Here is a 42,938-nt window from a genome sequence, read left to right as displayed (position 1 = left end):
TTGTCGGCAGGTGTGGCAGACGCCTGTCTAGACCGCGAGTAAGGCCTGGAGTTCGCGCAGGACCGCGTAGAAGCTCAGGCCTCCGCAGGGGCTTTGGGGGTGCGGCGGAGCTGGGTGCAGATGGCCTGGGCGACGGCGGCGAGGGTGACGTGGTGGTGCCAGGTGCGGCCTTCGGAGTGGTCCAGGCCGAGTCCGTCTTTGAGTTCGCGGTAGTCGTGCTCGCACGCCGACCTCAGACGGACAGAGCCGATGAGCCTTGGGAGCACGGAGTGGGAGCAGATTGGGAGCAACTCCGTGCGTTGAACGTGCCCGAACTGTCCTCAATGGATCTGAACGGAACCGCGCCGACCTGCAGGAGTGTTGTTTTCGCAGGTCAGCGCAGTATCGGCGCCCTAGTTCACACACAAGGAGTCCTCGAATCGCTCTGAACTGCGCTCAACTGCGTCAAACCGCAGGTCAACAGGCTTGAACGGACGCGTGTGTCGATCGCGCCGTAAGGCGAGCGCTTAGTACTCCAGAGGCGAGCGACATGGCCAGATCTGGTCGTTCCAAACGCACGCTCATGCCGATGAGCGGACGTTCGAAACCATCGGGCTCGGGTATTGGGCCTACCGTCACCGTTGAAGACGACCTGGCCACAACGTCGAGGCCCAACTGTATGAGCGGCAAGCGATAGGAGTTTCTGCTGTGTCGTGAAGGTCAGTCCTGCTCGTCAAGATCGCGCAAGCGTTTGTGGATGATGTTGAGGTCTCGCTGGTACTGGGCGTTGCCCGGATCGGCCACCGCCAACCGCTGCGCGATGTCGAGACCGGTCTGGAAGTACTCGCGTGCGGTCCCAATGTCACCCATCGCCACCGCCACACCTCCCAGTTTTTCGTGGCTGATGCTGAGGTCCCGCTGGTACTCGGCGTTGCCCGGATCAGCCACCGCCAACCGCTCGGCGATGTCGAGACCGGCCTGGAAGTGCTCACGTGCGGTCCCAATGTCACCCATCGCCACCGCCACATCCCCCAGCCTGTTGTGGCTGACGCTGAGGTCCCGCTGGTACTCGGCGTTGCCCGGATCAGCCACCGCCAACCGCTCGGCGATCGCCAGCAGGTGGCGGCGTCGGTCCATGGTCGCGCTGGCGAGGCCGATGTTTTGCAGGGCGACGCACTCTCGGTCGGCGAGCGCGAGATAGTTAGGGTGGTCGGTGGGGATGAGCGGGACGGCCTCGGCCAGTAGCGCTGCGACAGCGACTTCTCCGCCGACCAGATCACACCCCTCGAACGCGGCACGGACGGCGTCGTCGTAGTTGTGGCTGCCGGCGAGGTGGCGGATTAGGTCCACGAGGTCGTCGGCACCGCCGCGGCCGGTGTCGAGCCGGCGTAGCCGCATCGCGGCTCCCCGCTGGTGTCGAATGCTCGTGTCAGCGTCGGCCTGGCCGCGGGTGAAGTACCCGGCAACCCACGGGTGCATGACGAGCTCGTCGTCGAAGGTGGTCGACAGCAGGGTGAAATCGCGTAGCCGCTCGACATCGTGCACCGTCGCCACCAGTTCGTTCGGAGCGGGGTCGGTATCGTGCTGGGTGCGGGCGAGGTCCTGCGTGGTGAAAGCCGCACGGGCCAAGGCGGCCTGGTGGGCGAGTTCGCGCTGGCGCGGGGTGAGTTCTTCGGTGATCGTGTCGAGCAGGATGTCGCGACTGCCCAGCCTCACGGCCTCGCCGATACCGGTGGCCAGGTCACGAGGTGCGGTCAGGTCGATGTGCTCGCGCGCGGCCAGCGCGTGCAGTTTGCCGGTGACATGCCGGAACCCCGCCGCGGTGCCCCTGCGCAGCAGGACGTCGAGGAACTCGATCAGACGCGGATGCCCGCCGATCGTCCTGACCACGACTCTTCTGTCCTGAGCGGACAGGTCACGCAGCGCGGGCAGCCGCAGCAGAAACCGCCCCAGCTCCGCAGGCGTCAGCGCGGGCACCTCGAGTCGCAGCAGGACCGACTCGGCACCGGGTATCGGATAGCGGCAGGTGACCAGGACCCGACCCGCTTGGGCTCGATGACACACCGCGGTGAAGATCTCCGCGAATCCGGGATCGAGGAACTCACCGGCAGCGGTGAGGTTCTGTTCGAAGTCGTCGAACAACACCACCAGCCGTACCCGTACCAGCGCGGTGAGCACCAGTGACAACTTCGTCGTGTCGTCGTGTCGTGGGTCGCGCAACGCGTCCACGAACTCGCTGTGTCCTTGCTCGGCCAACGCTGTGGCGACGGCGGCGGTCAACGCGGCCGGGTTCCACACGCCGACGTGCTCGGCGATCGCCCAGCTCTGCTCGCGGGCACGGGCCAGAATCCGGCCGGCGACCGCGGTCTTCCCGATCCCGCCGATCCCGGTCAGCACCAACCCAGCCCAGTCCCCGACCTGTTCCCGATCCTGCACGGTGCGCCGCAACACCGCTGCCGCGATCCGCAGAACCGACCGGCGCCCGATCAGATACCCGACCGGCAACTCCCGCACCCCGCCCACACCGGTCGCAGCGACGGTAATGCGGCGCAGCGGCTGCTCGGGCCGGGCAGGATCGCGCACGGGCAGGTCAGCGCTACCACACAGCAAGGTCGGCACCACGGCCTCCGGCCGCGGCAAACGGTTCCCGGCCTTGCGTGCCTGCTCGGTGAGGTGCTCGCTCACCTCGCGCCGGGCCACCGCCAGCGCCTGCGTGACCGTCATGCCCGGATCGCGGGCCAGCTGGTGATAGAGCCCGCGTGCCAGCGCGGTCGCGAACCTGTCGGTGACCGAAGCCTGCATCGCGACCACCCGATCCGCGCCATGCCGCACCAGCGCCGCCGCCAGCCCCGCCGTACCCGTCTCCGCACCACGGCAACTGGACAACACCACTAGCGGCAACGGACGTTCCCCCGAACGCAACGCCGCGACCAGCCGGTCCGCGTCCGCGACCACCGGATGGCCGTCCTCATCCTCCAACTCCACCATGGTCGCCGACCCGTGCGCGGACAAATGGAGCACGTGATACTGATCCGCGGCCAGCGCACGCCCGATCTCCGCCAGCGACGCGACCTCCAGAACCCGAACCTGTGCCGCCACCTGATCATCGGCGTCGAGATCGGTGACCGCGTCCAACAGGGCCTGCATCTCCGCCTCGACATCCAGCGGAGGACTCGACGTCCGCGTCTCCTCCGGCGCGGCGACCGCGGCCAGAATCTTCAACGGTCCTGGCAACGCCAGGACCGGTGGCCGCTGTATTCCGGCCAGTCTGCGGGACAACCGCACCCCCGGCGCCGTCACCGCGAGCCGGTCGTCCGGCAGCCGCAGCAGCTCCACCGGCAGCCACGACAACTCATCCGGCAGCTCCACCACCACATCGACCACGCTGCCCCACGGGGAACGGTCGATCAGCTCCAGCAACCGCCCGCCGGTCGCATCGTCCAGCAACGCCCGCCACAGCGCCTGCCCTAGCAGCACCAGCCGGGCATCACCGGTCGGACTGTCCAGCTCCGCTTGCCACGACACCAGGCCCGGCGGCACCACCGCCGTCTGCTCACCCAGCACCGTCCCGGCCAACAGGGTCTCGGTCCGCACCTGACCGTTCCCCACCACACTCAGCCGCAACGCGAACTCATGAGCCAACTGCTGAGCAGGCAACGACAACGTGTGATCACGTCGGGTGAACACGGGCGACTGCGATCCCAGCGGCGGCTCGATCTCCTCAGGCTGGTCCAGCAGAAACCGCAGCAGACCCTCCATCCCCGCCTTCGAGTACTCCTCAACCGTGAACACGGTGCTGGTCGCCGGCGCCAGCCAGTCCGGCACACCCGCCACCGACTGACCAGGCAGTACAACCGGCACGAACCGGTCGAGATTCTCCTGGTTCGCGTAGAAGGCATCCCGGATCAGCCGCGCCTCGTACTGAACCCCACGACCCACATCAGGTCCGCTGCGACCTTCGGCGCGCTCCCGGTAGGCCGCTGACGCCACGATCAGGACATGATCAGACTCCCGAACCTGATCAGCCATCCACAACGCCCAATCCTGCCGCCGCTGTGCCGCCGCCCGGTCCAACTTCGCATCAATCTTCTGCGCGCGAAGAAAGATCCACAGATCGCGCACCCGCTCAACGTGCTCATCCGACTCATGCGCATACGAAATGAACACCCGCACCGGCTTCGCCGCGTCACCACCGGCTGTTCCCATGAACAACGTCCCACCCTCAGTAACCAACACCCTCACGAGAGCATCGGATCATCCGCCCAGAACGTTCCGCCCCCAACGAGCTAATCTGCGTAAGCCCAGCTCAACGCACTCTCATGCCGATGAGCGTGCGGTCATTCGCGGCGACACCGCGCCGCCGCGTGGCCGGAGTCCACGCGGGGGTTACTGCCTTTCAGGCCCACCTGCCTCCAGTACCGCCAGGTCGCGCACCGCGTACCGGTGGTGCTCGGCTTCTTCCTTCAGCACAACCTTGAGGCAGCGGCGCACGACGTACTCCTGCTCGGGATACATGTCCGCCGGCTTGCGGCCGCACACCCGGTCGAGTTCGTCCGCGGTGAGCCCGTCGACGACACGCCGCATCGCGGCCATGCGAGCGAGGCGCGGCGCCAGCACCTCCTCGAGCGTCGGGGTGGCTTCGAGGGTGAGGCCGAGCTTCGCCGCCTCCTCCGGCGGCGTCCCCCCGGCGGGCAAGCCCAACGGGTGGAAGGGTGCTTCCTCCTCCAGCACCGCGTTGCCGAACCAGGCATCGCAGGCGAACAGCAGATGCCGTTGCGTCTCAACGAACGACCACTCACCGCCGACCTGCTCGTGCAGTGCCGCCTCGGGCAACTGCCTCGCCCGGTCCAGCGTCGCGTCCCACAGGGTCTCGATGGCGTCCCAGGCAGCCCGGAAGTCCTCGGAGGAAACCGCCTCCCGCGCCAGCACCCGCGCGGGGTGCCGGCGGTCGAGCTCGGCCTCGACGTAGGCGGTCACGTCTACGTCGTTGACGACGAGGCGCTCGAAGAAGCCACCGAGGTAGACGTCGCTGCCGTAGCAGTCGACGATCTTCAGACCAGTCACCTCGCAATCGCGGATCTCGAGACCATCGAGATTGCTCAGGTGGATACGAGCGCCGCGGAACTGGTCGCTCTGGACGTAGTCGGAAACCATCGAAGCAGTCTCGCTCAGTCATCACACCCGCACCAGGTTCGGCAGTGACCTGAAGCGGTGCCCGCCACGAAAGGTGAAGTACGGCGCCGCGGTTGCAGCCACGGTGGCGTCAGGAGGTTCGGTGGCTGTGCGAGCCGAAAACCACGTCCATGCCGGACAAAGCACATGGCGACACTCGTGGACGACTCAGTCGAGAAGATCTTGCTCCAGCCAATGCAGATCAGCCCGGAAGATCGATCAGTGTCGAGTGGCGGCCTGGCGCCTGGCCTCCGCGGGCTCGCGAGGAAGCGTCGCCGATATCGTTGACCGGTGATCGGCAACCTCGAGACGTTCCAGGACGAGCTGACCGCCAGCGGATTTCCGCCGCTGGTCAACAAGTTTGCCGGGGCCGGCTTCCAGGGCTCGATCGCGACCTGCGACCTCGGGCCGCTTCGGCTCGTCTCCCTCCGCACGCCGGAAAGCGCGTGCGTCGGGCGGGAGCGGGACGCCTCCGACAGCGGGAACCTGGCGGTCAAGGTGATGACCCGCGGCCGGACGCGGATCGAGCAGGGGCGCGGGATCGCCGACCTCGGGCCGACCGACTTCGTACTGCTCGATCCCACGCGCGGGGTCCGGTTCGAGAGCACCGCGGCGGCGCACGTCACCATCCTGGTTCCGCGCCGGGAGCTTCGGATCCGCCCCGCTCAGATCGACCGGCTCATCGGCGTGCGCATCGACGGCAGTCACGGCCCGGGCGCTCTCGTGTCCGTGCTGGCCCGGGAGTCGGCGCGGTCGGCGACCGGGTTCCGCGAGGCAGAGGCGCTGCGGTCGGCGGCGGCCTTCGTCGAACTGATCGCGGTCGCACTGGAGGCCCGGCTCGACGACGACCAACCGGCCCCGGACGAGTGGCTGCGGGACCGGATCACCGGCTACATCGAGGCCCGCCTGGCCGATCCCGACCTGTCCCCGCCCAGGATCGCCGCCGCCCACCACATCTCGGTGCGCCGGCTGCACAAGCTGTTCGAGGAGCAGCCGCTCACCGTCGCCGCCCTGATCCGCCGTCGCCGTCTGGAGCGCTGCCGAGCCGAGCTGACCGGAGGCGGACGCACCGTCACCGCCGTGGCCGCCCGGTGGGGGTTCTCCGATCCCACCCATTTCAGCAAGCTCTTCAAGGCGACGTACGGCTACAACGCCCGTGCGCTGATGACCAGCAACCGTGCACGGACGACCAAGACGCGCTCCGTCGTGCAGGGAAAGGATGGTGGTGACCAAGGCAGGCAACAGCAGTAGGAGAAGTCGTGGCGAAGGTGAACATCGTCCGCCCCGGTGAGGGCGAGATCCTCGGCAGCGGGGCCCAGCAGATCCGCATCCTGGAGAACGGTGAGCACACCGAGCACCGGCTGGGGTTCGCGGAGGTCACCATCCCGCCGGGCACCCCGAGCCCGTTGCAGCACCGCCACGCCCAGCACGACGAGGGCTTCTACGTGCTGGCGGGAACTTTCCGGTTCACCGTCGGCGAGGACCACTACGACGCCGGGCCGGGCACCTGGGTCATCGTGCCGACCGGGGCACCGCACACGTTCGCCAACATCGGCGACGAGAACGCGGTCATGCTGAACACCTTCACGCCGGACCTGTACGTGCAGTACTTCCGCGACTTCAAGGCCATGATCGATTCCGGGCAACCGGTCAACGCCGAGACCATGGAACCGCTCTGGAAGAAGTACGCCACCGAGATCTCGACCGAATACGACTCGTGAAGCACCTTCAGCTTGCGTCTGAGATGAGCCACTCACACCTGCCTCCGTCGCGCGGAAGACTCACGGCGCCCACCAGTGCATCAACGGGGCGAGGCGGTCACCAATGGTTTTCTCCAGGGCAGGGGCCTGGGTCGAGCGGAGAGCAAGGCGGACAACGACATGCTGAACACAGCAACGAGCAACAACATCACAGCAGGACTCAACGCCGCGAGAGGAGCTCGCTCGACGTAGGGCAACGACTCGGCCAGCATCAGGCCCCATTCGGGCGCGGGCGGCTGGGTGCCCAGGCCGAGAAAGCCCAGCGACGCGAGAGCGAGCGCGATGCCGGGGAAGCGGAGGACGGCGTTGCGGGCGACCGGGCCCGCCACGGCGGGCAGGACGTGGCGGAGTTCGATCCACGACGGTGTCGCGCCGAGTGCTCGGTGCGCGGTGATGTGCGTCGAGGCCCGGGTTTCTTCCACGAGAGCGGCGGAGTGGGCCGCCAGGGCGGGCCAGGACACCAGCGCGACGGCGAGCGACGCCCCGAACGTGCCGGGGCCGAGCACCGCGGCCACGAGGATGCCGGCGATCACGGGCGGCATCGCGTTCGCCGCTTCCGCCGCTCCGCGCGCGATGCCGGGCAGGAGGCCCATCGCCACAGCGGCGATGCAGGAGCACACGCACACCGCGGCGGCTACGCCGATCGTCGCGGGTGCGCCGTGGGCGACGCGGGCCAGGACGTCGCGTCCGAGTCCGTCGGTGCCCAGCGGATGCGCCCAGGTCGGGGACGCCAGGCGGGCCGACGTGTCGATGCGCGACGGATCGCGCAGCAGGCCCCACCCGATCACCGCCGCTGTCAGCGCCGCGCTCGTGACGGGAACCGCCACGTGCCACCGGTTCGGGCTCCAGTGCGCGATCGGGGGCAGCGACAAGGAGGCGTCCCGCAGCGCGGGTCCTAGCAGGTGCCGGCGAGCCACGCCGACGACCGTCCCGGCCGCGAGGCCCAGCAGCACGAGTGCGAGCACACACCCCTGCAACAGAGGCACGTCCTGCGCCCGTGCCGCGCCGAGCGCCGTCCTGCCGATGCCGGGGACCGCGAAGACCGCCTCCACGGCCACGGCGCCGCCGGTCAAGCCGACGACGACCAGCCCCGCCTGGGGCAGCAACGGCGGCAGGGCACGCCGCACAACACCTCGGACGAGAACGGCCCGGCCGCAACCCCAGGACCGCCACACGCCGACCCACGGTTCCCGGAACACGGCGGGAAGCGCGTCGGTGAACAAGGTGCCCAGCACGGCTCCCGCTGGGATTCCGAGGGCGAGAGAGGGCAGCACGAGGTGTTGCGGACCCTGCCAGCCGTACGGCGGGAACCAGCCCAGCCACACCGACAGGGTCACCAGCAGCACGGTCGCGAGCAGGAACTCGGGCAGCGCGGCCAGCGCCGCGCCCACACCACCGGCAGCACCACCGCGAGCACCGCGCATCAACGCGGGCAGGCACAACGCCGACGCCACACCGAGCGCGACGACGACCGCGGCACACATCAGCGTGAGGGAAACACCGAGCGCCGACAGCACGGAGGGCAGCACCTCGGCGCCACTGGTCCAGGACCGGCCCAGATCTCCGCGCAGCACACCGGAGATCCAGCGGGTGACCACGTCGACCGGTCCGGCGTCGAGGCCGAGCTGGCGCCGCACGGCGTCCAGCGCCTCCGGTGTCGGCTCCTGCTCGGCCGAGCGGGCCCGCAGCACCGACAACGCCGGATCGCGCCCGGACAACCAGGGCAGGAGACCGACGACGATCGTGATCAGCGCGAGTGAGAGGAGCCGGGCGACCACGACTCCAGTGCGCCCGTGCGGTCTTCCCGCCATCACTTCACGTGGGTGGCGGACGTGACGAGCGCCCGCTCGCGCGGGTCCTTGACGGAACCCGTCACCGACGTGGCGTCGCCCTGGATCACGCGCTCGTGCAGCATCGGGATGGCGGCGTCGGTGCGCAGCACGGCCGCTTCCGCCTCGAGGATCGCCGCACGGCGCTGGTCACCGGCCTCCGCGCCCTCGGCCTCGCGCACGGCCCGGTCGACGTTCTCGTCGCACAGCTGCGCGATGTTGAACGAGCCGGCGCAGGTGAAGTCGGACTTCAGGTAGGCCACCGGGTCACCTGAGTCGAGGACGGTCGCCCTGGACAGGATGAACGCGTCGAACCTGCCCGCGAGCATGTCCTGCTCGATGTGGGCGTACTCCCGGACGACCTGGTTCACCTGGAAACCGGCGTCTTGGAGCTGCTGCTGGAGGATGGAGGCGACTTCGGGGAGTTCGGCGCGGTCGGTGAACGTGGCCAGCGTGATCGTGGCGCCGTTCACCGGACCGGCGGGTGTGCGGCCGGTGAGTTCTCGACGGGCCTGCACGGTCCACGGCAGCGCGGGCCCGAGCAGGCCCTTCGCGGAGTCGGCGCGGTTCTCGTAGACACCGCTGACGAGTTGATCGCGGTTGATCGTCTCGCGCGCCGCGGCCCGCACCGCCGGGTCGGCGAACGGGCCGGTCTTCGTGTTGAGGTACAGCGTGTTGGTGCGCGGCATCGGCACCTCGCTGATGGTCGGCGGGTCGAGCAGCGCCGCCTGCGAGACCGGGACGGCTTCGGCGATGTGCGCCTCCCCGCTGCGGATCGCGGCCGCCCGTGCGGTGCCGTCCGGCACGAAGGACACGTCGATGCCCGCGGCCTTGGCCTTCTCGCCCCAGTAGCCGTCGTACCGGTCGAGGGTCGCGCTGGTCGTGCCGCCGACGCCGACCAACCGGAACGGCCCGCTGCCGGTGCCGACCGGGTTCACCTTGCCGTCGGCGGCGTACGCGCTCTCGGCCAGGATGGACAGCTGGGGTGACGACAACCGTTGCGGCAGCAGCGGATCCGGCGTCCCGGTGGTGACGAGGAGCTTCTCCCCCGCCACCGCTGCGGTCAGCGCGACGCCGTCGAGGATGCGCGGCTTCGGCACGGCTCCCGTCGCCCTGGTGAGGGTGTTCGCGGCGGCCGCGGCGGTGAGGGTGCTGCCGTCGTGGAAGGTCACGCCCGGCCGGACGGTGAACTCCCACGCGGTGTCCGAGGTGCGCCGCCACTCCGTCGCGAGTCCGGGACGGGCGTCGCCGTTGTCGTCCAGCGTCACCAACGTCTCCGCGGCGGACCAGCGGGACAGCTTGAACGCGTCGTCGCTGAACGGCGACAGGCCCGATCGCGGGGGTTGCATCATGGCCAGCTTGATCCTGACCTCACCGGACTGCCCCGCCGTCTCCCCTGCTCCGGAAGCGAAACAGCCGGCGAGGAGCACGGAGGCGGTGGCCAGTCCGGCAGCGGCCAAGGGCGTGCGGGGGTGCATGAGGCTTCCTGACGTCGTGGGAGCGGCGACGCGGTGACGCTAGCTCATGACAATCATTTGCATCTAGCCTCCGAGGCGCACGTCACGCGAGCCGGCGTCCGACATCGTTCCCATGTGGACGGTCCAGGCAGTGGGCAGCGCGAGATCGTCGCCAGCCCGTCCAGGTCTGCGCGTGTGGGTCGTTCGACCCACTGTGCCCGGCCGCACGCCTCGGTAACTTTGATCTTGCGATCACACCCGAAGGCTCGGAGGACCGCCATGACCACCACCCACCCCCTTGTCACCGGTCCAGCTGCCGCGGACGTGGTCATGTCGGCCCTCGGCCCCGAAGCGCGGACGGTCGTCAACGCTCATCGGAAGAACGCCGGCGCGCTCGCCATCAGGTGATCGCGAGCTCGCCTCGAGGCACACGCGAAATGGTCGATCTGGGCGTGTACGCCAAGGTCGCCAATTCGGCGTTATGTCCGGTTCATGGGAAAGATTCACCGTTCACCCGATGTATCGGTTACCCATGTCAATTGTCCGCCGCCGACCCCAAGCGCCCCCGGCTGCCGCAGCGGCAACCAGTGGTGGATCTTGGCCGGAGCCCTGGACGCGCCGGAGTGGAGACCGGGCGCGCGGCGCTGCGATGCCCCACCCCCACCACGGAGGCGCGACTACGGTTGCGACACGGATCCGATAATCACGACGATGCCCCGAGCGGACTGTGCTACGGAACGTTCCGCCATCGCGCGCCCGAGGTGCGGCGCTCCGCGATTCGGCCGTACCGACTGGCCCGTTCGCCACCTGTTGAGACACGAGCCAGGCAGATTCTGATTCGTAAACCCAATAGCTTCGGGACGCGCCTGAAACACGTTCTACAGCTGTTCTCGAGAGATGCTGCCGAAAGCACTGGAAAAATCGGGCATACGTGCTATAAAGCGTCCATCTGGGGATGCGCTGCAGCAGAACGACCATCGGTGACCTTGCTGGGAGGGAACTGGACGATTGGTGCCGACAGACCATGACGACGCACTCGTTGAACTGGTCGGCCTGCTCGCCGAATGCTCGGCGGGGACAGGCAGGCTCGCGCTGGTCAGTGGCGGTTTAGCCAGCGGGAAGACGGAGTTGCTGCAGCGATTCCAGCGGCACGCCGCCTCCTCGGGGGCATTGTTGCTGACCGCGACGGGCGCGCCCGCCGAGCACCCCCTCCAGGCCGGTGTCATCGACCAGTTGTTCCACGGCGCCGGACTGCCGCCGGAATTAGCGGACCGCGTTTCCCACCTCATCACGCCGATCGCCGCGACCGCGACCGAACCCGGAGCGGACGTGAGAAGAACTCACCATTCTCACGTGCGACCCGTGCACGAATTGTGTCAAATCCTTCTTGAATTGTCGCGGGAACGCCCGGTCGTGTTGTGCGTGGACGACGTGCAATTCGCCGACAGCTCCTCACTGCAATTCATCCTCTACCTGCGGCGACGGATGAGGGCCGGTCGAGTGGTCGTCGTGCTCGCCGAGTGGCAGCACCCGCAGCCGACGCTGCCGCTCTTCCACGCCGAACTGACCCGGCGGCCGCACCACCGCATCCGGCTCGCCCCTCTGTCGGAGCGCAGGATCGCCGAACTGCTGCGCGACCGGGTGCCCGATCCCGGCGCGCTCGCGCCTGCTTGGCACACGCTGAGCGGCGGGAACCCGATGCTGGTCCGAGCCCTCGTCGAGGACCGGGAGGCCGGGCACGAGACCTGTCCCGACCAGGTCGGTCCCGCGTTCAGGCGCGCGTTGCTGGAGTGCCTGCACCGCTGGGAGGCGGGGCTGCTCGAGGTCGCGCGCGCCATCGCCGTGCTCGGGGAGGAGCACACACCGGTCCTGCTCGGCCGGCTGGCCGGCACCACGCCCGAAGCCGTCGAGCAGGCGGTCGACGTGCTCACCACGGCGGGTCTGCTGGTCGACGGTCGCTTCCGCCACCCCGGCGCGGGGCCGGCGGTCCTCGACAGCACACCGGGTGCCGAACGGGTGCGGCTGCGCGCCCGTGCGGCCGAACTGCTCTACCAGCGCGGCGCGGCGGCGGCCGTGGTGGCCGACCACCTCGTGGCCGCCGACCGGGTCACCCCGGGCTGGCCGGTCTCCGTGCTGCGCATCGCCGCCGAGGAAGCGCTCATGGGCGACGACGTGGCAGCGGCCGTGCGGTACCTGGAACCCGCGCTGCCCGTCGTCGAGCCGGAGCAGCGGCTGGGCGTCACCAGCGTCCTGGTCCGCGCGCTGTGGCGGGTCAACCCGGCCGCCGCCGTCGTGCACATGGAACCGCTGCACGAGGCGATGTGGGCGGGCCGGCTGGGCGGCCGGGACGCCATGACCGTCGTGCACCACGCGCTGTGGATCGGGGACGAGGCCACGGCCGTGCGCGCGCTCGCCGTGCTGAAGGAGAACCCCGGCATGCTGGACGCGCAGAGCGCGGCCGAGCTGCGGATCGTCTGCCAGTGGTTCCACGGCCTCGACCCGGCGACCGCCGTGGCCACCGACCTGGTGGCGGACGCGGATCCGTGGGTGGCCGCGGCGCAGGCCATCGGCACGTTCTGGACGGCCGAGTTCCACCCCGACGCCATCGCCAGCGCCGAGCACGTCCTGCGCAGCTGCCGGCTCGGCGACATGTCGCTGGAGGTCGTGCTCACCGCCCTGCTGGTCCTGTCGCACGGCGGCCACCCCGACCGGGCCGAGCGGTGGTGCGACCGGCTCACCGCCGAGGCCGTCCGCGGTGGCGCGGTGACCTGGCAGGCGGTCCTGGAGGTGCTCCGGGCCGACATCGCCCTGCGGCGCGGGGAGGTGGTGGTGGCAGCCCAACGCGCGGAGACCGCGCTCGCGCTGCTGCCGCACCAGGGCTGGGGCCTGTCCATCGGCTACCCGCTGGCCGTGCTGCTGGACGCCAACACCGCGCTGGGCCGGCACCACGTGATCGCCGACGTGATGCGGGTGCGCGTGCCCGACGCGATGTTCGCCACCGCCGCCGGCCTGCGCTACCTGTACGCCCGCGGCACCGGCAACCTCGCCGTCGGGCGGGTGCTCGCCGCCATCAGCGACTTCCAGAACTGCGGGACCCGGATGCGCGAGTGGCGCGTCGACCTGCCGGTGCTCGCGCCGTGGCGCTGCGGTCTCGCCCAGGCCAACCTCACCCTCGGCCGCCAGGAGGCGGCGCGGGAGCTGATCAGCGAGCAGATGTCGCTCCCGGCAGGCGACCGCCGCACCCGCGGTGCCGCGCTGCGGGTCCTCGCCGCCGCGGGCGAGCTCGCCGAGCGTCCCGCGCTCCTGCGCGAAGCCGTGCGGCACCTGCGGCGGGCGGGTGACCGGATCGAGCTGGCGCGCGCCCTGTCCGACCTCGGAGAAGCGCTCGACACCCTGGGCGAGCACGCCGAGGCCCGCGAGCTGTCCCGGATCGCGGTGGCCGAGACCAAGGCGTCGTACTCCGGCGCCGTGCCCCTCCCGGTCGACTGGGAGGACGGCGACACCGGTGACCGGCGATCGGTCCTGAGCGACTCCGAGCTGCGCGTGGCCGAACTCGCCGCCAAGGGCCACACGAACCGCGAGATCAGCGGAATCCTCTACATCACCGTCAGCACCGTCGAGCAACACCTCACGAGGGTCTACCGCAAGCTGGGCATGCGCAGCCGGGCGGACCTGCCGCACCGCCTGTCCCAGCGGACCGGCACCGGCCCGCGGGCGTTCGAAGCCCGAGGGTGACCCAAGCACCTCCCGAGTAGAAAGAACCCGCCGATGCCCAACCAGTCCACCTGCCGCGTCTGCGCCGGGACGGTCACCGAGTTCCTCGACCTCGGTGACCAGCCGCTGTCCGACGCGTTCCGCCTGCCCGAGGACATCTCCGCCGAGTTCACCTACCGCCTCGCCGTGGGCGCGTGCGCGGACTGCGCGATGGTGCAACTGCTGGAGGAGGTCCCCAGGGAGAAGATGTTCCGCGAGGACTACCCCTACCTGTCACAGGGATCCGTGGTGATGCGCGAGCACTTCCACGCCCTGGCCGAGCGGTTCCTGAGCACCGAGCTGGCGGGTGAGGACCCGCTCGTGGTCGAGCTGGGCTGCAACGACGGCACCATGTTGCGCACCGTCGCGGAGGCGGGCGTGCGGCACCTGGGCGTGGAACCGTCCGGCGCGGTCGCCGACCTGGCCGCCGAGGCGGGTGTGCGGGTCCGCAAGGACTTCTTCGAAGAGGCCACCGCACTGTCCATCCGCGACCAGGACGGTCCGGCCGATCTCGTGTACGCCGCGAACACGTTCTGCCACATCCCTTACGTGGACTCGATCCTGCGCGGCGTCGTGGCGCTGCTCAAGCCCGGTGGCGCGTTCGTGTTCGAGGACCCCTACCTCGGCGACATCGTCGAGAAGACCTCGTTCGACCAGATCTACGACGAGCACTTCTTCTTGTTCAGCGCCACCTCCGTGGACGGCATGGCCCGCCGGCACGGCCTCGAGCTGGTCGACGTCGAACGGCTTCCGGTGCACGGCGGCGAGGTCCGCTACACCCTGGCGCTGCCCGGTGCGCGCACGCCCTCCCCCGCCGTCGCCGCCCTGCTCGCCGAGGAGGATGCGCGCGGCCTGCACGACCGCGCCGTCCTGGACGGGTTCGCGGACCGGGTCCGCGCGATCCGCACCGACCTCGTGGCGCTGCTGGAGGACCTGAAGGCGAAGGGAGAGCGGGTCGTCGGCTACGGCGCGACCGCGAAGAGCGCCACCACCGCGAACTTCTGCGGCATCGGACCGGACCTGGTCGAGTTCATCAGCGACACCACGCCCGCCAAGCAGCACAGGCTGGCGCCCGGCTCGGGCATCCCGGTGCGCCCGCCGGCCGCCTTCGCCGACCCCTACCCCGGCTACGCGCTGCTGTTCGCCTGGAACCACGCCGCGGAGATCATGGCGAAGGAGCAGGAGTTCCGCGAGGCGGGCGGCAAGTGGATCCTGTACGTGCCCGACGTCCACGTGGTGTGAGCGTGCCGGGAGAACTGTCCGGCGCCCGCGTCGCGGTGCTCGGCGGGTCGGGGTTCGTGGGGTCCGCGGTGTCCGCACGGCTGGCGGCGCGGGGCGCGCGGGTACGGGTGGTGGCGCGCGATCCCGGCGTGCCGCCGTTCCCGGCCGAGGTCGTCGCGGCCGACCTCACCGAGCCCGGCGCGGTGGCCGCCGCGGTCGCGGGCGCGGACGTGGTGCTCCCGCTCGTGCTGTTCACCGGCGGCGGCTCCTGGCGGGTCGCCGCCGGCGACGCGGCCGACGCCGACAGGGTCAACGTCGGGATCGTCGCCGAGGCGGTGGACGCGGCGCGGGGGGCCGTCGTGTTCCCCGGCTCCACCTCGCAGGTGGGGCCGGGTGCGCCGGAGCGGATCGACGGCACCGAGGTCGACCACCCCGAGTCGGAGTACGACCGGCAGAAGTGCGCCGCCGAACGGCTCGTGCTCGACGCGGGCGGCTGCTCCTTGAGGCTGCCCACCGTGTTCGGCCCCTCCACCGGCTCGCCGGACCGGGGCGTGGTGACCGCGATGGCGCGGCGTGCGCTCGCAGGCGAGCCGCTGACCGTGTGGGGAGCTGGGGACGTGGACCGCGACCTGGTGTTCGTCGAGGACGTGGCCGACGCGTTCGCGGAGGCCGTGGCGCACGCCGACCGGCTCGCCGGACGGGCGTGGCTCGTCGGCTCGGGCACCGGCGTCCCGGTGCGCGCGCTGTTCGAGCTCGTGGCCTCCACCGTCGCGGAACTGACCGGTCGCCCGGCCGTGCCGGTGCAGTCCGTGCCGCCACCGCCGCACGCCACCGCGTCGGACTTCCGCGGCCTGGTGGCCGACCCGGCCGGCCTCACCCTGGCCACCGGGTGGAGAGCCCGCGTTCCCTTGGCCGCCGCGGTGTCGAGGACCGTGACCCACCTGATCGAATCCTCAGTGGACGGTGCGACCCCTAACAGCGGGTAGGGGTTCCCCTAAGCTGGTTGACCGCGCGGTTCGGGCCTCTGCACGCTGATCACCGTCCTGAGACGGAGGTCGTCGATGAAAGCCCGCGCACTCTCTGTCGGCGGAGCCTGGGAGTTCGAACCCGAGGTGTTCCCGGACGACCGCGGCCTGTTCGTCTCGCCGTTCCAGCACGAGGTGTTCGCCGAAGCGGTCGGCGCGCCGCTGTTCGCCGTGGCCCAGGCCAGCGCCAGCGTGTCGCGCCGCGGGGTCGCCCGCGGGGTGCACTACGCCCGCACGGCACCGGGGTGCGCGAAGTACGTGACCTGTTCCCGCGGTCGCGTGCTGGACATCGTGGTGGACCTGCGGGCCGGCTCGCCGACATTCGGCGAGTGGGACTCCGTCGAACTGGCGGGCGACGGCTTCCGCGCCGTCTACCTCCCGCCAGGACTCGGCCACGCGTTCCTCGCGCTGGAAGACCACTCCACCGTCCACTACCTGCTGTCCCGCGCCTACGACCCCGCGGACGAGCTGGCCGTGTCCGTCGTGGACCCGGATCTCGCGCTGCCCGTGCCCGCCGACGTCGTGCTGTCCGAACGCGACCGCACCGCGCCGGGCCTGGTCCTCGCACGTGACACCGGACTGCTGCCGGTGCACGCCGTCTGAGCAGAGGAGAGCACACCAGGTGACCGCGCCCACCCGCCGACCCACACCGACGCGCCTGGCCGAGTCGATGCTCGCCGCGCGTGACGCCGACGCCGTGCACGCCTGGCTCGCCCGCACCGCCGAACACAGCTGGATGACCGTCGAGCGCGTGCCGCTGGACGGCCTAGCGGGCTGGCTCACCGAACCGGGCACCGGCACCCTCCGCCACCACAGCGGCCGGTTCTTCAGCGTCGAGTCGCTCGCCGTCGACCTGCCGGGCGCGCCCGTGCCGCAGTGGTCGCAGCCGATCATCAACCAGCCGGAGATCGGCATCCTCGGCATCCTCGTGCGCGAGGTCGACGGCGTGCTGCAGTTCCTGATGCAGGCCAAGCACGAACCGGGCAACGTCAACGGCCTGCAGCTGTCGCCGACGGTGCAGGCCACGCGCAGCAACTACACCCGCGTGCACCAGGGCGCGCCGATCCCCTACCTGGAGCACTTCCGCGACACCTCCGGCCACCACGTCCTGGTGGACATCCGGCAGTCCGAGCAGGGCGCGTGGTTCTACCGCAAGCGCAACCGCAACATGGTCGTCGAGATCGACGGCGAGATCGAGGTGCGCGAGGGGTTCCGCTGGTTCACCCTCGGCGAGATCGCCGGCCTGATGACCGTGCCGGACCTCGTGAACATGGACGCCCGCACGGTGCTGGCGTGCTTGCCAGGAGGCGGCGCGGCCCTCGCCGCAGCGGCCACCGACCCGTTCAGCGAAGCCCTGGTCCGGTCGGGAGATCCGGCCGCTCCCGGCGTGCACACCATCGGGGACGTGCTGAGCTGGATCACCGAGGTCCGCACGCGCACCGACCTCCGGGTGGCCCTCGGCCCGCTGGCCGGGTTGCCGGACTGGACGCGCGAGAACGGCGTCATCGCGCACCGCGACGGCAGGTTCTTCACCGTCGTGGGCGTGGACGTGCGGGCCGGTGGGCGTGAGGTCGGAGGCTGGTCCCAGCCGTTGATCGAACCGGTCGGCACGGGGGTGATCGCGTTCCTGGTCAAGGAGATCGGGGGCGTCCTGCACGTGCTCACCCACGCGCGCACCGAGGCGGGCTACGCCGACGTGACCGAGCTGGCGCCCACCGTGCAGTGCGTGCCCGAGGCGCACGACCACCTGCCGGTGCGGCCCCGGTTCCTCGACGAGGTGCTCGGCTCCACCAGGATCCGCTTCGACGCCGTGCTGTCCGAGGAGGGCGGCCGGTTCCTCGGCGCCCGCAACCGGTACCTGGTCGTGGAGACCGACGCCGACGTCGCACGGGACGACCCCGAGTACCGGTGGCTGACGCTGCACCAGTACGAAGAGCTGTTGCGGCACAGCTTCTACGTCAACATCCAGGCCCGAACCCTGTTGCTGTGCCTGCGCAGCCTCGTTCCACGCGGGTGAGGCGGGCGACGTGCTGACCGCGCCCGCCACCGGCCCGGTCAGAGCGTCGCCAGCACCTGCTTGAGCGCGTCCACCACGTGTTCCTGCGTGTCCTGGGGCAGCGACGGGTACATCGGCAGCGAGAAGATCTCGCGGGCCACCCGCTCGGTCACCGGCAGGCTGCCCTCGGCGTGGCCCAGGTGCGCGAACCCGGTCATGGTGTGCACCGGCCACGGGTAGCTGATGTTCAGGTGGATGTCGTGGGCCTTCAGGCGTTCCAGGATGTCGTCGCGCCGCGGGTGGCGCACCACGTGGACGTAGTACGAGTGCGTGTTGCCCGGCGCGGTCGTGGGCAGCACCAGATCGGTGTCGGCCAACGCCTCCGCGTACCGCGTGGCCACCGCCTGCCTCGCCGCGACGTAGTCGTCCAGGCGGACGAGCTTGCGGCGCAGGATCTCCGCCTGCACCTCGTCGAGGCGGCAGTTGTGGCCGGGCGTCTCCACGACGTAGTAGGTCTTCTCCATGCCGTAGTAGCGGTGGCGGCGCAGGCTCGCGTCCACCTCCGGGTTGTTGGTGATCGTCGCGCCACCGTCGCCGTAGGCACCGAGAACCTTGGTGGGGTAGAAGGAGAACGCGGCGGCGTCGCCCATCGACCCGGCCACCCGGCCGTGGTGGCGCGCGCCGTGTGCCTGGGCGCAGTCCTCCAGCACCACCAAGCCGTGCCGCTGTGCGAGCTCCTGCAACGGTTCCATGTCCACGCACTGGCCGTACAGGTGCACCGGCAGCAAAGCCTTGGTGCGCGGCGTGATCACCGAAGCCACCTGGGCGACGTCCATCAGGTAGGTGTCCGGGTGCACGTCGACGAACACCGGTGTGGCGCCGACGGCGTCGATCGCCAGCACGGTCGGCGCGGCGGTGTTGGACACCGTGACGACCTCGTCGCCGCGGCCGATGCCGAGCGCCTGCAGTGCCAGGCGGATGGCGTTCGTGCCGTTGTCCACGCCGACGCAGTGGGCGACGCCGTGGTACGCCGCGAACTCCGCCTCGAAGGACGACACGCTCGGCCCGAGGACGAGTCGGCCGGAGGAGAACACGGTCTCGACCGCGTCGAGTATGTCCTTGCGCTCCAATTCGTATTCGCGTGAGTAGTCCCAGACGAGCGTGGCCATCGGCAGCCCTTTCGCTGTGGTCGGCTTCCCGGCCAGCCTAGGTCCGGCCCCCAACTAGGGGGTAACCCCTAATCTGCAGGTCAGGGTGGTCGGCGCAGCCCGCGGGAAGCGAGCGGCCACCCGTTCGCCCGCTGCGGCGGAACAGGGGATCTAGGGGTGTCCAGGCCGCTTCCGAGCGCTTTACGGTGACCACGCTCCCGGCAGGGTCGCCGGATTCCAGCACAACAATCGGGGCGAGGACGACAAATGTCGCGGCATTTCCTGTTCATGTGCCACCCGGATCACGGGCACGTCATCCCGAACCTCGCGGTGGTCACCGAACTGGCCGCGCGCGGGCACCGGGTCACCTACCTGACCGCACCGAGCATGGCGGACATCGCCGCCGAGGCCGGCGCCACCGTCGTGACCTACCCGTCCCGGTACCGCGACGCCGATTTCGCCCGCGTGGCGAACGATCCCGGCTACCTGATGGGCGTGCTGCTCGACGAGAGCGAGGCCATGCTCGCCACCGCGACCGCCGAACTCGACGGCGACCGGCCGGACTGCCTGGTCTACGACACCTCGGTGCTCTACGCGGCCCGCGTGCTGGCCCGGCACTGGGACATTCCCGCCACGCAGGTCATCCCGGTGTTCGCCTCCAACGAGCACTTCTCCTTCCTCAACGCCATGTACAACCCCGACTCCGACGCCGCCGAGCGACCGGCCGCGGAACGGCCGAAGGAGATGCCGGAGTGGGTCGGCGCCACGATGGGGCGCATCGGCGCGCTGTGCGCCCGGTACGGGGTGGCCGCGGCGCCGCACGAGGTGTGGTTCGAGGTGCCGCCGCTGAGCCTGGTCACCGTCCCACGCGAGTTCCAGTACGCGGGCGAGACCTTCGACGAGCGGTTCGCGTTCGTCGGGCCGTGCGTCGGCGACCGAAGCTTCCTCGGGGCGTGGACGCCGCCCGCCGACGACCTGCCCGTGGTGCTGGTGTCGCTCGGCGCGGTGTTCAACGAGGACGAGGGCTTCTTCCGCACGTGCGTCGAAGCGTTCCGCGGCAGGCCGTGGCACGCGGTGATGACCACCGGCGGCGGGGTGGACCGCGCCTCGCTCGGCGACCTGCCGCCCAACGTCGAGGTGCACGACTTCGTTCCGCACGTGGCGGTGCTGGAGCACGCGTCCCTGTGCGTCACCCACGCCGGCATGGGCACCGTGATGGAGGCACTGCGCTCGGGCACGCCGATGGTGTGCGTGCCCGGTTCCGCGCTCGACCGGCCCACAGGGTGGCGGGTCCGCGAGCTCGGCCTCGGCACCGTGCTCTCCCCCGCCGACCTCACGCCCGCGACGCTGGTCGACGCGGTCACGTCGGTGCTCGGCGACCAGGACATCGCAGCCCGGTCGGACCTCATGCGCAAGGCCGTCGCGGAAGCGGGCGGGGCGGCGCGCGCCGCCGACGAGGTCGAGAAGCACCTGGCGCGGTCGCGTTGACCCCCGCCCCGGCCGAGTTCGGCGTGCTGGGACCGATCCGGTTCCTGCGCGACGGCGTCGAGGGACGGGTGGGCGGTCCCCGCGAGCGCGCGGTGCTGGCGCGCCTGGTGTTCGACGCCGGCCGCGTGGTCAGCGTGGACCGGCTCATCGAGGCGGTGTGGCACGGCGACCCGCCGGCCAGTGCGCGCGGTCAGGTCGCGATCTGCGTGTCCCGGCTGCGGCGGGCGCTCGGCGAGGCGGGCCGGGCCATCGACACCGCGAGCCCCGGCTACGTGGCGCGGCTGGACGAGGACGCCGTGGACTGGTTGCGGTTCAACGGACTCGTCGCCCGAGCCCGGCCGCGCGCGGCGAGTGGTGACCTGGCGGGCGCGGCGGCGCTGCTGCGCGAGGCGCTCGGGTTGTGGCGCGGGGTGCCGTTCGAGGACCTGCCCGGTCTGCGCGCGGAGGCGGTGTCGCTGCAGTCGGCGCGGCTGGACGCGGTGGAGGCGTGCGCCGAGCTGGAGCTGCGGCTCGGGCTGCACCACCGGGTCGGCAAGGACCTGGCCTCGGTGGTGGCGGAACACCCGCTGCGCGAACGGGCGCGGGCACAGCTGATGCTGGCCCAGTACCGGTCGGGCCGGCGGGCCGACGCGCTGCGCACCTACCAGGACGCCCGGCGGGTGCTGGTCGACCAGATCGGCCTGGAGCCCGGCCCGGAGCTGCGGGACCTGCACGAGCAGGTGCTGCGCGACGCTCCCGCGCTGCTCGCGCCGGTCCGCGTCGAGGTGCAGGCGGTCGCGCCGTCCCAGCTGCCGCGTCAGGTCCTGCCGTTCGCCGGTCGGCCGGGCGAGCTGACCGAGCTGGACGCCGCCCTCGCCGCGGGTCCCGACGTGCCCGGTGTGGCCGTGGTGTCGGGTCCGGCCGAGGTGGGCAAGACCGCGCTGGCGCTGCGCTGGGCGCACCAACGCCTGGACCGGTTCCCGGACGGGCAGCTGCACTCCGACCTGGTCGACGACTTCGGCCGCCCGGTACCGCCGGCCGTGGTGCTGGACCGGTTCCTGCGGGCGCTCGGCGTGCCAGCCGCGTCCATTCCGGACGATCCGGGTGAGAAGGTCGCGCTGTACCGCAGCACGGTGTCGCACAAGCGGGTGCTGGTGGTGCTGGACGGTGCGGTGGACCACGCCCAGGTGCGGCCGTTGCTGCCGAACGGCACGCACACCAGGGTCATCGTCACCAGCAGGCTCCCGATGGACGAGCTGGTCGCCCGCCAGGGCGCGCACCGGGCGTTCCTCGAACCGCTGACGGCCGAGGAGTCGTGGCAGCTGCTGACCATGCTGCTCGGGCACGACTGGGTGGCCGAGGAACGCGGTGAGGCGAACAGGATCGTCGGCTCGGCCGACGGCTTCCCGCTGCCGCTGCGCCGCGCGGCGGCGGGGGTGCGGGCGGCACCGCACCGCCAGGACCGCCGACGGCTGGCCGGCGTCCCTGCTTGAGCGGTGCCGGCGGTTCGGAGCGACGCAGGCGGTTCGGAGCGACGCCCGCAGGACGCGCGGCACCCGCAGTTCGGGCGGTGCGAGTCGCGGCGGGCAGCGTGAGCCTCTTGCCTGCTGCGACATGTGCGTGTCGCAGCAGGCCTGCCCATCTCGTGTCAGCGTCGCGCGAGAACCGCGTCGACCGCCGCCGACAGCGCGTCCGCGGACGCGGCAGCCGTGCTGCGCCAGGCCACGTGACCGTCCGGCCGCACCAGCACCGCGCCCACCGCACCCACGCCGTAGACCGAGGCCCACTCCGGCGACACCACCGCGGTCGAGCCGTCGGACGACACCTCGACCGCCGTGATCGCCACGCCGGTCCGGGAGCCGACCTCCTTCGCCGCCTGCGCCCAGCCGCTGCCCGCCGGGGTGAGCAGGATGAGCCCCGCACCGAACAGGTCCAATGTGGACAACGTCTCCGCACCCCGGGTCAGTGGCACGTGCGGCGCGCGGTGGCCTGGTCGCGCGGTCGCCACGTACGTCCGGTAGGGGTCCTCGACCGCCGGTGCGCCGGTGCCGTCCGGCACGACGGCGGCGGAGTCGTAGTGGAAGCCGAGGACCAGGCCCTCGCAGCTGCGCCGGCCCGCTTGCTGCGCGATGGCCTCCTTCATGGACAGCTTGCCCTCCATCATCTGGAACGTGATGAAGGCGTTGGCCAGGCTCTCGCCGACGGTGCGCTCGCCGATCGGGTGGCGCTCGGCGTCGTAGGTGTCGAGCAGGGCCTCGCCGGCCGTGCCCGACAGCACCGCCGCGAGCTTCCACACCAGGTTGTGCGCGTCCTGAATGCCGCAGTTCATCCCGAAACCGCCCTGCGGCGTCGACACGTGCGCCGAGTCGCCCGCCAGGAACACCCGGCCCTCGCGGAAGCGCGTCGCGGTCACCGCCTGCTGCAGCCACGGCATCACGCCGACCAGTTCGACGTCCAGGTCCGACACGCCGACGGCCTCACGCACCACCCGCACGCAGAACTCGGGCGTGAAGTCGGCCTCGCTGCCGCCCTCTGCCGGGTCGTAGCCGGTCTGGATGATCCAGCGCCGCTGGTTGTCCACCGCCTCGACCGCGCACGGGATGGCGCTGCGGAGGAAGTACAGCGCGCACATCCGGTCGGTCAGCAGCGGCACCAGGTCGGCGTCGAACATGATGCTGATCATGTGCCCGAGCGGGGGCGGTCCTTCGACGCCGATGCCGAGCCGGTCGCGCACGGTGCTGCGCCCGCCGTCCGCGGCGATGGCGTAGCGGGCGCGCACGGTGGCGCGGCCCGAGGCGGACTCGATCACACCGTCCACACCGGACTCGTCCTGCTCCAGGGACGTGAGGGTCGTGGAGAACCGGACGTCCGAACCGGGCGAGCTCTCGGCCAGACCTCGCAGCACCACCTCGAACTTGTCCTGCGCGCAGATGTAGGTGTACGTGGGACTGTGCGGCGCGTCCTGCGCGACCGGGGCGACCTCGCGGTGGAAGTCGTCCGCGGTCAGCGAAGAGCCGACGCCAACGGCCAGGCTGTCCTCGCGCGGCAGGCCCACGCGCTCGACCTCCTCGGCCACTCCCCACGCCCGCACCAGTTCCATCGTGCGGGTGGACACCAGGCGCGCCTTGGGGAAGATCGACGTCCCGGCATGTCGCTCCACCAGCAGCGACGTCAACCCGTTGCGGGAGCACTCGATCGACGCGGCGAGGCCGACCGGGCCACCACCCACGATGAGGACGTCGACCTCGAAGTCAGCCATGAGCAGGAGCCTGCGACACCGCCGCGAGGACGTCAAGGAGGCGGATATCGAACTGATAGAGCACTGAAGTCGCAGGTCAGTAGCGTTGCGCCGAACGACGGCGGGCCCAGTGGGCAAGCCTGGGACAACGGGGGAGGCACCATGTTCGCCGAAGGATCGGTCGCCGTGGTCACCGGCGGGTCGCGCGGTATCGGGCGGGCTGTCGTGGTCGACCTGGCGGCCCACGGCGTGCACGTGGTCGTCAACTACTCGCGCTCGGAGGAGCAGGCCAAGGAACTGGTCGCGCAGGTCGAGCAGAACGGCGGCAGCGCGAGCGCGGTGCGGGCCGACGTGACCGACGAGGACGCGGTGCGCGAACTGTTCCGCTCCGTGCGCTCCGAGCACGGCAGGCTCGACGTGCTGGTCACCAGCGCGGGCGTGACGCGGGACCGGCACCTGGTCGCGATGAGCAGCGACCTGTTCCGCGAGACCATGGACATCAACCTGCACGGCACGTTCCTGGCCTGCCGCGAGGCGATGCGCATCATGCAGCACCAGCGGCGCGGCGCGATCGTGACCCTCAGCTCCGCGAGCGGCCTGGACGGCGGCTTCCCCGGCCAGACGAACTACGTCGCGTCCAAGGGCGCGATCATCGCGTTCACCAAGGCGTTGTCCTACGAGGCCGCTCCGCACGGCGTGCGCGTCAACGTGGTGGCGCCGGGGTTCGTCGAGACCGACATGACCAAGGTCATCCCCGCGAAGCTGCGCGACGGCTACTCCTCGCGCATCCGGCTCGGCCGCATGGGCCGGCCGGAGGAGATCGCGAACCTGGTCACGTTCCTGGCCTCCGACAAGGCCTCCTACATCACCAGCGAGACGTTCGTCGCCAACGGCGGCGGGCTCGGCTGATCCCCACCAGGAAGAAACAGCGAGCCGCAGTACACAGTGGACGGAAGGACTAGCGTGACCCTCGACGAACTGCGCGCCACCGCGGCCGCCCGGCACGACACGTGCGCCCAGATCAAGAAGATGATCGTCTCGCGGCTCGACCTGCCGATCGAGCCCGCGTGGATCACCGACGACCAGCCGCTGTTCGGCCGCGGCCTGGAGCTCGACAGCCTCGACGTGCTCGAGCTGTACGTGGCGATCGAGGCCGAGTTCGGCGTCGCCCTCTACGACAGCGACATGTCGGTGTTCGGCTCCGTGTCGCGCCTGGCCGACCACGTGAACCCGGCCCTGGCCGAGCAGGCGCCGACCGGGTCGGCATGACGGCGACCCGGGAGCCCGTGCGGACGGGGACGTCGCTCACCAACGACCAGCTCCGCGAGATCCTGCCGCACCGGTGGCCCTTCCTGCTGATCGACCGGGTCGACAAGGTCTCCCCCGGCGCCGCGGTCGGGATCAAGAACGTCGCGGCCACGGAGATGTGGTTCCAGGGGCACTTCCCGAGCGCGGCCGTGCTTCCGGGCGTGATCGTCGTCGAGGCGATGGCCCAGCTGGCCGGCGTGGTGGTCGCGCTCGCCGGCGCGGGACCGATCGGCTACCTGGCGGGCGTGCGGTCGATGCGGTTCCGACGCCCCGTCGTCCCAGGGGACCAGCTCCTGCTCACCGCCGACCGCACGGCGGGAGGCCGGGGCTTCAGCGAGTTCAAGGTGAGCGCCAGGGTCGACGGCCAGATCGCCGCCGAGGGCACCATCACCATCGCCGACCCGGCAGCCACCAGCCCTACCGGAAAGGTTTGACACGCCAATGGAATCCCTGACGTCGCCGGTGAAGGCCGCGCACCCCGAGGGCGCCGCGTACGGCACCGTCCTGGACGCCGAGGTCGCTCTCCGGTTCAGCACGCTCGACGCCGAGTACGAGGCGATCCGGGAACGGGCCGCCCTGCTGGACCTGTCCGGCGAGCGGATCATCGAGCTCTCCGGCGGCAACGCCGTCGACTTCGCGCAGAAGGTGCTGGCGCGCGACGTCGAGTACCTGACCGCCGAGCGCTGCATGACGAGCCTGGTGCTCGCGCAGGACGGCACCGTCGTGGACCAGGTCGTGGTGTGGGGCCGGGAGGACGGCCTGCTGCTGGAGTCCTCCGCCGGCGCGGGCACCCGGCTGCTGGAGCACCTGCGCGCCCACGCCGAGGACGGCGTGGAGATCACCGACCGCACCGAGGAGTACGCGCTCTTCGGCCTGGAGGGCCCGTACGCGTGGGGCGTGGTCGGCCGCCTGATCGACGGCGAGCTGGCCGCGCTGCCGTTCGAGTCCGTTGTGGACAGCCAGTGGGACGGCGTCGACATCCTCTTCGCCCGCACCGGTGTGACGGGCGAGTACGGGTACAAGGTGCTGGTACCGCGCGAGTCCGCCGAGCGGCTGTGGACCAAGGCCCTCGAGCACGCCGTGCCCGCCGGCCAGGAGGCCGTGGAGCTGGCCATGCTGGAGGTCCGGCAGCCGGTCGTGCGCCACGAGGCCGGCGAGGGCGTCGACGTGCTGGAGATGGGCGCGGGCTGGCTCGTGGACATCACCAAGGACGAGTTCCTCGGACGGGACGCTGTCGTGGCCGCCTTCGAGGGCGCTGCGGAGCGCCGCACCGTCGGCTTCTCCGGCGGCGCCGAGGTGCCCGCGCCGGGCACGCCGGTCACCGTGGGCGGGGAGCAGATCGGCGAGGTCGTCCACGCCGTGCACAGCATCGGGCTGAAGTCCGCCCTGGGCCTGCTGCGGCTGCCGCCGGACCTGGCCGCCGCCGGGCTCAGGCTCACCGTCGGCGACACCGAGGTCGTCACGCTGACCAGCCCGTACGTCACGCCCAAGAGCTGGAGCACCCCGATCATCTGATCTGGTCCCCCGGGCCGTCGCCCGGGGTTCGCGAGGAGGAGCAAGCATGGCGCTGCGGCCAGTGGTCATCACCGGAGTCGGGGTGATCTGCGCGGCGGGACGCGACCCGGAGGAGTTCTGGGCGCGACTCACCGCGGGCGCGGGCGGCATCACCGCCGTGGAGGACGAACGGTTCGCCGCGTTCGAGGCCAGGTTCGCGGGCCAGGTGCCCGACGAGTGGATCGACGCGCAGCTGCCGGCCGAGGACACCGGGCTGGACCGCACGGCCCGCCTCGCCCTCGTCGCCGCCCGGCAGGCGGTCACCTGGGCAGGGCTGGGCGCGGACCTGCCCGGGGACAGGTTCGGGCTGGTGCTCGGCAAGTGCCAGGCCACCCCGACCGCGGCGGGCGGCTACCAGCCCATGCACGCCACCGGTGACGTCGTCGCCGGCAAGCTCGGCATGACCGGCCCGCGCATCCTGGTCTCGACCGCGTGCGCGGCGGGCGGCAACGCGGTCGGCCTGGCCAAGGACAAGATCCTCACCGGTGAGGCGGACGTGGTGCTCGCCGGTGGCGTCGACCCGCTGCTGTTCGGCACCTACGCGGGGTTCGCGGGCCTGCACGCCCTCAGCACCCGCCCGTGCGGCCCCTACAGCCGCTCGGACGGCCTGAACCTGGGCGAGGGCGCCGCGTTCCTGGTCGTGGAGGCGCTGGACCACGCGCTGGCCAGGGGCGCGGAGCCGCTGGCCGAGGTCGCGGGCTACGGCCTGTCCGCCGACGCCTACCACGCGACCGCGCCGGACCCGACCGGCCGCGGCGGCATCACGGCCATGCGCCGGGCGCTGGCCGACGCCGGTCTGGACACCGACGCCGTCGACTACGTCAACGGGCACGGCACCGGCACGCCCGCCAACGACTCCATGGAGAAGAAGGTCATGCGCGCCGTGTTCGGCGAGCGCGCGCCCCAGGTGCCGACCAGCAGCATCAAGAGCTTCGTCGGGCACACGCTGGGCGCGGCGGGTGCGGTCGAGGCGGTGGCCAGCGTGCTGGCCCTGCGCACCGCGACCGCGCCGCCCACCATCGGGTTCACCGACGAGGCGATCGCGGAGTCCACTTTGGACTTCGTGCCGAACGCCGCGCGTCCGCTGCCCATGGACGTCGTGGTCTCCAACAACTACGCGTTCGGCGGCAACAACGCCTCGCTCGTGCTGCGCCGCCCCGGCGGCCTCCGCGAGTACGACGACCTGCCCGCCGCCGACGTCGTCCTCACCGGACTCGGACCGGTCACCGGCCTCGGCACCGGCATCGCCGAGGTCGCCGAGGCGGTCGCCAACGGACGCACGGCGGTCGGCACGGAACCGTCGCTGGAGGGCCGCACCTTCGCGCCGCGCTCACTGTGGCGGCACATGAACAACCTGTCCCGCATGGCGATCGCCGCCTCCCGGCTCGCCTGGGAGGACGCCGGGCTGAAGCTGCCCCGCACCGCCCTGGACAACGTGGGCGTCGTCTTCGCCACCGCGGCGGGCTCGGTGGAGAGCACCGGCGGGTTCGACGAGAGCGTGCTGGCCAACCCGAACAAGCCCGCCGTGCTCAGCTTCTCCAACGTGGTGCTCAACGCCACCGGCGGCGCGGTGTGCCAGACCCTGGGCCTGCGCGGCCCGACCACGACGATCTGCAACGGAAACGCGTCGGCGTCCATCGCGCTGGACTGCGCGGTGGAGACCATCCGGGCCGGCAAGGCGGACGTGGTGATCGTGGTCGCCGCCGACGAGGCACCGAGGCCCGGCGACGGCGCGCAGGTGGACCCCTACGACCGGAACTCGGGCGAGGCGCCCGCGTCCGCGTCGGTGGCGCTCGTCGTCGAGTCCGCCGCGCACGCCGCCGCCAGGGGTGCGACGCCGTACGCGCGGGTGATGGGCAGCGCCCACGCGAGCGCGGGAGCGGATGACGAGCGGTCCCTCGTGGAGCGCTCCATCGCCGCACTGCCCACGGAAGGCGTGGACCTGGTGGTCGGTGCCGCCACCGGCGGCCCGACCGACGAGGCGGAGGCGAGCGCGGTTCTCGGTGCCGTCCCGTCCGCCCGGCTCACCGCCACCGCGGGCCTGACCGGTGACGCGGGAGCGGCCACCGGCGCGCTGAACCTGGCACTGGCCGCGCTCGCCCTGCGCGACGGCGTCGCACCGGCCATCACCGGGCTGGACGACCCCCGTGCCGGTGCGGTCGAGTCCTACGTCACCAAGCCCGAGCTGCCGACCACGCCGGCCAAGGCCCTGGTGCTCAGCGCCGCGCCTGGCTCGGTGCGCGGAGGAACCCTGCTGGGTGCCGTATGACCGGTCTGCCCTTCGACGTGCTCGAGACCGACCGGCTGCTCACCACCACCCGGTCGGTGCGCCGCCGGCTCGACCTCGACCGGCCCGTGCCCCGCGCGGTGATCGAGGAGGCGCTGGAGGTCGCCGTGCAGGCACCGACGGCGAACGACCAGCAGAACTGGCGCTGGGTCGTGCTCACCGAGCAGGCGGTGAAGGACCGGCTGGCGGAACTGTTCGACATCTCCTGGCAGTTCCACCAGAAGGAGGTGTGGACGCGCTCCGGGCGCCGTCGCAACACCCCTCAGGCCAGGAAGAACAACGACTCCGCCGCCGCCCTGGCCGAGACCATCGCCAGGGTGCCCGCGCTGGTGATCCCGTGCGTGCTCGGCAGGCCGCCGGACATCGGCGCGATCGACGCCGAGTGGCTCGGCGCCACCGGCACCCGCAACCTCGGCACCTGGCAGGAGGGCGTGCGGATCGGGGCCATGCGCGCCAGCAACTTCTACGGTTCGATCTTCCCCGCGATCTGGTCGTTCCAGCTGGCCCTGCGCAGCCGCGGGCTCGGCAGCACGATCACGTGCATGCACCTGCCGTTCGAGCGGCAGGTGGGTGACCTGCTCGGCATCCCCGCCGGGGTCACCCAGGTCTGCCTGGTGCCGGTCGCCTACACGATCGGCACCGATTTCCGCCCCGCCAAGCGGGTTCCGGCCAAGGAACGCACGTCCTGGGAGAGGTGGCAGGCATGACCGTCGAGCACACCGGAGTCGACGTCGTCGTGGTGGGCGGCGGTATCGCGGGCGCGTCCGCCGCGGCCAACCTCGTGCAGCACGGCCTGTCCGTGGTGCTGCTGGAGAAGCAGGAGACCTACCAGGACATCGTGCGCGGCGAGTGGATCGCGCCGTGGGGCCTGCGCGAGGCGCAGACGCTGGGCGTCGAGGAGGCGTTCGGGCTCGGCGGCGCGTGGGAGATCCGCGAGTGGACGCAGTGGGACGAGACGGTCGACCCGGCCGAGGCGGAGACCGTGGACATGACGCGGTTCGTGCCCGGTGTCGGTGGCCCCATGTCGTTCCCGCACCACGAGGTCTGCGCGCTGATGGCCGAACAGGCCGAGGACGGCGGCGCGAAGGTGGTCATGGGCGCGCAGCGGGTCCAGGTCGCCGCCGGCACCAGCCCGCAGGTCCGCTGGACCCACGCCGGACAGGACCACCTGGCCAGGCCGCGCATCGTCATCGGTGCCACCGGCCGCGGCTGCACGGTCGGCCGCCAGGTCGGCGTGTCCATGGCGACCTCGGTGCACCACTGGGGCGGCGGGCTGCGGGTGAGCGGCCTAGACGACTGGCCGATGGACGTGCAGGCGATGGGCACCGAGGACGAGAAGATGTTCATGGTGTTCCCGCAGGGCGACGGCAACGCCCGGCTCTACATCAACTTCCCCACCGCCAACCGGAAGCTCTACCAGGGCCCGGAGGGCGAGAAGCGGTTCATCGCCGACTTCGAGCTGGCGTCCCTGCCCGACCGCGGCAAGGCCGTGTACGCCGCCGCGAAGTCGATCGGCCCGCTCAAGCTGTGGCCGTCGGTCGCGATGTTCCCAGAGCAGCCGATCGTCCTGGACGGCGTGGTGCTCGTCGGCGACGAGGCGGGCAACGCCGACACCGTGCTCGGCACCGGCCTGTCGTGCAGCCTGCGCGACACCCGCGCCGTGTGCGAGGTGCTGACCGGAGGCGACGACTGGTCGCCCGCCGCGTTCGAGGGGTACCTGGCCGAGCGGAAGTTCCGGATGGACCGGCTGCACTTCGGCGCGGGCATCATCGCCAAGCTGCACTGCGAGTTCGGGCCCGTCGCGGCCGAGCGCCGGCGCCGGGCGCGCGAGCTCATGGCCGACAACTTCGCCGCGTCGGTGACCGGCCTGCTCAACATGGTCCCGCCCGAGGACGTGCCGGAGTTCGGGTTCAGCGAGTTCTTCGCCGAGAGGCTGTTCAGGGAGAGGGCATGAGCGTCAAGGACACCCTGCTGACCGGGTCGGCACACGTCAACGGCATCGACATCGCCTACGTCGACAAGGGCGAGGGCGACCCGGTCGTGCTGCTGCACGGCTTCCCCGACTCGCACTACCTGTGGCGGCACCAGATCGACCCGTTGGTCGAGGCGGGCTTCCGGGTCATCGCGCCCGACCTGCGCGGCTTCGGCGAGTCCGGCAAGCCGCAGGAGGTCGAGGCGTACGACATGCGCACGATCGTCAACGACGTCGTGGCGCTGACACAGCACCTCGGCATCCCCAAGGCGCACATCGTCGGGCACGACTGGGGCGCCGCCATCGCGTGGATGTACGCGTTCCTGATGCCGCGCCGCGTCGACCACCTCGCCGTGCTGTCGGTCGGCCACCCCGGCGTGTTCGGCACGCCGTCGATCGAGCAGCGCAAGGCCAGCTGGTACATGCTCTTCTACCAGTTCCCCGGCGTGAGCGAACAGTTGTTGCGGCGCAACGGGTGGCGGCTGTTCAAGGAGATCATGGGCGGCGAGGGCGACCACCAGCGCTACCCGCGCGAGCTCGCCAAGCCGGGCGCGCTCACCGCGGCGCTGAACTGGTACCGCGCCAACCGCTCCCCCGAGGCCGAACTGCGCGTGGAGGGCAACTTCCCGCCCGTGCTCGCGCCCACCCTCGGCATCTGGTCCACCGGGGACAAGGCGCTGCTCGAAGAGGGCATGACGGGCTCGGTGAAGTTCGTCAAGGGCTCGTGGCGCTACGAGCGCGTCGAGGACGCCAGCCACTGGATCCCGCTGGACCAGCCGGAGATCGTCACCAAGCTGCTGCTGGGTTTCCTCGGCACCGAGAAGGCCGCGGCGGTGCCCACCCGGCGGCGCCGGCTCTGACCGGTGCCCGGCTCGTCGGCAAGGACAGCGCACAGGACGGGAGGTTCGCAGGTGATCGGCTTCGTGTTCCCCGGTCAGGGAACGGTCCGGATCGGCATGGGCGGCTGGCTGCGCCGCGACCCGGTGGGCGCGGCGGTGGTCGCGCGCGCCGACGCGCTGCTGCCCGAACCGGTGTCGGAGCTGTGCGCCCGCGGGCCGCTGGACAGGCTCGTCGACACCCTGCACGCGCAGCCCGCCGTGACGGCGTGCAACCTCGCCGCGCTCGCGGTCCTGCGGGAACGCGGGGTGGAACCGGACGTCGTCGCCGGGCACAGCGTGGGTGAGATCAGCGCGCTGTGCGCGGCGGGCGTGCTGGACGCCGACACCGCGCTGCGCCTGGTCGCCGTCCGCGCCCGGCTGATGGCCGACCTGCCGGACACCGGCGGCATGACGGCCGTGCTGGGGCTGACGCCGCAGCGGGTGGAGGAACTGGCCGCCGAGGCCGCCGGGCCGGGTGAGCCGCTGGTCGTCGGCCTGGAGAACGCGCCGGACCACACCGTGGTCTCCGGCGCGACCGCCGCCGTGGACCGGCTCGTCGAGCTGGCCGCAGCGGCCGGCGCCCGCAAGGTGGTGCCGCTCAAGGTGAGCAACGCGTTCCACTCGCCGCTGATGGCGGGAGCGCTGGACGGCTGGGCCGAGGCCGTGCGCGCCACACCGATGCGCTCGCCACGCGTCCCGGTGATCCCGAACGCGACCGGCGAAGCCACCACGGATCTGCCGACGATCGTGGACGCGCTGATCACCCAGCTCACGGAGCGGGTGCGGTGGACGGCGACGATGCACGTGCTCGCCGACGCCGAGACCCTGGTCGAGGTCGGTGACAGCAAGGTGCTCGCCGGACTGCTGCGCGGCGTCGGCTCGAGCTGCGTCAGCATGGCCGACCCGGCCGCGGTGCGCAGGCTGCGCCGCCCGGAGCCCGCGGCATGACGAAGTGGGGCAGCGCCGCGGTCGCCTTCGGCGGGCTGACCGCACCGGGACAGCTGGTCGAGCCGATGCCGCTGGAGGTCGTGTTCACCCGCGCGGAACGGCTGCGGTCCGGCGCGGGCCGCACCCTGCAGCACTGGGCGGGCCGGCTCGCGGCCAAGTACGCCGTGCTGCGCCTGCTGGACGAACCCGCGACCGCGGAACACCTGGGTGCGGTGGAGGTGCTCCCCCTGCCGGCGCCTCTCTGCAGCCGTACGGCGGCTTGCCTGCACGGCCACCCGCCGGGTGTGCGCCTGATCGGCGCGCTGGACGGCCGGGAGGCGGAGGACACCCGCATCCGCGTCTCCGTCAGCCACACCGCCGACCTCGCGTTCGCGGTGGCACTGACCGCGGCCCGGCTGGCCGAGGACCACGAGCTGGAAGCGATGACCGCATGGACCTGATCGAGACCGCCGCGCGGTGGGCCGCGGCCTGGCACGAACGCGACGCCGCCGCCATCGCGGACGCGGTGGCGGAGTTCGCCGACCCGGACACACCGGAACCGGTGGCGGGCGCGGACCTCGTCGCGCACGTCGTGGCCGTGCTGACCCGGTTCCCGGACCTGGAGCTCGACTTCGCGCCCGCCGCCGACGCGGGCGGCACCGCCGTGCTCCCCTGGACCCTGACCGGCGCGCACCGCGCCCCCTACCTCGGGATACCGGGCACGGGCGGCACGGCGAGGGCCGACGGCGTGGACGTGCTGACCGTCGTGGACGGCGAGGTGCGCGTGCGCCGCCACTTCGACCGGGTCGCCCTGGCCTCGTCGCTCGGCCACACCGCACGCTTCCTGCTCAGCCAGGACGAGGTGCAGGAGTACGGCATCAGCGCGCGCACCACGGCGGGCAGGACCGACTACCCGCGGGCGCTCACGTTCACCTACCTGGACTTCCGCGACGACGTCGAGGGCGCGGAGGTCGACCTGCTCAGCACCGAGGTGGTCAAGTCGTTGCGCGCCTCGAAGGGTTTCCTCGGCGTGAGCACGTTCGAGATCGGCACCCGCAAGTACACGGTCAGCGCCTTCGACCGCCCGGAGTCGATCCGCGCCGTGCACGCCCGGCCGCACCAGCGTTCCCTGCGGAAGTTCTTCCGCGGCGGCCTGTGCACCGGGGCCTACACCAGCGTGTGGACGCTGGAGCGGGAGACCCTCCACCTGCGCTGCCCCGAGTGCGACGAGATGGTCGACGCGGCGGCGGGCAGGACCTGCGCGTGCGGTACCACCCCGACCCCCGATCCCCTGTTCTGACGCCCTGTTCTGACGACGCCAGGAGCTGCCCGATGACGGTCTTCACCGCCGACCACCGGCCCGCGGCGGGCGGGCGACCGCTGGTGGCCTTCATGTCCGCCCTCTTCGCGGGCGGCTGGATCTGGGACCACCCGTTCGCCGCCCTCGCCGACGCCGGGTGGCCGGTGCTGCGCACCGAGGAACCCATCTGCGGGGTGGACTCGAAGATCGCGGGGTCCATCGAACGACTCGGCGACGCCCTGATGGAGGCCGCCGACGCGGCCGGTGCGGAGGAGGTCGTGGTCTGCGCGAACTCCTTGGGAGGACTGGTCGCCATCGACCTCGCCGGCCGTTTCCCGGACCGGGTGAGGGCGATCGCGGTCAGCGGCGCACCCGGCCTGAGCGCCGACCCCGACGTGGGCCTGAACATGGACCGGCGCGGCGACGTGCGGCTGCAGGGCGAGCAGTTCCGCGACCGCATGCTGGCCGCCCTCTTCCACGGTGACCCGCTGTTCACCGACGAGCAGGTGGAGTCGACCGCGCAGCTGCTGCGCCAGGGCTCGGCGATGGTCGCGATGGCCCGCAGCATCCGCGCCACCCGGACCTTCCAGGTCGCCCCGGCGATGGACAAGGTCACGTGCCCGTCGCTGTACGTCTGGGGCCGCCACGACCGCATGACGCCGATCGAGCCGTGGCTCGACCTGGTGCCGCAGCACGCGAACACCGAGTTCGTCACCGTCGAGGACTGCGGGCACATCCCGATGATCGAGCGCGGCGAGGTCTACACCGCCGAGCTGCTGCGGTTCCTCGACAGGGTCACCGGGTGACCGCGCCGCCGATGCTGTTCGGGGTGGACGTGGTCGACGTCGCCAGGGTCACCCGCGCCATGTCCTACAGCGGGCCGGCCTACACCCGGCACGTCGTCTCCCCCGGCGAGCGGGACCTGCACGCCGACCCCGGTCTCGCCACCGCGGCCACGGTCGCGGTGAAGGAGTGCCTCGTGAAGGCGGTCGGCGGCCGGCCGCGCGGGTTCTCCTGGCACGACTTCGAGGCGTGCGGCGAGGCGCCGCTGCCCGGTGCGGAGTGGGCGGACCCCCTGCTGGCCGCCGCCGTGCCCGAGGTCGAGGAGGCCACCGGGGTCGCGATGACCGAGCGGTGCGCCTACACCGTGCTCGGTGCCAGCGGTGCGGCCGCCCTGGCACGGCTCACCGGACGATCCGCGGCCCCCGGCGACGGCGAGGCCGTCGTGGGCATGGCCCGCTGGGGCGTTCGTGAAGACCTGATCGTCGCCGTTGCCATACTGATCATCACGCCGAGAGGAGCGCTGCGATGTCCGTGACCGAGGTCAGGACCGAAGTTCGCATTCGACCAGGGGATTCGGTCCAGGAAGCGCTCGAGAACTGCGCACCGGGCGCGGTGCTGCGCCTGGCCGAGGGGACGTACGAGGGCAGCCTGGTGATCGCCCGCCCGGACGTCGTGCTCGTCGGCGCGGGCGCGGGCCGCACGGTGATCGTGCCCGGCGCCGTCGCGCCCAGCACCGTGCCGGCGCTGCACGACGCACCCGCGGACGTGGTCAGCGGCATCACCGTGCACGACGTGTCCGGGGTGACCGTCGAGGGCCTGACCGTGCGCGGGTTCTCCGGCGCGGGCGTCTACGCGCACACCGCCACCGGTCTGCGGCTCGTCGACGTCGAGTCGGCCGGCAACGCGGTGTGGGGCCTGTACGTGCGCGAGTCGGCCGGCGTGGAGGTCCTGCGGTGCCGCGCGGAAGGCAGCCAGTACGGCGGCATCGCGCTGGCGTTCTGCCCGGCCGCCGACGCGCTGATCGCCGACAGTGAGAGCACCGCCAACGCCTTCGGCGTGTTCGTCGACAACTCCAGCCGCGCACGGGTGCAGCGCAACCGCTGCCACGGCAACGCGGCGGGCGTGCTGCTGCTGCACCAGACCTACGAGGGTGAACTGCCCGGCGGCGTCGCCGACGTGCTCGTCGCGGACAACGACATCACCGGAAACACCCTGGCCTCCGGCGGCGACGAACCCGGCGCGCTGGGTTTCGCCGGTCCGCCGATGTCCGGCGTGGGCATCGCCGCCATCGGGGTCCAGCGCGTCTCCGTCGTCGGCAACCGGTTGCACGGCAACGAACCCACCGGTCCGTCGGTCATGGGCGCCGCGCTGGTGCTGGCCTCGTCGGCGGACTGGGGCGGCTCCGACTCGGTCGACAACTCCTTCGAGTGGAACACCATCACCGGCAACGGCCCGTTCGACGTGCAGATCGGCACCGACCCCGGCAACCAGCGCTTCCGCAACAACGTGGTGGGCACCTCCCAGCCGGAGCTGATCGACGGGTGCGGATCTTGATCGAGAGGACGACATGACGCCTGCACTGGTGTGCGAGCACCTGGTCAAGCGCTACGGCGACAAGACCGTGGTGGACCGGGTCGGCTTCCACATCGACGAGGGAGAGGCGTACGGCCTGCTCGGCCCCAACGGGGCCGGCAAGACCACGACCATCTCCATGCTCGTCGGCCTGCTGCGCCCGGACGAGGGAACGGTCCGGGTCGGCGGCATCGACGTAGGCGAGGACCCGGTGGCGGCCAAGCGCCTCATCGGGTACGTCCCGCAGGAGATCGCGCTGTACCCGGAGCTGACCGCCCGGGAGAACCTGCGCTACTTCGGCAGGCTCTACGGCCTGCCGCGGCGTGAGCTGACCTCGCGCATCGGCGAGGTGCTCGACCTGGTCGGCCTGACCGACCGCGGTGACGACAAGGTGGGCACCTACTCCGGCGGTATGAAGCGGCGCACCAACATCGCCGTGGCCCTGCTGCACCGGCCGCGCCTGCTCATCCTCGACGAACCCACGGTCGGCGTGGACCCGCAGAGCCGCGTCGCGATCCTGGACCGGGTCGAGGCGCTGGTCGGCGAGGGCATGAGCCTGCTCTACACCTCCCACTACATGGAGGAGGTGGAGCGGGTGTGCACGCGGGTCGGGATCATCGACCGGGGCCGCGTGGTCGCCGACGGGACCAAGCGCGAACTGGTCGCCGAACTGGGCGGCACGGACCGGGTGGAGCTGACGCTCGACGGCGACGTCACCGCGGCGGCCGAGAAGCTGCGCGCCGTGGAGGGCGTGTCCGAGTCGGTGGTCACCGGGTCGTCGTCGATCCGGCTGCTCGTCGCGGGCGGGCGGCACCTGCTGCCCGCACTGCTGGCCGCCATCGGCGACGCGGGGGCGGTGACCGGCGTCGAGGTCGTCGAACCCGACCTGGAGGCGGCGTTCCTGCACCTCACCGGCAGCACCCTGCGCGACTGACGCGGACCGAAGCTTAGGGATTGGGCGAAAACCTTGGGGAAGAGCACTCTGCGCGCCCTGCTGGTCGTGGGCGGCCACGAGCTGCGGTCGCGGCTGCGGGACGGCACCGCGCCGCTGATCGCGCTCGTCGCGCCGATCCTGCTCGCGACCCTGTTCGGGCTGGCGCTGGGCGGTGACGACGACCCGCCGCTGAAGGCGACCATCGGCGTGGTCGACCTCGACGGCGGCGAGTTCCCGGCCAGCGTGCAGCGCGAAGCGCTGAACACCGACGAGCTCAAGGGCGTGCTGACCTTCCGCCAGTACCCGGACGAGGCCGCGGCGCGCAGCGCGGTCGACGGTGGCGAGTCGGGTGCGGCCCTGGTGTTCCCCGCCGGGTTCAGCGAGGGCGTCGGCGCGGGCCGCGGCGGGCAGGTGTCCGTCCTGGAGTCGCCAGAGTCGCCGCTGGCGGGTGTGGTGGCCCGCAGCATGGTCGACCGGATCTCGGCCCTGGTCCAGGCCAGGACGCTGGCCGTGCGCGCCTCGCTCGAGGCGGGCGTGCCGGCCGACCGCGTGCAGCTGTTCGTCGAGGAGAACGGCGCGGCCGGGCCCGCGCTGTCGCTGGTCGGCGACCCGGTCTCGGGCGGAAAGGTGGACCTCGCCGTGCACTACGGCGCGGGCATGGCGGTGATGTTCGCGTTCTTCGTAGTCGGCACCACGGCCCGCAGCCTGCTCACCGAGCGGCAGAACGGCACGCTCGACCGCATGCGCGCCGCGCCGATCCCCCTGTGGACGGCGCTGGTGGGCAAGAGTGCGGTCGGGTTCGGGCTGGCGCTGCTCAGCATGTGCGCGACCTGGCTGTCGTCCGTGCTGATCTTCGGCGCGAGCTGGGGCGACCCGCTCGGCGTGTTCCCGCTGCTGCTGGCGCACGTGTTCGCGGCGACCGCGATCGTCATGCTGGTGGCCAGCCGCGCGAAGACCGACGCGCAGGCCGACGGCTACACGCTCGGCGTGGCGTTCGTCTTCGCGTTCCTGGGCGGCAGCATCGTGCCCGCCTACAACCTGCCCGAGTGGCTGCGCGGAGTCTCGCTGATCACCCCCAACGGGTGGGTGTCGGCGGGCCTGTCCGAGCTGGCGGGCACCGGTGCCGGCCCGTCCGCCGTCCTCGTGCCCATCGCCGTGGTCACCGGCATCGGCGTCGTCGCGGGCACGGCGGCGCTGCTCGGCTTCCGCAAAGGCAGGTTCGCATGAGGCCCCGCCCGCTCACCGCACTGGTGCTCGCCAATCTGCAGCGCCAACTGCGCGACAAGGTCGGCATGTTCTTCATCGTCGTCATGCCGTTCGTGACGATTCTGTTCGTCGGCATGGCCCTGGGCGGCGACGCGGCCGACGCGAAGCTGCCGGTGGCCGTCGTCGCCGACACCTCCGACCCGGTGTCGGCCGCAGTGGTCGCCGAGCTGGAGTCCGACCAGGCGCTGCAGGTGCGGCGCGCGGAGTCCGCGCAGGAGGTCCGCGACGACGTCCGCCGGGGCGAGCTGGCCGCGGGGTTGATCGTCACACCGGGCGACACCGACCTAGAGCTGGTCATGACCCAGACCAGCGGCAGCGGCATGGCCGCGCGCAGCGAGATCGACGTGGCGGTCGGCAGGGTGGCGGCGGTGCTGGAGGCGACCCGCGCGGCACGGGCGGCGGGCGCGACACCGGAGCAGGCCGAGCAGTACGTCCGCAAGGCGAAGGAGGAGTCGGCCGCGGTCACCGTCGCCTCGACCGGAGGCGGCGAGCCCGCCAAGCCGACCGGCTTCGCCTACACCGCCCCCGCGAACCTGCTGCTCTTCACGTTCGTCAACTCGATGGCCGTGGCCGCCGCGCTGGTCGAGAGCCGCCGCATCGGCATGGTCCGCCGCTCCCTGGCCGCACCCGTGCGGCGCAGCCAGGTGCTGCTGGGCGAGGCATTGAGCCGGTTCGCTGTGGCGCTCGCGCAGTCGTTGCTGATCATCGTGGTGAGCCGGCTCCTGTTCGACGTGCGGTGGGGCGACCCGCTGGGCGTGGGCCTGGTCGTCGCGCTGTTCTGCCTGATCGCCACGGGCGCCGCGATGCTGGTCGGCGCCCTGGTGCGCTCGCCGCAGCAGGCTCCCGCCATCGGTCCCCCGGTCGGCATCGTGCTGGGCATGCTGGGCGGCTGCCTGTGGCCGCGCGAGGTGGCCGGCGAGACGCTGGGCACGATCGGCTACCTGTTCCCGCACTCGTGGGCGATGGACGCGTTGCTCACGCTGTCGCGTCCGTCGGCGGGGCTGGGGTCGGTCCTGGTCGAGACCGGTGTGCTGGCGGGCATGGCGGTGGTGGTGCTGGGCGTCGCGATGGTGGTGTTCCAGCGGCGGGCGCTGGCGACCGTCTGAGGGCCGAAGGACCACTCCACGCGCGTTGTGCCCCCGCGCCAACGATGCCACCGTCCTGCACAGTCGCGCGGTCGAGGAGGACCGTCCTGACCTGTCAGCGCCGCGGGGGTCCGGACGAAGCACGGAGAGTGATGACGGCGTCGGACACGGTGGGGAACAACGGCAACCGCGATCCCATGCCGCTCATCGTCAAGGACCTCGTCACAGCCTTGTGCACCGCGACGATGCCGAAAGGAATACCCTGCTGCCCGGCCGCCTGCTGGACGGAGACGAGCAAGCTGATACCGGCGGAACCGAAGAAGGTCACCGCGTGAAGGTCGAGGACGATGCCACCGGGGCGTTGGTCGAGCACGAGGAGCACGTCAGCGAGCGAGGTCTTCGCCGTCTTCATGTCGAGCTCGCCGGCGAGCTCGACCACCGCGATGCCGTCGTGGTCAGTGGTGCGCAGGGCCGGTTGGTCCGAGGCCTCGTCGAACTCGTGTTCCATTCCCAACTCCCATCAGCCAACCGTGAAAAGCGCCGACACGAGCCGCTGCCCCACCCGGAGAACCAGAAGACGAACCTCTCTGCATGATCAATTGCCTGTCCCTCACGCTATCCCGCCGCAGGGCGGGGGCACAACCAGGCGATCGTGGGGTCACCGGACCGCCCGCTACTCCGCCCAGGACCGTCGTGGACACACCCACCGCTCGAGACGTGAGGCAGTTGAGGTTCACCACCACGCCAACCTCAACCGCGAGGACCACGAGCCCGACATCGAGATCCACGCCCTCGCTTTCAACCGCGCCCAGGCCAGGAGCAAACGCGGCCTGAACGCCTGGATCACCTGGCGCCCCGCTGTGGCGTACCCGCCATCGGCATCGGCACCTTCAACCGGTCCTCGACTTCGTACGGGAGGCACGATCGACAGTGAGACGGTCGCAGTGGCGCAACGACTTACCGGGATGCGGGAACGGTCCCGTGGCCGACAGCTCGTGCCAGTCAACCTGGCGATGCACTTCGGCCGGGACACTGCCTGCCGAGGCTCGAGCCGGACCCTCAGGAAGCGCCGCGGTGGCAAGTGATCGGTGGGGTCCGGTGCTCGTTCGATCGGGGAGATTCAGGCCACTGTCCATATCGGGCGCTCACCATCATGGCCGCTGCCTGGCATCGTGATCAGGTCCTTCGCGTTGCACCGGGCGAAGACGAGTCGTCCCAGTGCAGGACGAGCGGCGCCGAGAACGGTCAAGGGCGGTGGCGCAGGAGCGCCCCGACACCCTGCAACAGCTCGATGTCGTCGCCGACGACAACGTTCGCACCGGTCACGGCCGCCGCGCGCGCCAACGCGTCGTCCGCGCGGTTGCGCTCCACCTCGTCCGGTGCGCCGGTGCCCTGACGAACGCCGGCCTCGTCGACGCCGATCTGGTCCGGGCTGCCGCTCGTCCACACCACCTGGTCCGCGAGCACTTCCGCGTTCACCACCACCGTGTCGACGTTGGCCTGGCGCAGCGCGTCGGCGACCGCGGCGAGACCTTCCACCGCCAGCCCGTCGCGGCCCATCTCCGCGCGGAACCGGTCGACGGACTCTGCGTCCTTTTGTTGTTGGTGCTGGGCAACGAGAGCGCGCACCGCGTTGTCGAACTCCTCGTCGTTCGTACCGGCGGCCAGTCCCGCGCCTTCGACTTCCACGACCAGATCGTCGTCGAGGCCGAGCTCGCTGCGCAGTGCACTGCGCGCTTGCACCTCGCCGCCGAGCACGACCAGTTCGGCGCGCACCTCGCGCACGAGCCGTTCGACTTCCTCGGCCACCTGCTTCACGTTGTGCTTGACGGTGTCCTCCACGTGCTGCTGGAGCCGCCTGTGCGCCCATCCCCCTCCGCGGGTTTTGTGCAGCGGGTGTTGTTTGCCCCGCACGGTCTCCACCAGCTCTGCCCGTCCGTCGAACGAGTGAAGATCGGCGCCGGACGAGTCGACCACCACGACGACGTGCGGCACCGGTGGCGGGAGGTAGGACGCGAGCGGCAGGAGGTCCGGTAGCGAGGAGTACCGCGTGACGTCGGCGGGTGGTGGCACCGGCAGGAGCTGGTCCACCACCACTTCTGTCCCCGAGGCGATCAGCACTCGCCCCGCCTTGCCGGCCGGCGGGTCGGCCGCGGCCACTGCCTCGTCCAGCGCGGCGAGCACGTCCTCCGGTGCGCCCTGGTCCGCGAGCCGGTCACGGAGGCCGCGCCAGCGCAGTTCGGCGACCTTGTCCGCGTCCTCCGTGTCGTGCGACGCGTCGAGGTAGACCGACGCGGACCGCGCGCCGGAGGCGTACGAGCACTTCGACAAGCGGGACGACGGCTGGACGAAGGTCGTCCTGCATCCCGCGATGGCGGGTGCCTGACATGGCAGGAGAGCTGAACGGACGCCGGGTCGCCATCCTCGCCGCCGACGGTGTGGAGCGGGTCGAGCTGGAACAGCCGAGGAAGGCGCTCGACGACGCCGGAGCCGGCACCGTCGTGGTCTCCCTCGCCGAGGGCGAGATCCAGGCGCGCGACCACGACCTCGAGGACGCCGGCACCTTCGCGGTGGACCGCCTGGTCGGCGACGTGTCGGTCGACGACTACGACGCGCTGCTCCTGCCGGGCGGCACGGTGAACCCGGACAAGTTGCGGATGGACCCCGCCGCCGTGCGGTTCGTCCGCGAGTTCGTCCAGTCCGGCAAGCCGGTGGCCTCGATCTGCCACGGTCCGTGGAACTTCGTGGAGGCCGACGTCGCCCGCGGGCGCCGGCTGACCTCGTGGCCGAGCGTGCGCACCGACCTGCGCAACGCGGGCGCCGAGGTGGTCGACGAACAGGTCGTCACCGACGGCAACATCACCACCAGTCGGTCGCCCGACGACCTGCCGGCCTTCTGCGAGCGCATCGTGCAGGAGTTCGCCAAGGCCCCGTAAGCCGTGCGGTGAGGTGCCGGTCTCGGCGACGTCGCCAGGGCCGGCACCTCACTTGCGACCGGACGTCTGCGGACGCTGGAACAGCACGTAA

38 protein-coding genes (1 of these 38 cut by a window edge) are annotated in these 42,938 nt (G+C 71.5%); 28 read left to right on the top strand and 10 right to left on the bottom strand.

What is annotated here, in order from left to right; all coding sequences use genetic code 11:
• Positions 1-74 precede the first annotated feature (74 nt).
• From ABZX02_RS02665 to ABZX02_RS02655, 3 genes are all read right to left on the bottom strand, one after another.
• On the bottom strand, positions 75-266 hold the full coding sequence (locus ABZX02_RS02665) for a hypothetical protein (RefSeq protein ID WP_355294364.1): 192 nt from the start codon (positions 264-266) through the stop codon (positions 75-77).
• 433 nt (positions 267-699) lie between these two features.
• Entirely contained in the window at positions 700-4,185 is a 3,486-nt protein-coding gene (locus ABZX02_RS02660; protein ID WP_355294363.1) for a CHAT domain-containing protein, read from the bottom strand.
• Positions 4,186-4,365: 180 nt separating this feature from the next.
• Positions 4,366-5,133, bottom strand: coding sequence for a DinB family protein (locus tag ABZX02_RS02655; protein ID WP_355294347.1), 768 nt, complete (start codon positions 5,131-5,133; stop codon positions 4,366-4,368).
• Positions 5,134-5,442: 309 nt separating this feature from the next.
• Between ABZX02_RS02655 and ABZX02_RS02650 the strand changes: the two genes are divergently transcribed.
• Both ABZX02_RS02650 and ABZX02_RS02645 read left to right on the top strand, forming a co-directional pair.
• Positions 5,443-6,402, top strand: coding sequence for a helix-turn-helix domain-containing protein (locus tag ABZX02_RS02650; protein ID WP_355294346.1), 960 nt, complete (start codon positions 5,443-5,445; stop codon positions 6,400-6,402).
• Positions 6,403-6,410: 8 nt separating this feature from the next.
• A complete protein-coding gene (locus ABZX02_RS02645) occupies positions 6,411-6,872 on the top strand; it encodes a cupin domain-containing protein (protein WP_355294345.1) in 462 nt (153 codons plus the stop codon).
• A gap of 80 nt (positions 6,873-6,952) precedes the next feature.
• Here the strand turns inward: ABZX02_RS02645 and ABZX02_RS02640 are convergent, their stop codons facing one another.
• Both ABZX02_RS02640 and ABZX02_RS02635 read right to left on the bottom strand, forming a co-directional pair.
• Complete coding sequence (locus tag ABZX02_RS02640) at positions 6,953-8,689, bottom strand: ABC transporter permease subunit (protein WP_355294344.1); 1,737 nt, start codon at positions 8,687-8,689, stop codon at positions 6,953-6,955.
• Positions 8,690-8,721: 32 nt separating this feature from the next.
• On the bottom strand, positions 8,722-10,218 hold the full coding sequence (locus ABZX02_RS02635) for an ABC transporter substrate-binding protein (protein ID WP_355294343.1): 1,497 nt from the start codon (positions 10,216-10,218) through the stop codon (positions 8,722-8,724).
• A 258-nt stretch (positions 10,219-10,476) separates the two neighbouring features.
• Here ABZX02_RS02635 and ABZX02_RS02630 point away from each other — a divergent pair, with 258 nt between their 5' ends.
• The 6 genes from ABZX02_RS02630 (at position 10,477) to ABZX02_RS02605 (ending at position 18,213) form a co-directional block, all read left to right on the top strand.
• Positions 10,477-10,605, top strand: coding sequence for a hypothetical protein (locus tag ABZX02_RS02630; RefSeq protein ID WP_355294342.1), 129 nt, complete (start codon positions 10,477-10,479; stop codon positions 10,603-10,605).
• Between the two features lie 603 nt (positions 10,606-11,208).
• A complete protein-coding gene (locus tag ABZX02_RS02625) occupies positions 11,209-13,932 on the top strand; it encodes an AAA family ATPase (RefSeq protein ID WP_355294341.1) in 2,724 nt (907 codons plus the stop codon).
• Between the two features lie 33 nt (positions 13,933-13,965).
• The gene (locus ABZX02_RS02620; protein WP_355294340.1) at positions 13,966-15,192 is read left to right on the top strand and encodes a class I SAM-dependent methyltransferase; all 1,227 of its coding nucleotides are present in this window, start codon (positions 13,966-13,968) and stop codon (positions 15,190-15,192) included.
• A gap of 2 nt (positions 15,193-15,194) precedes the next feature.
• Positions 15,195-16,157: an NAD-dependent epimerase/dehydratase gene (locus ABZX02_RS02615; RefSeq protein WP_355294339.1), complete on the top strand. Its 963-nt coding sequence runs from the start codon at positions 15,195-15,197 to the stop codon at positions 16,155-16,157.
• 75 nt (positions 16,158-16,232) lie between these two features.
• Positions 16,233-16,799: a dTDP-4-dehydrorhamnose 3,5-epimerase gene (gene rfbC / locus ABZX02_RS02610; protein ID WP_355294338.1), complete on the top strand. Its 567-nt coding sequence runs from the start codon at positions 16,233-16,235 to the stop codon at positions 16,797-16,799.
• 19 nt (positions 16,800-16,818) lie between these two features.
• Entirely contained in the window at positions 16,819-18,213 is a 1,395-nt protein-coding gene (locus tag ABZX02_RS02605) for an NDP-hexose 2,3-dehydratase family protein (RefSeq protein ID WP_355294337.1), read from the top strand.
• A gap of 38 nt (positions 18,214-18,251) precedes the next feature.
• Here ABZX02_RS02605 and ABZX02_RS02600 read toward each other — a convergent pair whose 3' ends face one another.
• Positions 18,252-19,361, bottom strand: coding sequence for a DegT/DnrJ/EryC1/StrS family aminotransferase (locus ABZX02_RS02600; protein WP_355294336.1), 1,110 nt, complete (start codon positions 19,359-19,361; stop codon positions 18,252-18,254).
• Between the two features lie 246 nt (positions 19,362-19,607).
• Here ABZX02_RS02600 and ABZX02_RS02595 point away from each other — a divergent pair, with 246 nt between their 5' ends.
• Entirely contained in the window at positions 19,608-20,828 is a 1,221-nt protein-coding gene (locus ABZX02_RS02595; RefSeq protein ID WP_355294335.1) for a macrolide family glycosyltransferase, read from the top strand.
• A gap of 23 nt (positions 20,829-20,851) precedes the next feature.
• Complete coding sequence (locus ABZX02_RS02590) at positions 20,852-22,300, top strand: BTAD domain-containing putative transcriptional regulator (protein ID WP_355294334.1); 1,449 nt, start codon at positions 20,852-20,854, stop codon at positions 22,298-22,300.
• 155 nt (positions 22,301-22,455) lie between these two features.
• Here the strand turns inward: ABZX02_RS02590 and ABZX02_RS02585 are convergent, their stop codons facing one another.
• A complete protein-coding gene (locus ABZX02_RS02585) occupies positions 22,456-24,066 on the bottom strand; it encodes an FAD-dependent monooxygenase (RefSeq protein WP_355294333.1) in 1,611 nt (536 codons plus the stop codon).
• Between the two features lie 141 nt (positions 24,067-24,207).
• On the opposite strand from ABZX02_RS02585, the gene fabG reads away from it, so the two are divergent.
• From fabG to ABZX02_RS02500, 17 genes are read left to right on the top strand one after another with little or no spacing between them, the layout of a single operon-like run.
• Positions 24,208-24,954, top strand: a complete 747-nt coding sequence (gene fabG, locus ABZX02_RS02580; protein ID WP_253325350.1) for a 3-oxoacyl-ACP reductase FabG — start codon at positions 24,208-24,210, stop codon at positions 24,952-24,954.
• Between the two features lie 54 nt (positions 24,955-25,008).
• Positions 25,009-25,314 (top strand): phosphopantetheine-binding protein, encoded by a 306-nt coding sequence (locus tag ABZX02_RS02575; protein ID WP_053732927.1) that lies wholly within the window; start codon positions 25,009-25,011, stop codon positions 25,312-25,314.
• Positions 25,311-25,787, top strand: a complete 477-nt coding sequence (gene fabZ / locus ABZX02_RS02570; RefSeq protein ID WP_355294332.1) for a 3-hydroxyacyl-ACP dehydratase FabZ — start codon at positions 25,311-25,313, stop codon at positions 25,785-25,787. The genes ABZX02_RS02575 and fabZ overlap by 4 nt, the downstream gene beginning before the upstream one ends.
• 7 nt (positions 25,788-25,794) lie before the next feature.
• The gene (locus tag ABZX02_RS02565) at positions 25,795-26,868 is read left to right on the top strand and encodes an aminomethyl transferase family protein (protein ID WP_355294331.1); all 1,074 of its coding nucleotides are present in this window, start codon (positions 25,795-25,797) and stop codon (positions 26,866-26,868) included.
• Positions 26,869-26,914: 46 nt separating this feature from the next.
• Complete coding sequence (locus ABZX02_RS02560; protein ID WP_355294330.1) at positions 26,915-29,176, top strand: beta-ketoacyl-[acyl-carrier-protein] synthase family protein; 2,262 nt, start codon at positions 26,915-26,917, stop codon at positions 29,174-29,176.
• Positions 29,173-29,901 (top strand): nitroreductase family protein, encoded by a 729-nt coding sequence (locus ABZX02_RS02555; protein WP_355294329.1) that lies wholly within the window; start codon positions 29,173-29,175, stop codon positions 29,899-29,901. Before ABZX02_RS02560 ends, ABZX02_RS02555 begins: the two co-directional genes overlap by 4 nt.
• Complete coding sequence (locus ABZX02_RS02550) at positions 29,898-31,148, top strand: FAD-dependent oxidoreductase (RefSeq protein ID WP_355294328.1); 1,251 nt, start codon at positions 29,898-29,900, stop codon at positions 31,146-31,148. The genes ABZX02_RS02555 and ABZX02_RS02550 overlap by 4 nt, the downstream gene beginning before the upstream one ends.
• A complete protein-coding gene (locus tag ABZX02_RS02545) occupies positions 31,145-32,026 on the top strand; it encodes an alpha/beta hydrolase (RefSeq protein WP_089926939.1) in 882 nt (293 codons plus the stop codon). The genes ABZX02_RS02550 and ABZX02_RS02545 overlap by 4 nt, the downstream gene beginning before the upstream one ends.
• A gap of 51 nt (positions 32,027-32,077) precedes the next feature.
• Positions 32,078-32,992 (top strand): ACP S-malonyltransferase, encoded by a 915-nt coding sequence (locus ABZX02_RS02540; protein WP_355294327.1) that lies wholly within the window; start codon positions 32,078-32,080, stop codon positions 32,990-32,992.
• Positions 32,989-33,432, top strand: a complete 444-nt coding sequence (locus ABZX02_RS02535) for a phosphopantetheinyl transferase (protein ID WP_355294326.1) — start codon at positions 32,989-32,991, stop codon at positions 33,430-33,432. The genes ABZX02_RS02540 and ABZX02_RS02535 overlap by 4 nt, the downstream gene beginning before the upstream one ends.
• A complete protein-coding gene (locus ABZX02_RS02530) occupies positions 33,423-34,271 on the top strand; it encodes an ester cyclase (protein WP_355294325.1) in 849 nt (282 codons plus the stop codon). Before ABZX02_RS02535 ends, ABZX02_RS02530 begins: the two co-directional genes overlap by 10 nt.
• Before the next feature lie 32 nt (positions 34,272-34,303).
• On the top strand, positions 34,304-35,077 hold the full coding sequence (locus tag ABZX02_RS02525) for an alpha/beta hydrolase (RefSeq protein WP_355294324.1): 774 nt from the start codon (positions 34,304-34,306) through the stop codon (positions 35,075-35,077).
• On the top strand, positions 35,074-35,589 hold the full coding sequence (locus ABZX02_RS02520; protein WP_355294323.1) for a phosphopantetheinyl transferase: 516 nt from the start codon (positions 35,074-35,076) through the stop codon (positions 35,587-35,589). The genes ABZX02_RS02525 and ABZX02_RS02520 overlap by 4 nt, the downstream gene beginning before the upstream one ends.
• Complete coding sequence (locus tag ABZX02_RS02515; RefSeq protein ID WP_355294322.1) at positions 35,580-36,608, top strand: right-handed parallel beta-helix repeat-containing protein; 1,029 nt, start codon at positions 35,580-35,582, stop codon at positions 36,606-36,608. The genes ABZX02_RS02520 and ABZX02_RS02515 overlap by 10 nt, the downstream gene beginning before the upstream one ends.
• 13 nt (positions 36,609-36,621) lie before the next feature.
• Positions 36,622-37,560: an ABC transporter ATP-binding protein gene (locus ABZX02_RS02510; protein WP_355294321.1), complete on the top strand. Its 939-nt coding sequence runs from the start codon at positions 36,622-36,624 to the stop codon at positions 37,558-37,560.
• A gap of 33 nt (positions 37,561-37,593) precedes the next feature.
• Positions 37,594-38,787: an ABC transporter permease gene (locus ABZX02_RS02505; RefSeq protein ID WP_355294320.1), complete on the top strand. Its 1,194-nt coding sequence runs from the start codon at positions 37,594-37,596 to the stop codon at positions 38,785-38,787.
• Positions 38,784-39,932, top strand: coding sequence for an ABC transporter permease (locus ABZX02_RS02500; protein WP_355294319.1), 1,149 nt, complete (start codon positions 38,784-38,786; stop codon positions 39,930-39,932). The genes ABZX02_RS02505 and ABZX02_RS02500 overlap by 4 nt, the downstream gene beginning before the upstream one ends.
• Positions 39,933-40,026: 94 nt before the next feature.
• Here ABZX02_RS02500 and ABZX02_RS02495 read toward each other — a convergent pair whose 3' ends face one another.
• Together ABZX02_RS02495 and ABZX02_RS02490 are read right to left on the bottom strand one after the other, a co-directional pair.
• Complete coding sequence (locus ABZX02_RS02495; protein ID WP_355294318.1) at positions 40,027-40,419, bottom strand: STAS domain-containing protein; 393 nt, start codon at positions 40,417-40,419, stop codon at positions 40,027-40,029.
• 737 nt (positions 40,420-41,156) lie between these two features.
• Positions 41,157-42,242, bottom strand: coding sequence for a Vms1/Ankzf1 family peptidyl-tRNA hydrolase (locus tag ABZX02_RS02490; RefSeq protein WP_355294317.1), 1,086 nt, complete (start codon positions 42,240-42,242; stop codon positions 41,157-41,159).
• Between the two features lie 56 nt (positions 42,243-42,298).
• On the opposite strand from ABZX02_RS02490, the gene ABZX02_RS02485 reads away from it, so the two are divergent.
• Entirely contained in the window at positions 42,299-42,847 is a 549-nt protein-coding gene (locus tag ABZX02_RS02485; protein ID WP_355294316.1) for a type 1 glutamine amidotransferase domain-containing protein, read from the top strand.
• Between the two features lie 48 nt (positions 42,848-42,895).
• On the opposite strand, the gene ABZX02_RS02480 is transcribed toward ABZX02_RS02485, so the two are convergent.
• On the bottom strand, positions 42,896-42,938 hold the final stretch of the coding sequence (locus ABZX02_RS02480; protein ID WP_355294315.1) for a cytochrome d ubiquinol oxidase subunit II. Its footprint extends 965 nt past the window's final position; only the last 43 of its 1,008 coding nucleotides appear in the window; its start codon lies off the right edge, out of view — the gene reads right to left on this strand; the stop codon is at positions 42,896-42,898.

The sequence above is a fragment of the Lentzea sp. NPDC003310 genome (assembly GCF_040610935.1).
Lineage (GTDB): Bacteria > Actinomycetota > Actinomycetes > Mycobacteriales > Pseudonocardiaceae > Lentzea.
Note: the sequence above shows the minus strand (reverse complement) of the source record. Positions and strands in the feature narration are given on the sequence as shown.

What these genes read in the sequence shown, in the direction of transcription:
- ABZX02_RS02530 (WP_355294325.1), top strand. Translation starts at nt 33,423, where the DNA reads ATGGACCTGATCGAGACCGCCGCGCGGTGGGCCGCGGCCTGGCACGAA.
- ABZX02_RS02495 (WP_355294318.1), bottom strand. Translation starts at nt 40,419, where the DNA reads ATGGAACACGAGTTCGACGAGGCCTCGGACCAACCGGCCCTGCGCACC.
- ABZX02_RS02595 (WP_355294335.1), top strand. Translation starts at nt 19,608, where the DNA reads ATGTCGCGGCATTTCCTGTTCATGTGCCACCCGGATCACGGGCACGTC.
- ABZX02_RS02655 (WP_355294347.1), bottom strand. Translation starts at nt 5,133, where the DNA reads ATGGTTTCCGACTACGTCCAGAGCGACCAGTTCCGCGGCGCTCGTATC.
- ABZX02_RS02585 (WP_355294333.1), bottom strand. Translation starts at nt 24,066, where the DNA reads ATGGCTGACTTCGAGGTCGACGTCCTCATCGTGGGTGGTGGCCCGGTC.
- ABZX02_RS02510 (WP_355294321.1), top strand. Translation starts at nt 36,622, where the DNA reads ATGACGCCTGCACTGGTGTGCGAGCACCTGGTCAAGCGCTACGGCGAC.
- ABZX02_RS02565 (WP_355294331.1), top strand. Translation starts at nt 25,795, where the DNA reads ATGGAATCCCTGACGTCGCCGGTGAAGGCCGCGCACCCCGAGGGCGCC.
- ABZX02_RS02620 (WP_355294340.1), top strand. Translation starts at nt 13,966, where the DNA reads ATGCCCAACCAGTCCACCTGCCGCGTCTGCGCCGGGACGGTCACCGAG.
- ABZX02_RS02500 (WP_355294319.1), top strand. Translation starts at nt 38,784, where the DNA reads ATGAGGCCCCGCCCGCTCACCGCACTGGTGCTCGCCAATCTGCAGCGC.
- ABZX02_RS02550 (WP_355294328.1), top strand. Translation starts at nt 29,898, where the DNA reads ATGACCGTCGAGCACACCGGAGTCGACGTCGTCGTGGTGGGCGGCGGT.
- ABZX02_RS02525 (WP_355294324.1), top strand. Translation starts at nt 34,304, where the DNA reads ATGACGGTCTTCACCGCCGACCACCGGCCCGCGGCGGGCGGGCGACCG.
- fabG (WP_253325350.1), top strand. Translation starts at nt 24,208, where the DNA reads ATGTTCGCCGAAGGATCGGTCGCCGTGGTCACCGGCGGGTCGCGCGGT.
- ABZX02_RS02545 (WP_089926939.1), top strand. Translation starts at nt 31,145, where the DNA reads ATGAGCGTCAAGGACACCCTGCTGACCGGGTCGGCACACGTCAACGGC.
- ABZX02_RS02515 (WP_355294322.1), top strand. Translation starts at nt 35,580, where the DNA reads ATGTCCGTGACCGAGGTCAGGACCGAAGTTCGCATTCGACCAGGGGAT.
- ABZX02_RS02660 (WP_355294363.1), bottom strand. Translation starts at nt 4,185, where the DNA reads ATGGGAACAGCCGGTGGTGACGCGGCGAAGCCGGTGCGGGTGTTCATT.
- ABZX02_RS02560 (WP_355294330.1), top strand. Translation starts at nt 26,915, where the DNA reads ATGGCGCTGCGGCCAGTGGTCATCACCGGAGTCGGGGTGATCTGCGCG.
- ABZX02_RS02535 (WP_355294326.1), top strand. Translation starts at nt 32,989, where the DNA reads ATGACGAAGTGGGGCAGCGCCGCGGTCGCCTTCGGCGGGCTGACCGCA.
- fabZ (WP_355294332.1), top strand. Translation starts at nt 25,311, where the DNA reads ATGACGGCGACCCGGGAGCCCGTGCGGACGGGGACGTCGCTCACCAAC.
- ABZX02_RS02485 (WP_355294316.1), top strand. Translation starts at nt 42,299, where the DNA reads ATGGCAGGAGAGCTGAACGGACGCCGGGTCGCCATCCTCGCCGCCGAC.
- rfbC (WP_355294338.1), top strand. Translation starts at nt 16,233, where the DNA reads ATGAAAGCCCGCGCACTCTCTGTCGGCGGAGCCTGGGAGTTCGAACCC.
- ABZX02_RS02635 (WP_355294343.1), bottom strand. Translation starts at nt 10,218, where the DNA reads ATGCACCCCCGCACGCCCTTGGCCGCTGCCGGACTGGCCACCGCCTCC.
- ABZX02_RS02630 (WP_355294342.1), top strand. Translation starts at nt 10,477, where the DNA reads ATGACCACCACCCACCCCCTTGTCACCGGTCCAGCTGCCGCGGACGTG.
- ABZX02_RS02600 (WP_355294336.1), bottom strand. Translation starts at nt 19,361, where the DNA reads ATGGCCACGCTCGTCTGGGACTACTCACGCGAATACGAATTGGAGCGC.
- ABZX02_RS02555 (WP_355294329.1), top strand. Translation starts at nt 29,173, where the DNA reads ATGACCGGTCTGCCCTTCGACGTGCTCGAGACCGACCGGCTGCTCACC.